49 protein-coding genes and 3 tRNA genes (2 of these 52 cut by a window edge) are annotated in these 57,671 nt (G+C 34.8%); 29 read left to right on the forward strand and 23 right to left on the reverse strand.

What is annotated here, in order from left to right; translation table 11 throughout:
- On the forward strand, window positions 1–88 hold the final stretch of the coding sequence (gene pruA / locus IWX80_RS03140) for an L-glutamate gamma-semialdehyde dehydrogenase (protein ID WP_196852125.1). The gene continues 1,541 nt to the left of window position 1, outside the view; only the last 88 of its 1,629 coding nucleotides appear in the window; its start codon lies beyond the left edge, outside the window; its stop codon occupies window positions 86–88.
- A gap of 164 nt (window positions 89–252) precedes the next feature.
- Here the strand turns inward: pruA and rsmG are convergent, their stop codons facing one another.
- On the reverse strand, window positions 253–882 hold the full coding sequence (rsmG, locus tag IWX80_RS03145; protein WP_196852126.1) for a 16S rRNA (guanine(527)-N(7))-methyltransferase RsmG: 630 nt from the start codon (window positions 880–882) through the stop codon (window positions 253–255).
- 106 nt (window positions 883–988) lie between these two features.
- On the opposite strand from rsmG, the gene IWX80_RS03150 reads away from it, so the two are divergent.
- From IWX80_RS03150 to purT, 6 genes are all read left to right on the forward strand, one after another.
- Window positions 989–2,083, forward strand: a complete 1,095-nt coding sequence (locus tag IWX80_RS03150; protein ID WP_113634705.1) for a fatty acid desaturase family protein — start codon at window positions 989–991, stop codon at window positions 2,081–2,083.
- Between the two features lie 69 nt (window positions 2,084–2,152).
- Window positions 2,153–3,340, forward strand: a complete 1,188-nt coding sequence (locus tag IWX80_RS03155; protein WP_196852127.1) for a pyridoxal phosphate-dependent aminotransferase — start codon at window positions 2,153–2,155, stop codon at window positions 3,338–3,340.
- 345 nt (window positions 3,341–3,685) lie between these two features.
- Window positions 3,686–4,186, forward strand: a complete 501-nt coding sequence (locus IWX80_RS03160; protein ID WP_091165453.1) for a DUF6978 family protein — start codon at window positions 3,686–3,688, stop codon at window positions 4,184–4,186.
- Window positions 4,183–4,965: a DUF1828 domain-containing protein gene (locus IWX80_RS03165; protein WP_196852128.1), complete on the forward strand. Its 783-nt coding sequence runs from the start codon at window positions 4,183–4,185 to the stop codon at window positions 4,963–4,965. Before IWX80_RS03160 ends, IWX80_RS03165 begins: the two co-directional genes overlap by 4 nt.
- A 115-nt stretch (window positions 4,966–5,080) precedes the next feature.
- A complete protein-coding gene (locus IWX80_RS03170) occupies window positions 5,081–5,437 on the forward strand; it encodes a bleomycin resistance protein (protein ID WP_196852129.1) in 357 nt (118 codons plus the stop codon).
- Window positions 5,438–5,499: 62 nt separating this feature from the next.
- Entirely contained in the window at window positions 5,500–6,660 is a 1,161-nt protein-coding gene (gene purT / locus IWX80_RS03175) for a formate-dependent phosphoribosylglycinamide formyltransferase (protein WP_196852130.1), read from the forward strand.
- A gap of 106 nt (window positions 6,661–6,766) precedes the next feature.
- On the opposite strand, the gene IWX80_RS03180 is transcribed toward purT, so the two are convergent.
- On the reverse strand, window positions 6,767–7,630 hold the full coding sequence (locus IWX80_RS03180) for an AraC family transcriptional regulator (RefSeq protein WP_196852131.1): 864 nt from the start codon (window positions 7,628–7,630) through the stop codon (window positions 6,767–6,769).
- A 92-nt stretch (window positions 7,631–7,722) separates the two neighbouring features.
- Here IWX80_RS03180 and IWX80_RS03185 point away from each other — a divergent pair, with 92 nt between their 5' ends.
- Together IWX80_RS03185 and IWX80_RS03190 are read left to right on the forward strand one after the other, a co-directional pair.
- Window positions 7,723–8,085, forward strand: coding sequence for a DUF983 domain-containing protein (locus tag IWX80_RS03185; protein WP_196852132.1), 363 nt, complete (start codon window positions 7,723–7,725; stop codon window positions 8,083–8,085).
- Window positions 8,086–8,124: 39 nt separating this feature from the next.
- A complete protein-coding gene (locus IWX80_RS03190; protein WP_196852133.1) occupies window positions 8,125–8,442 on the forward strand; it encodes a DUF6370 family protein in 318 nt (105 codons plus the stop codon).
- Between the two features lie 38 nt (window positions 8,443–8,480).
- Here IWX80_RS03190 and IWX80_RS03195 read toward each other — a convergent pair whose 3' ends face one another.
- On the reverse strand, window positions 8,481–10,124 hold the full coding sequence (locus IWX80_RS03195; protein ID WP_196852134.1) for a hypothetical protein: 1,644 nt from the start codon (window positions 10,122–10,124) through the stop codon (window positions 8,481–8,483).
- Window positions 10,125–10,350: 226 nt separating this feature from the next.
- Between IWX80_RS03195 and IWX80_RS03200 the strand changes: the two genes are divergently transcribed.
- The 5 genes from IWX80_RS03200 (at window position 10,351) to fabD (ending at window position 15,274) form a co-directional block, all read left to right on the forward strand.
- Window positions 10,351–11,025, forward strand: a complete 675-nt coding sequence (locus IWX80_RS03200) for a response regulator transcription factor (protein ID WP_196852135.1) — start codon at window positions 10,351–10,353, stop codon at window positions 11,023–11,025.
- A gap of 2 nt (window positions 11,026–11,027) precedes the next feature.
- A complete protein-coding gene (locus IWX80_RS03205; RefSeq protein WP_196852136.1) occupies window positions 11,028–12,416 on the forward strand; it encodes a HAMP domain-containing sensor histidine kinase in 1,389 nt (462 codons plus the stop codon).
- Window positions 12,417–12,496: 80 nt separating this feature from the next.
- On the forward strand, window positions 12,497–13,204 hold the full coding sequence (locus IWX80_RS03210; RefSeq protein ID WP_196852137.1) for a hypothetical protein: 708 nt from the start codon (window positions 12,497–12,499) through the stop codon (window positions 13,202–13,204).
- 39 nt (window positions 13,205–13,243) lie between these two features.
- Window positions 13,244–14,194, forward strand: a complete 951-nt coding sequence (locus IWX80_RS03215; RefSeq protein WP_196852138.1) for a bestrophin family protein — start codon at window positions 13,244–13,246, stop codon at window positions 14,192–14,194.
- 204 nt (window positions 14,195–14,398) lie between these two features.
- Window positions 14,399–15,274, forward strand: a complete 876-nt coding sequence (fabD, locus tag IWX80_RS03220; RefSeq protein ID WP_196852139.1) for an ACP S-malonyltransferase — start codon at window positions 14,399–14,401, stop codon at window positions 15,272–15,274.
- Window positions 15,275–15,651: 377 nt separating this feature from the next.
- Here the strand turns inward: fabD and IWX80_RS03225 are convergent, their stop codons facing one another.
- From IWX80_RS03225 to IWX80_RS03235, 3 genes are all read right to left on the reverse strand, one after another.
- The gene (locus IWX80_RS03225) at window positions 15,652–15,849 is read right to left on the reverse strand and encodes a hypothetical protein (protein ID WP_196852140.1); all 198 of its coding nucleotides are present in this window, start codon (window positions 15,847–15,849) and stop codon (window positions 15,652–15,654) included.
- Between the two features lie 112 nt (window positions 15,850–15,961).
- A complete protein-coding gene (gene galE, locus IWX80_RS03230; RefSeq protein ID WP_196852141.1) occupies window positions 15,962–16,975 on the reverse strand; it encodes a UDP-glucose 4-epimerase GalE in 1,014 nt (337 codons plus the stop codon).
- An 81-nt stretch (window positions 16,976–17,056) separates the two neighbouring features.
- On the reverse strand, window positions 17,057–18,187 hold the full coding sequence (locus tag IWX80_RS03235; RefSeq protein WP_196852142.1) for a DegT/DnrJ/EryC1/StrS family aminotransferase: 1,131 nt from the start codon (window positions 18,185–18,187) through the stop codon (window positions 17,057–17,059).
- A 228-nt stretch (window positions 18,188–18,415) separates the two neighbouring features.
- Between IWX80_RS03235 and IWX80_RS03240 the strand changes: the two genes are divergently transcribed.
- From IWX80_RS03240 to IWX80_RS03255, 4 genes are all read left to right on the forward strand, one after another.
- Window positions 18,416–19,651 carry a 3-deoxy-D-manno-octulosonic acid transferase gene (locus IWX80_RS03240; RefSeq protein ID WP_196852935.1) on the forward strand — a complete coding sequence of 412 codons (1,236 nt, stop codon included), beginning with the start codon at window positions 18,416–18,418 and terminating at the stop codon, window positions 19,649–19,651.
- Window positions 19,644–20,090 (forward strand): GNAT family N-acetyltransferase, encoded by a 447-nt coding sequence (locus tag IWX80_RS03245; RefSeq protein WP_334682209.1) that lies wholly within the window; start codon window positions 19,644–19,646, stop codon window positions 20,088–20,090. Before IWX80_RS03240 ends, IWX80_RS03245 begins: the two co-directional genes overlap by 8 nt.
- 23 nt (window positions 20,091–20,113) lie before the next feature.
- Window positions 20,114–22,276, forward strand: coding sequence for a S46 family peptidase (locus tag IWX80_RS03250; protein ID WP_196852143.1), 2,163 nt, complete (start codon window positions 20,114–20,116; stop codon window positions 22,274–22,276).
- A gap of 205 nt (window positions 22,277–22,481) precedes the next feature.
- Window positions 22,482–22,715, forward strand: a complete 234-nt coding sequence (locus IWX80_RS03255; protein ID WP_196852144.1) for a PG1828 family lipoprotein — start codon at window positions 22,482–22,484, stop codon at window positions 22,713–22,715.
- Window positions 22,716–22,880: 165 nt separating this feature from the next.
- On the opposite strand, the gene IWX80_RS03260 is transcribed toward IWX80_RS03255, so the two are convergent.
- From IWX80_RS03260 to mutS, 4 genes are all read right to left on the reverse strand, one after another.
- The gene (locus tag IWX80_RS03260; protein ID WP_165151934.1) at window positions 22,881–23,228 is read right to left on the reverse strand and encodes a DUF1508 domain-containing protein; all 348 of its coding nucleotides are present in this window, start codon (window positions 23,226–23,228) and stop codon (window positions 22,881–22,883) included.
- 130 nt (window positions 23,229–23,358) lie between these two features.
- A tRNA-Leu gene (locus IWX80_RS03265) sits at window positions 23,359–23,444 on the reverse strand.
- Between the two features lie 12 nt (window positions 23,445–23,456).
- Window positions 23,457–23,532: transfer RNA gene (locus tag IWX80_RS03270), tRNA-Gly, on the reverse strand.
- Window positions 23,533–23,679: 147 nt separating this feature from the next.
- Window positions 23,680–26,286 carry a DNA mismatch repair protein MutS gene (gene mutS, locus IWX80_RS03275; protein WP_196852145.1) on the reverse strand — a complete coding sequence of 869 codons (2,607 nt, stop codon included), beginning with the start codon at window positions 26,284–26,286 and terminating at the stop codon, window positions 23,680–23,682.
- Window positions 26,287–26,448: 162 nt separating this feature from the next.
- Between mutS and IWX80_RS03280 the strand changes: the two genes are divergently transcribed.
- From IWX80_RS03280 to IWX80_RS03290, 3 genes are all read left to right on the forward strand, one after another.
- The gene (locus IWX80_RS03280; RefSeq protein WP_196852146.1) at window positions 26,449–26,898 is read left to right on the forward strand and encodes a DUF1573 domain-containing protein; all 450 of its coding nucleotides are present in this window, start codon (window positions 26,449–26,451) and stop codon (window positions 26,896–26,898) included.
- Window positions 26,899–26,968: 70 nt separating this feature from the next.
- The gene (locus IWX80_RS03285; RefSeq protein WP_196852147.1) at window positions 26,969–27,505 is read left to right on the forward strand and encodes an RNA methyltransferase; all 537 of its coding nucleotides are present in this window, start codon (window positions 26,969–26,971) and stop codon (window positions 27,503–27,505) included.
- A 90-nt stretch (window positions 27,506–27,595) separates the two neighbouring features.
- Entirely contained in the window at window positions 27,596–29,701 is a 2,106-nt protein-coding gene (locus tag IWX80_RS03290; protein ID WP_334682210.1) for an Ig-like domain-containing protein, read from the forward strand.
- Between the two features lie 17 nt (window positions 29,702–29,718).
- Here IWX80_RS03290 and folK read toward each other — a convergent pair whose 3' ends face one another.
- Window positions 29,719–30,855 (reverse strand): 2-amino-4-hydroxy-6-hydroxymethyldihydropteridine diphosphokinase, encoded by a 1,137-nt coding sequence (gene folK, locus IWX80_RS03295; protein ID WP_196852149.1) that lies wholly within the window; start codon window positions 30,853–30,855, stop codon window positions 29,719–29,721.
- 138 nt (window positions 30,856–30,993) lie between these two features.
- Between folK and sppA the strand changes: the two genes are divergently transcribed.
- Both sppA and IWX80_RS03305 read left to right on the forward strand, forming a co-directional pair.
- Window positions 30,994–32,754: a signal peptide peptidase SppA gene (gene sppA / locus IWX80_RS03300; RefSeq protein WP_196852150.1), complete on the forward strand. Its 1,761-nt coding sequence runs from the start codon at window positions 30,994–30,996 to the stop codon at window positions 32,752–32,754.
- A 192-nt stretch (window positions 32,755–32,946) separates the two neighbouring features.
- Entirely contained in the window at window positions 32,947–35,562 is a 2,616-nt protein-coding gene (locus IWX80_RS03305) for an AsmA-like C-terminal region-containing protein (RefSeq protein ID WP_196852151.1), read from the forward strand.
- Between the two features lie 79 nt (window positions 35,563–35,641).
- Here IWX80_RS03305 and IWX80_RS03310 read toward each other — a convergent pair whose 3' ends face one another.
- The gene (locus IWX80_RS03310; RefSeq protein WP_196852152.1) at window positions 35,642–36,436 is read right to left on the reverse strand and encodes a DUF2797 domain-containing protein; all 795 of its coding nucleotides are present in this window, start codon (window positions 36,434–36,436) and stop codon (window positions 35,642–35,644) included.
- A 95-nt stretch (window positions 36,437–36,531) separates the two neighbouring features.
- Here IWX80_RS03310 and IWX80_RS03315 point away from each other — a divergent pair, with 95 nt between their 5' ends.
- Window positions 36,532–38,055 (forward strand): GH3 auxin-responsive promoter family protein, encoded by a 1,524-nt coding sequence (locus IWX80_RS03315; RefSeq protein ID WP_196852153.1) that lies wholly within the window; start codon window positions 36,532–36,534, stop codon window positions 38,053–38,055.
- A 14-nt stretch (window positions 38,056–38,069) separates the two neighbouring features.
- Window positions 38,070–38,219, forward strand: coding sequence for a hypothetical protein (locus IWX80_RS03320; protein WP_167400546.1), 150 nt, complete (start codon window positions 38,070–38,072; stop codon window positions 38,217–38,219).
- A 61-nt stretch (window positions 38,220–38,280) separates the two neighbouring features.
- Here IWX80_RS03320 and serB read toward each other — a convergent pair whose 3' ends face one another.
- The 4 genes from serB to IWX80_RS03340 form a co-directional block, all read right to left on the reverse strand.
- Window positions 38,281–39,519 carry a phosphoserine phosphatase SerB gene (gene serB / locus IWX80_RS03325; RefSeq protein WP_196852154.1) on the reverse strand — a complete coding sequence of 413 codons (1,239 nt, stop codon included), beginning with the start codon at window positions 39,517–39,519 and terminating at the stop codon, window positions 38,281–38,283.
- A gap of 162 nt (window positions 39,520–39,681) precedes the next feature.
- Entirely contained in the window at window positions 39,682–40,914 is a 1,233-nt protein-coding gene (gene clpX, locus IWX80_RS03330; protein ID WP_121364395.1) for an ATP-dependent Clp protease ATP-binding subunit ClpX, read from the reverse strand.
- Window positions 40,915–41,000: 86 nt separating this feature from the next.
- Entirely contained in the window at window positions 41,001–41,675 is a 675-nt protein-coding gene (clpP, locus tag IWX80_RS03335) for an ATP-dependent Clp endopeptidase proteolytic subunit ClpP (RefSeq protein ID WP_073351820.1), read from the reverse strand.
- A gap of 396 nt (window positions 41,676–42,071) precedes the next feature.
- Window positions 42,072–43,397, reverse strand: coding sequence for a trigger factor (locus tag IWX80_RS03340; RefSeq protein ID WP_196852155.1), 1,326 nt, complete (start codon window positions 43,395–43,397; stop codon window positions 42,072–42,074).
- Window positions 43,398–43,846: 449 nt separating this feature from the next.
- Between IWX80_RS03340 and IWX80_RS03345 the strand changes: the two genes are divergently transcribed.
- The 4 genes from IWX80_RS03345 (at window position 43,847) to IWX80_RS03360 (ending at window position 49,390) form a co-directional block, all read left to right on the forward strand.
- Entirely contained in the window at window positions 43,847–45,571 is a 1,725-nt protein-coding gene (locus IWX80_RS03345; protein ID WP_196852156.1) for a DUF262 domain-containing protein, read from the forward strand.
- A 160-nt stretch (window positions 45,572–45,731) separates the two neighbouring features.
- Entirely contained in the window at window positions 45,732–46,526 is a 795-nt protein-coding gene (locus tag IWX80_RS03350; protein ID WP_196852157.1) for a hypothetical protein, read from the forward strand.
- A 198-nt stretch (window positions 46,527–46,724) separates the two neighbouring features.
- Window positions 46,725–48,911, forward strand: coding sequence for a T9SS type B sorting domain-containing protein (locus IWX80_RS03355; RefSeq protein WP_196852158.1), 2,187 nt, complete (start codon window positions 46,725–46,727; stop codon window positions 48,909–48,911).
- 254 nt (window positions 48,912–49,165) lie between these two features.
- Window positions 49,166–49,390 carry a hypothetical protein gene (locus IWX80_RS03360; RefSeq protein ID WP_196852159.1) on the forward strand — a complete coding sequence of 75 codons (225 nt, stop codon included), beginning with the start codon at window positions 49,166–49,168 and terminating at the stop codon, window positions 49,388–49,390.
- 123 nt (window positions 49,391–49,513) lie between these two features.
- Here IWX80_RS03360 and IWX80_RS03365 read toward each other — a convergent pair.
- From IWX80_RS03365 to IWX80_RS03395, 7 genes are all read right to left on the reverse strand, one after another.
- Window positions 49,514–49,585 (reverse strand) — tRNA-Glu (locus IWX80_RS03365).
- A gap of 373 nt (window positions 49,586–49,958) precedes the next feature.
- The gene (locus IWX80_RS03370) at window positions 49,959–50,777 is read right to left on the reverse strand and encodes an MOSC domain-containing protein (RefSeq protein ID WP_196852160.1); all 819 of its coding nucleotides are present in this window, start codon (window positions 50,775–50,777) and stop codon (window positions 49,959–49,961) included.
- Between the two features lie 45 nt (window positions 50,778–50,822).
- Window positions 50,823–53,468, reverse strand: coding sequence for a multicopper oxidase domain-containing protein (locus tag IWX80_RS03375; RefSeq protein WP_334682211.1), 2,646 nt, complete (start codon window positions 53,466–53,468; stop codon window positions 50,823–50,825).
- An 8-nt stretch (window positions 53,469–53,476) separates the two neighbouring features.
- On the reverse strand, window positions 53,477–56,011 hold the full coding sequence (locus IWX80_RS03380) for a heavy metal translocating P-type ATPase (protein ID WP_196852161.1): 2,535 nt from the start codon (window positions 56,009–56,011) through the stop codon (window positions 53,477–53,479).
- Window positions 56,012–56,091: 80 nt separating this feature from the next.
- Window positions 56,092–56,652 carry an AraC family transcriptional regulator gene (locus IWX80_RS03385; RefSeq protein ID WP_196852162.1) on the reverse strand — a complete coding sequence of 187 codons (561 nt, stop codon included), beginning with the start codon at window positions 56,650–56,652 and terminating at the stop codon, window positions 56,092–56,094.
- 2 nt (window positions 56,653–56,654) lie between these two features.
- Window positions 56,655–57,386, reverse strand: coding sequence for a DUF3347 domain-containing protein (locus IWX80_RS03390; RefSeq protein WP_196852163.1), 732 nt, complete (start codon window positions 57,384–57,386; stop codon window positions 56,655–56,657).
- Between the two features lie 75 nt (window positions 57,387–57,461).
- Window positions 57,462–57,671, reverse strand: the end of a protein-coding gene (locus IWX80_RS03395) for a hypothetical protein (RefSeq protein ID WP_196852164.1). 600 nt of this gene lie beyond the right edge of the window; the window shows 210 of its 810 coding nt (coding positions 601–810); the start codon falls outside the window, past its right edge; it ends in the stop codon at window positions 57,462–57,464.

The following is a 57,671-nucleotide window of genomic DNA, read 5'->3' on the forward strand; positions in this document are numbered from 1 at the left end:
GAACTTGTTGCGTTGGGCTTCGCCAAGAACTATCAAAGAAACTTTTATTACTCCGGTTGATTACAGATACCCGTTTTTAGGAGAATAAAGATTTAGAATCGCAGATTAACGATTTGTGATTTATAATTTAAACCCCACATGAATTCAAATTATTTTGAATTCATGTGGGGTTTTTTTTGAATGTCATCGCGAGGTACGAGGCAATCGCATAACGAGAGCAACAACTGTGATTGCTTCGTCCCTCGCAATGACTTATACTGTAAACTTCAACGGCAAATGCACCACTTTCTTCGTTTCAAAGAATTCATCTTCGAAGAAATCAGCTAGATTGTATTCCGTAGCTTTTGGGAAATCCTTCAATTCTTCGGTTAAATCTCCTCCCTTTAAATAGAGAATTCCGTTTTTCAATTCGTGCTTGTTGTTCTTTTTGATTTTGGTTTTTACCCAAGAAACAAAATCCGGCATATTTGTAACGGCACGACTCACGATAAAATCAAAATCTCCTTTTACATTTTCGGCACGCATTTGTTCGGCTTTTACATTCTTCAATTCCAATCCTTCGGCAACAGCCTGAACTACTTTTATTTTTTTGGCAATGACATCAATCAAATAAAAACGTGTTTCCGGAAAAAGAATCGCCAATGGAATACCAGGAAATCCACCACCGGTTCCAACATCCAGAACATAAGTACCCGGTTCAAAATTTACAATTTTGGCAATTCCCAACGAGTGCAATATATGTTTGGTGTACAAAGCATCTATATCTTTTCTCGAAATAACATTGATTTTTTCATTCCAATCATGGTATAAAAAATCCAGTTTTTCGAACTGCTCTTTCTGAATATTAGTTAAATTAGGAAAATACTTAAGAATCTCGTCCATCTATTATTTTTTTTAACAAAAGTAATACTTTACAGTTAAAATATTTATCTCAATTTTGTATATCGAAAAATTTATAATAATTACCTTTGAACTTTATTGAAAATATATGAATAATAATGCACCAACATTTGCAAAGCAAGACAGCTTAAAGTTTTTTAGGACACTTAACTCACGGGTTAACAATTACTTCAAAGAAAACAACATCCAAAAGACCGGGAATTGGAAACTATATTTGAAAACTATAATTCTATTTTCTGTTTTTCTTGCCCCTTACTTTTTAATTCTGACACTTGGTATGCCATTTTGGGCACATCTTCTGTTGACCATCGTTATGGGAATTGGAATGGCCGGAGTAGGAATGAATGTGATGCACGATGGAAATCATGGTTCGTATTCTAATAAGACCTGGGTCAATAAATTCATGGGAGGAACTATTTATGTTTTGGCAGGAAATGTATACAACTGGCAAGTGCAACACAATGTTTTACACCACACCTATACAAACATTCCGGGACATGATGAGGATTTAGATGCCGGACGTGTAATCCGATTTACTAAAGAAGCAAAATGGTATAACTTTCACCGTTTTCAACAATATTATTCGGTATTCTTATACGGATTATTAACGTTCAACTGGGCTATCACAACTGATTTCAAACAGATGAGAAGCTACTTGAAAAGAAAATTATCGTACGGAGAAGCAAAAAGCCCAAAAATACTTTGGACGACTTTAATTATCACAAAAGTAATTTATGTTTCTATCTGGATTGTTTTACCAATCGTAATTGGTATTACATGGTGGAAAGTGCTTATTGGATTCTTCGTGATGCATTACACAGCTGGTTTAATTCTGAGTGTTGTGTTTCAATTGGCGCACGTTGTGGAAGAAACAACCAATCCGTCTCCGAATGAATTAGGAGAAATGGACAATACTTGGGCAATACACCAATTGTTTACCACCACTAATTTTGCTCCAAAAAACAAAATCGTAAACTGGTACACCGGCGGATTGAATCACCAAATCGAGCACCATATTTTCCCAAATATCAGTCACGTACATTATGGTAAAATTGCCAGTATCGTAAAAGAAACTGCTCAGGAATGCAACTTGCCGTATTACGAATACAAAACAATGCGAAGCGCCGTTATTGCTCATTTCAAACATTTGAAAGAACTGGGAATGAAACCGGAACTTACATAGTCATATAACACCTAGAGATGCACTGCGGTGCATCTCTACTAATTAATAAACTAACTACAACCTATTACAATGAATCCATTATCCGATAGAATTAACAATCTAGCAACATCACAAACACTAGCAATGGCGGCTTTGGCCAGAGAATTAAAAGCACAAGGAAAAGACATTATCAGCTTAAGTTTAGGTGAACCTGACTTTAATACGCCTGACTTTATCAAAGAAGCAGCAAAAAAGGCAATTGATGAAAATTACAGTACTTATTCTCCAGTAGAAGGATATGCTGAATTAAAAGAAGCCATCTGCAGAAAATTCAAAAGAGATAATGATTTAGAGTACAAACCGTCTCAAATTGTAGTTTCAACTGGAGCAAAACAATCGTTATACAACATTGCACAAGTAATGCTAAACGATGGTGACGAGGTAATTTTACCGGCTCCTTACTGGGTTTCGTATTTCGAAATCGTAAAATTATCTGGTGGAGTTCCTGTAGAAGTTCCTACATCTGTAGATACTGATTTCAAAATCACACCAGAACAATTAGAAGCGGCAATCACACCAAAAACAAAAATGATGTGGTTCAGTTCTCCTTGTAATCCAAGTGGATCTGTTTATAATAGAGAAGAATTAACGGCATTAGCCAAAGTCTTGGAGAAATATCCGCATGTATACGTTGTAGCTGATGAAATCTATGAGCACATCAATTTCTCAGGGACTTTTTGCAGCATCGCATCTATCCCAGGAATGTTAGAAAAAACAATTACCGTAAATGGAGTTGCCAAAGCTTTCGCCATGACAGGATGGAGAATTGGATACATTGGCGCACCAGAATTCATCGCTAAAGCATGTACAAAAATTCAAGGTCAAGTAACTTCAGGAGCAAATTCTATCGCACAACGCGCTACCATTACAGCAGTAGATGCTGATCCAAGTGTATTGAAACACATGGTTGACGCTTTCCATAGCCGTAGAGATTTAGTAGTAGGATTATTAAAAGAAATTCCAGGAGTAAAAATCAACGTTCCCGAAGGTGCATTTTATGTGTTCCCAGACGTTTCTTCTTTCTTCGGAAAAACATTGAAAGGAACCGAAATCAAAAATGCAATGGATTTATCAATGTACCTTTTGGCCGAAGCTAACGTAGCAACGGTAACAGGTGACGCTTTTGGAAATCCTGACTGTATCCGTTTCTCTTACGCAACCAGCGACGAGATCTTGAAAGAAGCATTAAAAAGAATCAAAGATGCTTTGGCGCTATAGTCAAAACTCATAAAATAAAAAGTTAGAAAGTCAAAAATCCAACTTATAATATACTAACAAAACCTCAAGATATTCTTGGGGTTTTGTTGTTTTTGGGCGTGACCACAAGGGTCGGGCTTTCCGCTGCAATCTTTATATTTTTAAAGAAAAAATATAAAGGATTTCCACTCCTATCCCTCACGCAAACCCTGCCAAAATCCTAATTATTCTAATCCAGTACGGAATGTTCATTATTTGCTAAAATATTTATAATCAATAGATAAAATAACAACAATTTACAAATTTGTAATATTAATTTTATATATTAGCTCTAGAAATGAATCATTCTAAATAATATTTTGAAAAATGTTTACAAACCAAGAAGCTGAATATTTATTAAATCTAGAAAAAGTTTTAGTAAACCCTTATCAAACTATTGATTTAAAAAACAAAAAGAATAGAATTGAATTAATTTCTAATCAAGATTCCGATTATGCCTTTTGGATTGAAATAACTACAAATCAAAAAATAATCCTTAAAACCTCAATTCATCATTTAGAAAGCAATTCACATATTGGTCTTCTTAGAATTGATTTTAAAGGAGGCCATCATAATCCTGAAAATATTAAAGATACATTACCAGAATTTTTAAAACCATATGCTGATAAATGGTTTCTACCGAGCGAACCACACATGCATATTTACGTCGAAGGTTATAAACCTCTAGCTTGGGCTATTCCATTGACAGAAATTGATTTCCCAATTAAAGAAATTAATCAATCATCAGATTTGTCGGATTTAATATTTAACTTTGCTAGAAGGATAAATTTAAAATCCATAATAAATATACAACACGCACTACTGTGAATTGGGTAAACACATCTGTCGACAATTATTATAATTGGTTAAGAGAAAAAACTTTTATCCAAAAAGACCTTACTACGGATTGGTTTTTAATAAATACACCTTTTATTGGTGCATTTAACGATACAATTGAAATTTATGCTCAAAAAAATGGTTCTCAATTAAAATTGAGTGACAATGGAGAAACACTATCCAATTTAGAAATTCAGGGATTACAAATCCAAGGGTCAAAAAGAAGAAAATCATTATTAGATTCAATATTAATTAATTACGGTGTAAAAATTGATAATGACGAATTGGTAATTGAGACTAATATTGATAAATTTTCACAATCAAAACATAATTTTCTTTCAGCAATAATTGAGATAAATGACTTATATGTTTTATCAAATCATAATGTTGCATCAATATTTAAAGAAGATGTTCGAAATTATTTAGATTCCCAAGATATTATATTTACACCTGATTTTATTTCGAAAGGTTCAACTGGGTTAGAATTTAATTTTGATTTTCAAATTGCACAAAGAGATAAAGAAATAGTTATTAAATCTTTCAACACTATTAACAAATCCAACTTGCCTACATTTTTATTTTCATGGGATGACATTAAACCTGTTCGAGAAAAAATTACAAAAAAAAATGTAACTGCTATTGCAATAATCAATGATATTGACAAAGAAGTTAAAAGCGAATTTTTAGAAGCCCTTAAATCTAAAAATGCTAACTTCATTCTTTGGTCTGAAAAAGATTCTGCTGAAAATAAAAAATTACTTGTTGCATAATCCGGTTTCGCATTCTAGATCCCTATAGCCTAGAAATTCTTTCTGCGCCAACAAACAACAGTAACAAAAAAATAATCCAAACTAGATTTATAGAACTAATCAAACCCAAACCATCATGCTCACAGCCATCAACCCAAAGTTACCCATGCGCAACAAAGCGATTACAAGGAATTTCTATATCAACCAACTGGGTTTTAAGGAATGGGGTAATGCAGATTTTGACGGATATTTGATGGTTCAAAAAGACAGCATTGAAATTCATTTTTTTGAGTTTGCAACCATTAATGCTATTGAAAATTACTCAGGAGTTTACATTCGGGTGCAAGATATCGAAACCGTTTATAAAAACTTCTTGAACAACGGCGTTGCTATTCATCCCAATGGTCCACTGGAAATCAAACCTTGGGGACAAAAAGAATTTTCGATATTGGATCCGGATCATAATCTATTGACTTTTGGGCAAAGTTTGTAGCGAATGGGCAGTCATAAAAAAGCAATTTAGTATTTTTACATTCTAATTAAGACTTCAAAAAAATGAAAATACTATTGCTAGGCTCAGGCGAATTAGGAAAAGAATTTACAATCGCTGCACAACGCATCGGGCAAATCGTAATCGCTGTGGACAGTTACGAAAATGCTCCAGCAATGCAAGTTGCCCATGATTTTGAAGTTATCAATATGTTGGACGGAGATGCGTTAGACAAAATCGTTGCCAAACACCAACCTGATTTTATTGTTCCAGAAATCGAAGCCATCAGAACCGAACGTTTTTACGATTACGAAAAACAAGGAATCACCGTAGTTCCTTCTGCAAAAGCGGCAAACTTCACAATGAATAGGAAAGCAATTCGGGATTTAGCATCCAAAGAACTCGGACTAAAAACCGCCAAGTATCGCTACGCCACAACTGCCGAGGAATTGCAAAAAGGAGTCGAAGCCGTTGGAATGCCGTGTGTGGTAAAACCATTAATGTCCTCGTCCGGAAAAGGACAATCTACCATAAAAACAGAAGCCGATATCGAAAAAGCATGGAATTATGCCGTTGAAGGTTCTCGTGGCGATGTGGTAGAGGTAATTGTAGAAGCTTTTGTCAAATTCAATTCGGAAATCACTTTATTAACCGTTGTTCAAAATAATAATCCAACACTTTTCTGTGCGCCAATTGGTCACCGTCAAGAACGTGGCGATTATCAGGAAAGCTGGCAACCCGCCAGAATATCCGACAAGGATTTGTATGAAGCGCAAGACATGGCCGAAAAAGTAACTGAAGCTTTGGGCGGCGCAGGACTTTTTGGAGTAGAATTTTTCTTGGCTGATGACGGCGTTTATTTCTCGGAATTATCACCTCGTCCGCATGATACTGGAATGGTAACATTAGCCGGAACCCAAAATTTCAATGAATTTGAATTGCATTTACGAGCTATTTTGAGTTTACCCATTTTCGAAATTACATTAGAAAAAGCGGGTGCGAGTGCTGTAATTTTAGCTTCGGAAAACTCAGAAAATCCAACTTACTCTGGAATAGAAAATATTGCTTCCTTACCAAAAACTGATTTCAGAATCTTTGGCAAACCAACTTCAAGACCGTATAGAAGAATGGCTGTGGCTTTAGTCAATGATACTTTAGAAACTCCAATTGAAGAAGTGGTAGAAAAGGCGAAGAAAGCAGCCAATTTGGTTACCGTGCACTCGTAATTTACTATTGATAGTATTGTCAAGTCGAGCGCAGTCGAGACTCAACGGTTAGTCTCGACTGCGCTCGACTTGACAAACGTCTTAAGGAAACGAGGTTGATCCCCCATTACTTTTTAGAAATACGAAAATCTGTCGGAGTCATTCCTGTGTTTTTTTTAAACAATCGGGTGAAATACGAATAATCATCAAAGCCCAATTCCGTTGCAACTTCATTGACGGTAAACTTTTTATCCATCAGCATGCGTTTCGCTTCAAGGATAATTCTAGCTGTAATTACTTCGGTTGTGGTTTTTTGCAACATTTCATTGCAAATTCGGTTCAAGTGTTTCAAAGTAATATTGAGCTGTGAAGCGTAGAAAAAAGGTGCCTTTTCTGTTTTAAAGTTTTGCTCTAAAAGCACTTCGAAATTTTTAATTTTCACATTATATGAATGTGCTTCGTGCAAATGTGTTTCACTATATTTTCTGGCAATTTCAATGTGAATGATATCCAACAAATTCATGATTTTATCTTGCTTCAACAACTGATTCAATTGTGTTTCTGCGATCAGACTTTCAAAATAAGGCAAAATCGCTTTCGATTCGGATACGTCAAAAACCATTTCCGGTTTATTATCCACCGAAGAATAAAATAGATAGTCGGCGATTGTTTTTTGTCCAAAATAAAGATTATACATTTCCTGCGAATAGAAAATTACGAATCCTTCCACGTCATCAGACAAGTCCCAATGATGCATTTGTCCAGGTTGCAAAAAAAACATACTTCCCGGCTGAATCGCAAACACATCAAAATCAATTTCATGCGTTCCAGAACCTTTGGTAAAAAAAACCAAAACATACGAATTATGACGATGCGGCTCCTCAACAAAACTATGATCAATTAAGTGATTTTTAAAGGTATTAATATACAAATCACTATTCACTGAAGTACAGTTAAAACGCTGAATGTTATAAATAGGATATTTTTTCATTTTACTCCAAATGTCTTTATTGTGCTATAATTAGCGAATATAGAAAACATCCATGACATGAATAAGAAATACCTTTGATAAAAATAATTACGATGTCAAATTCTATTGTACACATCTTGAATAATGATTGCCCTCATTGTCTTAAAGGCAAAGTTTTCAATGAAAAAAGTATCTTTTTCAATTTTGGATTCCCTAAAATGAACGAATATTGTTCTCATTGCAATTACAAATTCGAAAAAGAACCTGGTTACTTTTTTGGAGCCATGTATGTCAACTATGGTTTAACAGTAGCGCAAGGAATTGCAACTTATGTTATTGCCCAATTCTTCTTTAAAGAAACTTTCGATTTACGAATCATTCCAATTATTGCTGTAGTGATTATTGCAATGGCTTCTATCAATATTCGTCTTTCCAGATTATTGTGGATTTACATGTTTAAAAATTATTCGATGTAAAAAAACCTGTATCTTAGCTAAAGTAAAATTTAATCATTTATGAAAAAGATACTGTACTTAGCTATTTTGTTCTCTGCAACACTTGCTAGCGCTCAGGATAAAAAAGAAGAACCAAAACCTCAAATTGTTGAAGCTTCATGCGGACAATGTCAGTTTGGGATGGAAGGACATGGTTGTGAATTAGCCGTTCGAATGGACGGAAAATCCTATTTTGTTGACGGAAGTTCCATCGACTCCCACGGAGATGCACATGCTAGTGATGGTTTTTGTGCGGCAATAAGAAAAGCTGAAGTTACTGGCAAAGTAGTTAATAATCGGTTCAAAGCTACTTCTTTTAAACTGTTGCCAAAAAAATAAAAAAAGGGCTTAAAGAATTTTCTTTAAGCCCTTTGTCATTAATTGGATTTCATACTCAATTTGAGAATACTATTCTCAAAACTCGAAATATCAATCACTTCTTCCAAGTCTACATCAAAAGAAATTGTTACACTATCACCCACCATGGTCACCGGCAATTGATTGGATATTTGGGATGAACCCACAAAAATATTAGGATAATCTTTCACTTTAAAATAATAGAAACTATTGCCGTTTTTCACATCATTCTGGATTCGGGTCACTACTGATTTCAGCGATTTTTTATTAGAAACACTATTCGGATTTATTTTATTATCCGCCATATTATAGACATTTTTAAACGAAGTCAAGGTTTCTCTCATCGTATTCCCCACGCCCACAATCGTATAATCTGAAATGGCAACCATCGCAAACATTTTAACCAATCCGCCATCATCTTTCAGCGTCATCGCATAAGTCGGAATATTATTAATGTTGTACGGAATAGGCAATGAAGCCTTATATCCTTTTTCCTGAACTTTCCCTTGTGCAGAGCTTTGAGCAGCAAATTCTGTTGCGCCACCTTGTTTATAAAAAGTTGTTTCTTTGGTTCTGGTATCCACCAATACAAAACCTACGGCAGACTCTTCTTTCCCCACGGATGTCAATCCCGTGTACCAATAAGATCTATCGTCTTTTCCGTAAACCAATGTCATTCCTTCCGTAATTTGAAGTTTATCCTGATTAGAAAAATTCCAATACCCGTGAACATATTCTCCCCAATCATTCAATTGATCTTCGATAAAATCCAAAGGCTGGATTCGGTCCACCCATTTTGGTGTTTTAGCAATTGAATATTCATTTATAACACCAGATTGCGCATCAACCACAATAACTCCGGTAGCTTCTTTTCCGGAGAATCCAATTTTTTTTCCATATTTCGTAACAATCCAAAACGGATTTCCAGCATCATCAATCTCAAAACTAAAATCAGCAAGGCCAACAGTAGCATTACCATTAAAATAAATGTGTCTGTGAATGTCACTTTGAAAATATGCGCCTTGTTGGTATTTAATTTTAATGTCTTTCCCTGCTACATTCTGAACTAATTTCACATCGCGTTCATTGGTTGCAGAAACCATAACATATCCAGCAGTTCCTTCTTGGTTGTTAAACCATTTTAAAAAACCCGAATGCAATAAAGGTGCAACCCAATACAAATCTTGGTTTACTTTTTGGATACAAAAATTCCCTAATTCTACTTGACTTCCCAAAGCTGGCTGTGAACCTAAAATTTTCTCTCCTAAAAGATGTGCTAATTCCTCATCGACCACACGGATTTTATCAATTGAAATTGGCGCAATGTGATTGGTGATTTTTTGACCGTTTTTAACCTCGCCTATCAATTTTTGATACGAATCGCTTCGGAACATTTTTAGGCTGGTTACAAAAGGAAGTGCGATACAATACACCAAAAGCACTCCTGCCAAAACAAATAAAATCTTGTTAGGTTTGGATACAATCTTGACCTGTTTTGTTTGCTGCGAGACTGTCAATCCAAGAGAAAACACAATCGCTAGAATTACTAAAAGCAACAAAATAAAGGCAAAACCCGTAAAGCCATAATTGATTACCGGAAGGTTGCCATAAAACAATAAAAACCCAAAAAGGAACAAGAAAACAATACCAACTATCTTTTTCATAACGCTGTTTTTTATACTTCATTAGTTTACACAAAATGAAAAATGTTACAGAAAAAAGTCGTAATAAATTAATACTGAAGAACAAAAGAATGTTCTGATTTTGATAGAAAAAGCTAAAAATAAAACTTTCAACTATTTATAAGATTTTGTTAATATTAGTTTAGCCGCGGTTTTTTCGAAAAAAAATAAAAGTTTAATCATTAGATTTGTGGAAATCGTTATGTTAATGAAGTTATTAATAGTTGAAGATGAACCAAATCTTTCGTCAATTATCCGCAAAGGATTTTCAGAAAAAAATCACGAAGTAAGTGTTGCGCTTGATGGTACAACAGCTTTAGATTTACTTTCGAATCACAATTTTGATGTGGTGATTCTCGATGTTATGTTGCCTGACATTAATGGAATTGAAATTTGCAGACGTTTGCGAGCAGCGAAAAACTTTGTGCCCATTTTGCTGTTAACTGCTTTAGGAAGCACTGAAAATATAATAAACGGATTGAATTCCGGAGCTGATGATTATCTATTAAAACCCTTTAAATTCCTGGAACTTGACGCGAGAGTCAACGCACTTTCGAGACGAGCGGGTCAAGTACAAAAACCGAATGAAATTATCACTATTGCTGATCTTCAAATTAATTCGAAAACAAAATCCGTATCCAGAAATGGAGACGCCATTGTACTTACGGCCAAAGAATTTAAACTTTTATATTATCTGGCCATTAACTCAGAGACCATTTTATCCCGTGAGCAACTTTTAGACAATGTTTGGGATATTAATTTTGAGATGAACACCAATGTGATTGATGTTTACATTAACTATTTGAGAAAAAAAATTGACAAACCATACGAAACTAAACTAATTCATACCATGAAAGGTTTAGGCTATGTATTGAAACTATAAAAATGCAGATTAAGAAAAAAATTACCTTTACCTACATTGCGCTTTCTACCCTCAGCACACTTTTACTAAGTTTGGTGGTTTTTTTCTTGTTCAAACAAAATAACCAATATCATTTTTTGAAAAGATTACAAGATCGGGCTAAAATTGTAGCGTCGATTCACTATCAAAATGATCCTGTAAAAACCCGTTATTTCAAAGAATTTAAAGCTAATGGACTTGAAGAACTGATTGATGAGAACAATTATGTGCTAAAAGTCAGTGGAAAAAACACCTTTGAATACAACACCGATCTCGATTTACCAGCTGATTTTTATTCGACGGTAATGGCCAATGGTTCTAATTGGATAGAAAACAGCAACCGCTATTTTTATGCCCAAACTTTTACGGAATCCAATCAAAAATATATTGTAATCATTACTGCAATAGACCGCAGAGGAAATGTCAGCAGCATTTATATCATACAAATTCTGTTTTTTGGAGGACTGGCTTTTATATTATTGGCGTATTTTCTTGGTAGATTTCTAGCCAGAAGAGTGATCAATCCAGTAGCGAGAATTACGGATGAAGTTAAAATAATTAGCGCATCAAATCTTCACAACCGACTTCCTGAGACTAAAAGTTCGGATGAAATTGGAGATTTGACAAAGACTTTTAACAATATGCTGGACCGACTGGAAACCTCATTTGAAATCCAAGCTAATTTTATCAATAATGCGTCACATGAACTAAAAACTCCCGTAACAACCATTATTGCCGAAGCAGAAATCATGCTTTTAAAAGAAAGAAATGTTGCGGATTACATTGCATCTTTAGAAAACATTCACAGTCAGGCATCCCGACTTGGCGATCTTACAGAAAGTCTTCTGAAACTTACACAAACCGGTTATGACGGCAAAAAACAATTATTAGATATCGTTAGGATTGATGAACTATTAATGGATGTAAAATCAGATATTGACAAAATTTACCCCAATAACAGAGTCACTATAAAGTTCATCAAATTTCCAAATGACCCGGGTTTATTGGAAATTCCTTGCAACAAATCCTTATTAGAACTTTCGTTGAATAATATCATTGCTAATGGAGTAAAATATTCTGATAATGAAACGGTCTTTGTTACTTTATCCGTAAATAATTCAACAATAAAAATATCAATTACTGATATTGGAATTGGTATTCCCGCAGAAGATATTCCGCATCTTTATGAGCCTTTCTTTCGAGGCAAAAAGGCATCAAAATATAATGGTTATGGTTTAGGACTTCCGCTTGCAATGAAAATAATCAGGATGCACAACGGAGAACTTCAAATACAATCGGAACCTGACAAAGGGACAATTGTAAATATTACTTTTAATACGGTCAACATTAAAAATTCTAATGTTAATTCTTAGAATATTCTAATTTTAATTTAAGGTTGCTATAAAGTGGGAACTGTTATTTTGTATGTATAAAGAAATCAAATCTGCTACATATGAAAAATATTCTTATCCCATCGACATTACAAAACGACACAATCAATGCTTTAAAAACGGCTATAAATTCTGCTAATGGTAACCAGTGTCAGATCACATTAATGTTACTTGCAGATATTCCTGACACGTTTTCCTCTGCCAGTTTATTACGAAACATCAATACAGGATTAAACTCAACCCAAGAAAATGTTTTGGATGTGTGCCGCCAAATCATCTCGGAAAATAAAAATTGCAGCTTAAAAATCCACCATCAATACGGAATTTCTTCACCGGTTTTTAAAAATTTAGTAAGCCATTTCAACATTGGTTTAACCATTATAACTCCTTCTTTTAAATCTTCAAAAAAGAAAATCAATTCCTTTTGCATCCAAATTATTTCTAACAGCAAATGTCCTATTCTGCACACTAACGCAAACTTTGACCAAGAACTATTCAGCCAAGCTTTGTACATTAAAAATTCAGATTCTAACCTTCATGCAGAAGATTTGCAAGCTTATGTGAATACACTTTTTTCTTTGAAAATTGTGAGTGAAAGCGAAACGAACGAAAGCCAACCTTTTTTGAGCGATACAATTTCTAAAAACAACATCAACATATTGATTGAAACCAGAAAACCAAAGAAATTAAAACTATTAAAGAAAGAAAAAGCAGCACTCAACGAGTTACTCGGATTACCAGTTCTTTCATTATACGAAGAGATTTACTAGGGAAATCAAATGATTGTTTAAAATTTTAATCCAAAGTATATGTTATTAAATAAAAAAATTCCAATGAAATATGTGTTGGGTAAAATAAAAACCGAATTGACATTAGTCATTGTGTTTTGTATTTCCTTTCAAATGTTTCATTATTTCTTCGAGACTATAGCAATCAATATTCCTATTGCGATTCCTACTATTATTGGAACCATTATTTCATTATTACTGGCATTCAAATCGAACCAAGCGTATGACCGCTGGTGGGAAGCCAGAATAATTTGGGGTTCTATTGTTAACGATTCCAGAACGCTATTGCGCCAAATCATTATTTTTTATGATGATCCCGATTTTTCGGTTCAGGCAAACGATTTTAAAGAAAAATTTGCTAAAAGACAAGCAGCGTGGTGCTACAGCCTTGGACAATCACTCCGAGAAAAAGATCCTTTAAAACCAATAAAAGATTTACTGGATGAAGATGAATTGCGTTTTGTAAAAAAACACAAACATGTTCCCAACGCAATTTTATTGTTACATGCCAAAGATTTAAAAAAAGCGCTCAATACCAATAAAATTAACGTTTACCAACAGGTAGAAATCGACAATACATTATCGCGATTGTGTGATGCTATGGGTAAATGTGAGCGTATAAAAAATACCATTTTCCCAACAACTTACAGCATGTACATTAGGTTTGCGCTGTGTTTGTTTATTATTCTCTTGCCTTTTGGCTTGATAAATAACATTGGCTGGCTTCAAATTCCATTGGTGACAACCATTGCCGTTGCTTTTTTCTTAATCGAAAAAATGGCTATTCATTTGCAGGACCCGTTTGAAAACAGACCTACAGATACTCCTGTAAGTGCTATTTCTAATACAATTGAAAAAAACCTTATGCAAATGGTCAACGAATATAGAGATGAGTTTGAAGAAGAATATTATTCATATCAAACAGCAAATCAACCGATTCAACCGTTAAAGAACACGTATTTCGTTCTTTAGTATTTTGATTTTAGTGCCAATCCACTCCATTATTTGGGGTGGATTTTTTTTTGTATTAAATGTTTGTTTAAAAACCGAACGTTCTTTTTAGATAGCAAAAACGACTTTACTCGATAGTTTTAAATACCGTAAAAAATAGTATTTTTGCATCCCGATTGAAATTGATTTTTCAATCTTTACATTTTTCAATCTTAAATTAGACACATGAAAGCATACGTATTTCCAGGTCAAGGCGCACAATTCACAGGAATGGGTAAAGACTTATATGAAAATTCAGCTCTTGCAAAAGAATTATTCGAAAAAGCCAATGAAATTTTAGGTTTCCGCATCACAGACATCATGTTTGAAGGAACTGCCGAAGAATTGAAAGAAACCAAAGTAACGCAACCGGCCGTTTTCTTGCATTCGGTGATTTTAGCAAAAACATTAGGCGAAGATTTTAAACCAGAAATGGTAGCCGGACATTCTTTAGGTGAATTCTCAGCTTTAGTGGCAAACGGAGCTTTATCCTTTGAAGACGGATTAAAATTAGTTTCTCAAAGAGCTTTGGCAATGCAAAAAGCCTGCGAAATAAAACCATCGACTATGGCAGCAGTTTTAGGATTGGCTGACAATATCGTTGAAGAAGTTTGCGCTTCAATTGACGGAATTGTAGTCGCTGCAAATTACAACTGCCCAGGACAATTAGTGATTTCTGGAGAAACATCAGCAGTAGAAAAAGCGTGTGAAGCGATGAAAGCAGCAGGTGCAAAACGTGCGTTGTTATTACCTGTTGGTGGTGCTTTTCACTCACCAATGATGGAGCCGGCACGGGAAGAACTAGCCGCTGCTATTGAAGCAACAACGTTCGCAACTCCTATTTGTCCAGTATACCAAAATGTAACGGCTAGTGCAGTTTCTGACCCAGCTGAAATCAAGAAAAACTTAATCATTCAATTGACTGCTCCGGTAAAATGGACACAATCGATACAACAAATGATCAAAGACGGAGCCACTTTATTTACTGAAGTAGGTCCTGGAAAAGTTTTAGCTGGATTGATTGGAAAAATTGATAAAGAAGCGGTGACTGCAAATGCGTAATTAATAATTAGTCAAAGTTTTAAAATAGAATCCTCATAAACCTTATGTTTGTGGGGATTTTTATTTTAAAAATCAGAATTCCTTAGCTTCTTCACAATGATTATTTATAATTCCGGTTATTATAATTACGAAATCCTGTCTTTCAAAAAAAATGTACCTAGTAGTTCGATTATTCGCTATGTAGAAAATGTAATATTAACCTAAATAGCGGAGCTTTTGTGGAGTTGGTTTATGCGGTAAACTATTTATTTCCAAGATAATAAAACCTACAATTTTGTCAACATAACGTTTTGCATTTTCTTCGTAACTAAAATATTCTCGAACGAAGAGTGTAAAAATCAATTCATCAAAATATAGTAGAAGTTCGTCCTTAAAAATTACTTATTCCAAGGATACGCTTTTATTCTTTTAAACATTTCAGCTTTAAATTCTTCCGGAGCATACCCTTTTTTTACTTCTTCATCAAAATTAAAAGTTGCTCGATCAATCCCTTTGAAATTAATTTTTGAAGTTTCGTAATCTACCGAAGGCTCTTGGGCTTTAGTATTTTCAGATTTCTTTTTTTCAGCATCCATGATTCATTTCTTTATCTAACGAATTTACAACAAATTACTTAAACGAAAAAATCCCGAATTATCATTGTGATAATTCGGGATTGTATTCTTACAATGAACTAAAAGCTAATTACTAACTCCTGATTTTCTGTTCCCATTTCCAAGCGCTTGCCATCGCTTGTTCGAGCGTAGATTGCGCTTGCCATCCTAAAACATCGTTCGCTTTATCCGTATTTGCGTAAGCCGAAGTTATATCGCCTTCTCTGCGTCCTACAATTTTATAAGGCAATTTTTTACCACTTACTTTTTCGAAAGTATGGATGACTTCTAAAACAGAGCTTCCGGTTCCGGTTCCCAAATTAAAGGTTTCTACTTTTTCCGTATTTTTTTTGTTCAATAAGCGTTGTAAAGCAATTACATGGGCTTTCGCCAAATCTACTACGTGAATATAATCGCGAACTGCCGTTCCATCCGGAGTTGGATAATCATCTCCATAAACCGAAAGTTCCTTACGCAAGCCAAAACCGGTTTGCGTAATAAAAGGCACTAAATTCTGAGGAACCCCAATAGGTAATTCTCCAATTTCAGTGGAAGCATGCGCCCCAATTGGATTAAAATAACGCAATAAAATAGCATTGATATTAGTAACTTTGGCAGTATCAGTGATAATTTCTTCTCCTATTTGTTTCGTGTTTCCATAAGGAGACATCGCAGTTTGAATCGAAGCATTTTCAGTGATTGGCATGGTTTCGGCTTGACCATAAACCGTACAAGAAGAACTGAAAATAAAGTTAGCCTCAGGTTTTTGCTGTAATTCCTGCAAAACATAAACCAAGGCATTTATATTATTTTCATAATACAACAATGGGTTTTCTACACTTTCGCCCACTGCTTTCGAAGCTGCAAAATGAATAACACCTGAAATATCATGGTGCCTTTTGAAAAAATCCTGTACCTTTTCTTTTTCGCGTAGATCTAATTTTTCGAAAGCTGGAACTTTACCCGTAATATTCTGAATTCCGTCCAAAACACTCAAGGAAGTATTTGATAAATTATCTACAACGATAACTTCATAACCTTCGTTTTGTAATTCTACTACGGTATGAGATCCTATGAAACCCAAACCTCCTGTGACTAATATTTTCATGATTTCTTTTTTGTATAAAACGCGACTTATTGCGTCCTATCGTTTATAAAAAAGACGCGATAAATCGCGTCTCTACTTAAATTATCCTAAATATTCTAAAACAGAATCTGTTATAAACTTAATTTGCTCGTCATCTAACTCGGTGTGCATTGGCAATGAAAGTACTTCCGTCACTAATTGATTGGTTACCGGAAAATCTTCTTCTTTGTAACGAGAATCAGCGTATGCTTTTTGCGAATGCAACGGAATTGGGTAATAAATAGCACATGGAATTCCTTTGTCTAACAAATGTTGCATCAAACCATTCCTGTCAGCATCAATGATTCGCAATGTATATTGATGAAAAACATGGCAATCACAAATATCACAAATACTTGGTGCTATTATATTTTTATGCCCTTCAAAAGCAGTTGAATATTTCCTGGCTGCGTCTTGTCTGGCTCTTCCATATTCATCTAACAAAGGCAATTTAGCATTCAAAACTGCTGCCTGAATACTGTCTAATCTAGAATTTACACCTACAACATCATGATGGTATCGCTCGTACATTCCATGATTTACAATGCCGCGAAGTTTGTGCGCCAATGCATCATCATTCGTAAAAATCGCTCCTCCGTCTCCATAGCATCCAAGATTTTTAGAGGGGAAAAATGAGGTCGCTCCTACGTGACCAATCGTTCCCGCTTTCTTTTTAGTTCCATCCGAAAATTTACAGTTGGCACCAATCGCTTGCGCATTATCTTCGATAACGTATAAGTTATATTCTTTGGCGATAGCCATAATTGCTTCCATATTAGCGGCACGACCAAACAAATGTACAGGAACAATTGCTTTTGTTTTTGGCGTAATCGCTTTTTTGATTTCTTCAATAGAAATATTCATGTTGAACAAATCCACATCTACTAAAACGGGTGTCAGTTGCAATAAAGCAATCACCTCCACTGTCGCAGCAAAAGTAAAATCGGCAGTGATTACCTCATCGCCGGGTTTCAAATCCAGTCCCATCATAGCAATTTGCAACGCATCGGTTCCATTTGCACAAGGAATTACATGTTTTACGTCAAGATATTCTTCTAATGATTTTTGAAATTGATGTACTTGCGGTCCATTAATATAGGTATTAGTGTCTAAAACTTCCTGAATGGAAATATTAACGGTATCTTTTATTTTTTCATATTGACTTTTTAAGTCAACCATTTGGATTTTTTTCATTGCAATTTTTGTTTAATGTTCGAAAGAATACCGTTTTTTAATACAGTAAATACTTTCTTAAAACGAAGAACAAAAATAGTTATTTATGAATTGAAACCAATGCAACATGCAGTAAAAAAAGATAATATTAAAATGAAATAAAAAGAGAGATCCCCAAACCAAAATTTAAATATTACTGTGGAAGAAATTAAAATAAAGAAAACGTATTTTAGCCCAAAAATTTAAATGATGCTTTCATTATATAACTTAATCGTTCAATTTGCTGGTTTTTTATTAAAAATCATGGCGCTTTTCAGTCAAAAAATGAAACTTTTTGTAGATGGCAGGAAAGTAGTTTTCCCTCTTTTGGAGCAAAAAATAAAACCTACCGACAAAACAATCTGGTTTCATGCCGCTTCTTTGGGTGAATACGAACAAGGTTTACCGGTGATTGAAAAGATAAAGGATAAATTTCCTTCGCACAAAATCGTGGTTACTTTTTTCTCTCCCTCGGGTTATGAGGTTCGTAAAAACAATGCTGTTGCTGATGTTACGGTTTATTTACCTTTGGATACCAAGAAAAATGCACAACAATTTCTACAACTTGTTCATCCGGATTTGGTGTTTTTTATTAAATACGAATACTGGCCCAATTATTTAGCCGAGCTCAAAAAATCAAATACCAAAACCTATTTAATTTCTGGTATTCTTAGACCAAATCAACTGTTTTTCAAATGGTACGGTGGTTTTTACAGAGACGCGCTGGATGCGTTCACGTACTTTTTTGTTCAAAATGAAACTTCTAAAAAGCTACTGCAGCAATTAGGGAAAACTAATGTTGCCGTTTCTGGTGACACCCGTTTTGACCGAGTGGCCACAATTTTAGAAAAAGACAATTCACTGGATTTTATTTCTGATTTTAAAGACAATAAACTCACTATTGTCGTGGGAAGTTCATGGCCAAAAGATGAAGATTTAGTAGTGAATTTTATTAATTCGAATACTTTTGATGTCAAGTTTATAATTGCTCCACATAATATTAAGGAGGAGCAAATTCAACAATTAAAAAACAGCATTACCAAAAAAACTGTTTTATTCTCTCAAAAAGAAGGAAAGCAATTGGCTGATTTCAATGTTTTCATTATTGACACCATCGGGATTTTAACTAAAATCTACAGTTATGCAGATATTGCTTATGTTGGCGGCGGTTTCGGGAATCCCGGAGTTCACAATGTATTAGAACCGGCAACTTTTGGCGTTCCAATCCTTATTGGACCCAACTATTCACATTTTGCAGAAGCAATTGCGCTAGTCAATATGGAAGCCTGTGTTTCAGTTAACAATCAAAAAGAATTGAATGAAGCTCTTGAAAACCTAATACACAATGACGACATCCGAAATGAAAAAGGACACATGTGCAGCACTTTTGTACAAATGAATAAAGGCGCTACTGCCATTATTTTAAAAAATATTTTGAATGATTGAATTTAAAACCTTAAAACTTTCCGATATAGAAACCGTCGTCTCCATGATGGAGGAATTTTATGCCATCGATAATTATCCCATTTCAATTGATGTTTCTAAAGCCTTGTTTCAAGAATTTATTTCCAATGAAAATCTGGGAAAAGCTTGGCTCATTTTTTCTGATAATGAAATTGTAGGATATCTTATTTTGACTTTTGTTTTTAGTTTTGAATACAAAGGAAGAATTGCTTTTTTAGATGAATTATATGTCACCGAAAAAGCTCGTGGAAAAGGAATTGGCAACGAAGCCATTACATTTATTAAAACCGAAAGTCATAAGCTATCTTTAAAACTGATTTATCTGGAAGTAGAACCGCACAATAAAAAAGCACAAAAATTGTATCTTGCCAACGGTTTTGAATCGCACAAAAGACAATTGATGCAATACAAAATCAAATAAAATTACACTCTAAATTTAATACCATGAAGTTTTTAAAATTATTCTTATTACTATTTGTCATTCAAACACAAGCCCAGCAAGGCGGCATGTGGATTCCTTCGCTGCTGAAAGGAATGAATGAAACCGAAATGAAAAACCTGGGCATGAAAATGTCTGTACAAGACATTTATGATGTGAATCAGTCGAGCATGAAAGATGCGGTTCCACATTTTAACGGAGGTTGTACCTCAGAAGTTATTTCTCCAAAAGGACTGATTTTAACCAATCATCATTGTGGATTTTCACAAATTCAATCGCATTCAACAGTTGACCATGATTACCTGACGGACGGTTTTTGGGCCTACAAAATGGAAGATGAATTACCAAACGAAGGTTTGACAGTAACTTTTATGGTAAAAATTGAAGATGTAACAACAGCTGTTCTGGAAGGTACTGCAACTCTTACCAGCGAAGCCGCAAAACAAAAGAAAATCCAAGAAAACATTACGGCTTTGTCTAAATCGTTGCCAAAGGAAAATTGGCAGGAAAATAAAATCCGTACCTTTTTCGAAGGCAATCAATACATTCTTTTTGTAACGGAAACCTTTACAGATGTGCGTTTAGTTGGTGCTCCGCCTTCCTCTATCGGGAAATTTGGTTCTGATACTGACAACTGGGTTTGGCCACGTCATACTGGAGATTTCTCATTGTTCAGAATCTATGCTGACAAAAACAATCGTCCGGCAGCCTATTCAAAAGACAACGTGCCTTACACGCCTAAACATTTCTTGCCTATTTCATTGGATGGCGTAGCCGAAGATGACTTCACATTGGTTTTTGGTTACCCAGGAAAAACAAACGAATATTTACCTTCGGTTGCGATTGAGCAAATTGTAAACGAACTGAATCCTGCAAAAATCGAAATTAGAGACAAAGCTTTGAAAGTTGCCGATGGTTTTATGCGAAAAGACAATGCCATCAAAATTCAGTACGCTTCAAAATATGCAAGTATTGCCAATTATTGGAAAAAATGGATTGGCGAAACACAAGGATTAAAAAAATCAAATGCGGTTGCCGTAAAAAAAGAATCTGAAAAAGAGTTCCAGCAAAAAATAGTAAAAGCAGGCAAAGAAAAAGAATATGGAACACTCTTGGCTGACTTTGACAAAAACTACACGGAAATTGCACCTTACGCTGTAGCAAGAGATTATTTTACGGAAATTGTTCTGCGTAATACTGAATTACTAAGTACGGGATATAAATTGTACCAATTAGAAGAAGTTTACAAAAGTAAAGGAGAACAGTCTTTCAATGACCGAAAAAATAATTTAATAGCAGGACTGGCTGATTTTTACAAGAATTTCAATGCAACTGTTGACGAAAAAGTTTTTGAGCAATTGATCGAATTATACGCGACGAAATCTCCAAAACAATTTTTACCAAAAGGCTTGGTGAATGTGAATGCTAAAAATCTGGCTTCGGAAGTTTATTCTAAATCTCAACTGAAAAATTACGCCGGTTTGAAACAATTGTTATCGGGTGATGCCCGTACTGTTTTGGCAAATTTAAATAATGATCCCGGCTTCTTACTTGTAAAAGAATTAGCCGACAAATATTCTAAAGAAGTTGCTCCAAAATACGACGAACTGAACTTAACGATTACTGCGTTGCAACGCACGTATATGAAAGCGCAATTAGAATTAAATACGGAAAGCCGCATTTTTCCAGATGCTAACAGCACTTTACGTGTAACATACGGAAAAGTAAAAGGATATGAGCCTAAAGATGCTACTGTGTACTCACCAGTGACGTATTTAGACGGCGTGATGGAAAAATACATTCCGGGAGACTATGAATTTGATGTTCCTGCTAAATTGATCGATTTATACAAAACAAAAGATTACGGTCCTTACGGCGAAAATGGGAAAATGCCCGTATGTTTTATTGGCACAAATCACACCACAGGAGGTAATTCAGGAAGTCCGGCAATTGACGCTAACGGGAACTTAATAGGACTGAATTTTGACAGAGTTTGGGAAGGAACTATGAGTGATATTTATTACGATCCAAGTATTTGCAGAAATATCATGGTAGATATACGCTACGTATTGTTCATTATGGATAAATATGCAGGTGCAAAAAACTTAATCAGTGAATTAAAACTAGTGCATCCAAAGAAAAGTAAACCGCTGAAAAAGAAAAAATAAAAACAAAAATAGCCAGAAAACAAGACTAATCAAATGTTATTAAACATTTCTTAATCAATTGCTTAAACTGGCACAATAATTGTAACTTGTTCCAGCGTTGACAAAAAATATTATTTTTTAAAAAAAAAATAAAAAAATATTTTACATATTAAAAAATTTATATCTTTGCCACGAATTAATAATTAACCTTTTATATTAAATTAAGATGAAAAAAGTATTTTTAAGTTTAGCTGCTGTTGCTGTATTAACTGTTGTATCATGTAAAAAAGCTGACGCTCCTGCTGAGGATTCTGCAACTGCTGTTGATTCTGCTGCTATGGTAGTTGATTCTGCTGCTATGGTAGTTGATTCTGCTGCTCAAGTTGTTGATTCTGCTGCTACTGCTGCTACTGATGCTGCTGAAGTTGCTACTGACGCTGCTGCAGAAGTAAAAAAATAATTAGAACTCAAATTCTAAAAATTTTAAAGCCATCCGCTCTGCGAGATGGCTTTTTTAATTTGTAAAAGTTTCTTCAATAAGAAACGGCCTTACAAAAGCAAAAAAAGAAGAGCGTCTTGGCAATTACCAAGACGCTCTTCTTTTTTTGAATTCAATCGAAAAAACTCAATCGATGAAAACAAAATCATTGGCTGAGAAATCTAATATTTCAGATACAGAGCCATATCGTACGATTTCATCAATTCCCTTCTGTAAACGCAGGGAAGTAGTGTACTTTCTGCTTGTTGCAAAATGATTATCCCCAAGCATCAATTTGAAATAAAACTTCCCACTGGAAGATTTAAATTTCAAAAAATTAGCTGACTGAATATTCGTTTTAAACCTTTCGATATCTTCTTCACACTCAAACTTGAGTTCATAACTCAAACTCGTAAAAACAACCTTTCCCTTTCTGGAAGTAAATACAAATTTATATTCGTCGTTATATCTTTTACTAATTACAAAAGCTCCCATTAAATTTTAGATTGTAGATTTCAGATTCCAAACATCGAACATAGAATTCATTCCTGCGAAATCATTTTGTTTTGAGTTACAAATTCCTATAAATAAAAAAAGCTTCAAACATAGTTTGAAGCTTTTTTAGTACTCAGAGCGGGACTTGAACCCGCACGAACATTGCTGTTCACTGGATTTTAAGTCCAGCGTGTCTACCAATTTCACCATCCGAGCATTATGTGGTGTTGGAGCGAAAAACGGGGCTCGAACCCGCGACCTCGACCTTGGCAAGGTCGCGCTCTACCAACTGAGCTATTTTCGCATTATCAATTCTTAAAAGAACCGCAATACTTGTTCTGTATTGCGGATGCAAATTTAAGACATTTATTGAATTACACAAGCCTTTTATATAAAAAAATCATGTGCAAAAGTTAATCTTCTGATAACCTAAAGATTAAAATAAATAAAATTATTTTCTAGTCAACATTCTTTTAATTTCATTGAGTTTCATCAGCGCTTCCATAGGCGTAATGGTATTGATGTCCAGATTTAAGATCTCTTCTTTGATTTCCTCCAATAAAGGATCGTCGAGATTAAAGAAGCTCATTTGCATCTCATCCTTTGCGGCTTTAATTCCGTTCAACGCATCGCTCGAATGATTTTTTTCTAATTTTTTCAAAAGCTTCTGCGCTTTCAAAATCACAATTTGAGGCATTCCCGCCATTTTTGCTACATGAATTCCAAAACTGTGTGCGCTTCCTCCTTTTACCAATTTCCGAATAAAAAGTACAGTATCCTTTAATTCTTTGACAGCCACATTATAATTCTGAATTCTAGGCAATGATTCACTCATTTCATTCAGTTCATGGTAATGTGTAGCGAATAATGTCTTCGGTTTTGAAGGATGTTCGTGTAAGAATTCTGCAATTGCCCAAGCAATTGAAATTCCGTCATACGTACTCGTTCCTCTTCCAATTTCATCTAAAAGCACTAAACTCCTATCAGAAATGTTATTCAAAATAGAAGCCGTTTCATTCATTTCGACCATAAAAGTAGATTCACCCATCGAAATATTATCACTCGCTCCTACTCTTGTAAATATCTTATCTACAATTCCCATTCTCACACTGTCAGCTGGGACGAAACTCCCCATTTGACACAAGAGTACAATCAAAGCTGTTTGACGCAAAATAGCTGACTTTCCGGACATATTAGGACCCGTAATCATAATCAATTGCTGTGTTTCTCTATCCAAGAAAACATCATTGGCAATGTAAGGCATCCCAACCGGCAATTGCTTTTCGATAACAGGATGCCTTCCGTTTTTGATTTCGAGTTCGAATGTTTCATCTAGTTCAGGACAAACATATTTATTCTCGATAGCTAATTGTGTAAAAGAACACAAACAATCGAGTTGCGCAACCAAATTAGCATTCATTTGAACCGGCTTGATATACGTAGCAATCCAGCTCACCAATTGTTCAAATAATTCTACTTCTATTTTATGGATTTTTTCTTCGGCACCAAGTATTTTAGTTTCGTATTCTTTTAATTCCTCCGTAATATATCGTTCTGCGTTGACTAAAGTCTGCTTTCGAATCCATTCCGCAGGAACCTTATCCTTGTGCATGTTTCTAACTTCAATATAATATCCAAAAACGTTATTAAAAGAAATTTTCAACGAAGAAATTCCCGTTAATTGTGATTCCCGTTTTTCAATTCCTTCCAAAAATTCCTTCCCTGAAGTTGATATTGCCCGTAACTCATCTAATTCAGCATTAATTCCTTTGGCAATCGCATTTCCTTTGGCAATAGCAACAGGCGCATCTTGATTTAAAACAATTTTGATTTTTTCACGCAATAATTCGCAACTGTGTAGACTGTCACCAATTACTTTTACGGCTTCTTGCGGACTTTCTAAAGCCAAGGTTTTTATTGGAATAATAGCGTCTAATGATTCTTTCAGATAAACCACTTCGCGAGGCGATACTTTTCCGGCAGCTATTTTCGAAATCAAACGTTCCAAATCAGAAATTTGCTTGATTTGATTTTGAATATTTTTCAGGACACTTTGATTTTCTTTTAAATAAGAAACCACTTGGTGCCGACCTTGAATTTTATGACTGTCTTTCAACGGCAATGCCAACCATCGTTTCAGCAAACGACCACCCATTGGCGAAAGCGTTTTATCAATAACATCCAATAACGTCACTGCGTTTGGATTGTAACTGTGGTACAATTCCAGATTACGAATCGTAAAGCGGTCCATCCAGACATAAGCATCTTCGGCAATACGCTGAATCGCTGTTATATGCTGCACCCGATTGTGCTGAGTCTCTGATAAATAATACAAAATAGCTCCCGAAGCGATGATTCCTTCTTTCAATTCTTCGATTCCAAAACCTTTCAAAGTAATTGTCTGAAAATGCTTAGTCAGTGTTTCAAATGCATAATCTTCTTTGTAAATCCAGTCTTCGAGATAAAAACTATGATAATCGTCCCCGAAAATTTCTCGGAAATCACTTTTATTATTTTTTGGAATCAGAACCTCACTTGGATTAAAATTCTGCAATAGTTTATCAATATATTCGGAGTTTCCTTGAGCCGTCAAAAACTCTCCGGTAGAAACATCCAGAAAGGAAATTCCTATAGATTTATTTGCAAAATATACTGAAGCCAAAAAATTATTTGTTTTGGACTGCAACACCTCATCATTCATTGAAACCCCAGGAGTTACAAGTTCAGTAACACCACGTTTCACTATCGTTTTAGTCATTTTGGGATCTTCAAGCTGATCACAAATGGCTACACGAAGTCCTGCTTTTACTAATTTAGGCAAATACGTATTCAAGGAGTGATGCGGAAAGCCAGCAAGCGCCGTTTCTGTCTCAGAACCCGCTCCACGCTTGGTTAACACGATCCCTAAAATTTTAGAAGCACGCACAGCATCTTCACCAAATGTCTCATAAAAATCGCCCACACGAAACAATAAACACGCATCAGGATACTTCCTTTTTATCTCGTTGTATTGTTTCATTAACGGTGTTTCCTTAACTACTTTATCTTTAGATGCCAATGGTTTTGTGTTTGAAAAATTAAAAAATATTTAGGCGAATTTATAGATTTTTAAACAAAAATGCGGTCTCTTCAAAAAATTAAACTATTTTTTTAAGAAAAAATTAAGGCGTAAATTCTAATTTTTATATAGATTTGTAGATATTTTAAAAATTAAAGACACATGAAAAAAATAATTGCTTTAGCTATGCTAGTTGTATTAGGAGTAACTACTTCTAACGCACAAGAAACATCAAAAAAATTAAAAGCAACAAATACTAAAGTTGCTACTGCAAAAGTAAATGGAGCTGGAATGGTTTTCGTAACTGAAACTATTGATTACGGTACTGTGGCTTATAACTCTGACGGTCGTCGTGAATTTGTTTTTACTAATAACGGTAACAAACCATTGATAATTACTAATGCACAAGGTTCTTGTGGTTGTACTGTACCAACGTATCCAAAAGAGCCAATTGCTCCAGGTGCAAAAGGTGTTATTGGAGTAAAATATGATACTTCAAGAGCGGGTCAAGCATTTACAAAAACAGTTACTTTGACAACTAATGCAGTTGTACCAAGTAAAACACTTACAATAAAAGGAAATGTTTTAGCTGCTCCTGCTGCAAAAAGCTAAATTTTAACTCAATACATAAAAAAAGCTTCCATTAACTTCGGAAGCTTTTTTTTTGAATAATTTACAAAATATGAGAAAGCTTGAAAACAGCGAACTGGAACGAAAATCCATTGAGGCTTTTAAAAAATCTGAAAAAACACCACTTATTCTAGTATTGGATGACATTCGAAGCCTACATAATATTGGCTCCGTTTTTAGAACCGCAGATGCATTTCTAATTGAAAAAATATATTTATGCGGAATTACCGCCACACCTCCCAACAAGGAAATTCATAAAACCGCACTTGGAGCCACTGAAACTGTTGCTTGGGAACATCACGAGAATGTTCTTGAAGTTATCGAAAAATTAAAAAAAGAAAACGTGATGACACTTGCCATAGAACAAGTGGAAAGCGCTATTTTTCTACAAAATTTTGAGGTTAAAAACGGACAAAAATATGCTTTAGTTTTTGGAAACGAAGTCTATGGTGTTTCGCAAGAAGCTGTTGCGCTATGTGATGGCTCCATCGAAATTCCACAACTAGGCACCAAACATTCTTTGAATATTTCGGTAAGTGCCGGAATTGTAGTTTGGGATTTATTTCAAAAAATGAACTGGCCAAAATAAAAATTTAAAAAAACAGGAACAGCAATACCGTATCGTATGAGAATTAATACTTTCTTGAAAATAACAATAGCTTTTTTATTCTTTGTACCAATGGCAAACTATTCAGCCATTCCCATTTACACCCTAAAAAAAGACAGCGCTGTTATTCCTAGAAAAGCAATAAAATCATCTATTACAGCTGTTGCCCCCAGAATTACAGCGACAGGCAATCAAATTTACTGTCCAGGAACTTCGGTAAAAATAGTGACCGATGTAAATATAACCGGCTCTGATGCAACTGACATTGGGACTGACGCGGTTTACATCCAAATTTCCACAGGATATGTAAACGGACAGGATAAAATTGAATTATCCAATCCTACACTACACCCAAATATCGTCACTGAATGGAGTCCTCTTGAAGGAAAATTAAAATTATCCAGTGCTACTCCACCTGCACAAGTACTTTATTCAGACTTTATAAATGCAATCAAAGATGTTGTTTTTAGCAATTCCTCTGCAACTCCGTCTGGAAGCAGAACCTTTTCTATTACTCTTGGAGCAGCCAATTATTTACCTAGAAATGGTCACTATTATGAATATTTCCCAAACATAGGCATTAGCTGGACAGCCGCAAAAGCAGCTGCTGAGGCTAGTTTCTATTTTGGCCTTCAAGGATATTTAGCAACAATCACAGCTGCTGACGAAGCACAATTAGCAGGAGAACAGGCTAACGGAGCAGGATGGATTGGCGGTAGTGATGCCGAAACAGAAGGAGTCTGGAAATGGGTTACCGGACCGGCTGTTGACAGAGTGACATTTTGGAATGGTGGAATTAATGGGACAAGCCCTAATTTTGCACTTTGGAATACTAATGAACCCAACAATAGCAATAACATTGAACACTATGCGCATATAACTGCGCCAGGTATTGGAATAGCAGGTTCCTGGAATGATTTACAAGTAAATGGTGATGCAAACGGAAATTACCAACCTAAAGGATATATTGTAGAATACGGAGGAATGCCTGATGATCCAATTCTTGAAATTTCAGCCAGTACCACGATAATAATCCCTCAAATTACGGCTATTATTCCCGCTTCAAATTGCGGAGCAGGAACTGTGACATTACAAGCAACGGCATCTGGCGGAACGATTAATTGGTATGATGCGGCAAGCTTTGGGAATTTAGTACACACGGGTAATACGTACACTACCCCTTTTTTAAACACAACAACTACTTATTATGTGGATGCAGGCTGTTCCAATAACAGAACAGCTATTACCGCAACAATACATGCTATTCCTAGCATAACATCAACCAACAATCCCGTTTCAAGATGCGGAGCAGGAACTGTAACTCTTCAAGCAAATACCACTATTGGAACTGTTAATTGGTATTCGAGCTTAACTAGCTCCGCTATCATAGGATCTGGAACAAGTCTGACTGTACCCAATATTACACAAAACACAACTTATTACGCAGAAGCTATAAATAACGGTTGTACAAATGGAAATCGGATTGCTGTTGACATCATAATTTATGATCCTCCGGTAGTTACGGACGAGGAATTAATACTTTGTGAATCCGGCAGTTTAATCCTTGATGCAGCAATCCCTGATATGACGTATTCATGGTCAACTGGCGAAACCACGAAGACAATTCAGGTTACTGCGCCAGGCATTTATATCGTAACGGTAACAAATAGCGCTAACTGCAGCAGCACAAAAAAAATCACTGTAATAGAACATGATACTCCACAAATCGACAGGATTGACGTCAATGAAACCACTGTTGTAATTTATTTAAAAAACACAAAAGACTATTTTGACTATTCTGTTGACGGGATTAATTATCAAAGTTCGAATGTATTTTTCAATGTGGCAAGCGGCTTGCAAACAGGCTATGCGAGAGAAATAAATTCATGCGGGATTGACAGTGAATCTTTTATAGTATTGATTGCTCCGAAATTTTTCACCCCAAACAATGATTCCTATAATGACGTATGGGAAATTAAAGGATTGGTCAATTATCCTGAAGCTCAAGTGAACATCTTTGATCGTTATGGTAAATTCATCACGAAATTAAATTCAGCTAAACCATCGTGGGACGGAACATTCAATAAAAATTTACTTCCGGCAACCGATTATTGGTATGTATTAAAAATTGACACAAACAGTCCTGAAAAAAGAGGACACTTTTCATTAAAAAGATAAGAATTTGAATTACTGATTTATCTTGATATTTTTTGTTGAATTTCACCTAAAATATACAGGTAATCTTCTTGATTTTTTACAAAATCGCGATCAGATACATCAATAATGAGAACATTCAAGTCAGTTTGAGATTTGATATAATCCAGATAACCACTATTGATTTTATCCAAATATTCAGCAGGAATTTTTTGTTCGTAGCTTCTGCCACGTTTTTTTATATTTTGCAAAAGCCTTTCTGAATTTTGATACAAATAAATGTACAAATCCGGTTTTGGCATTTCTCTGTAAATGATATCAAAAAGATTTCGGTACAAACGATATTCGTCTTCGGCCAAAGTTATTTTTGCAAAAATCAAGGATTTAAAAATATGATAATCGGCAACCAGAAAATCTTTAAACAAATCAAATTGTGCTAAATCATCCGATAATTGTTGGTATCTGTCTGCTAAAAAAGACATTTCAAGCGGAAACGCGTAGCGATTTTGATCTTTATAAAATTTGGGTAAAAAAGGATTATCAGCAAAACGTTCCAATACTGTTTTCGCATTGAAATCCTCGGAAATTTTTGTTGCCAAGGTTGTTTTTCCCGCACCAATATTTCCTTCAAAGGCGACATAATTAAATTGTTCCAGCGGAATATTTTGCAACGGACTAATTAATTCTTGAACTACTGTACAAACACTTTCATCTGGTGACAAAGCTAATAATTCCGAAATGTTTTTTTGAAGAATGGGATGTTTCCAATCTAAATTTAAATCCTGAATGGGCAACAAAACGAAATTCCTGTTTTGCATCAAAGGATGTGGAATTTGGAGTTTTTCCGTCGCAATAATTTCTGAATCAAAAGCAATCAAATCAATATCAATGGTGCGCGATTGATATTCCTGAGTTTTATTTCGCAAGCGACCCAAACGCTTTTCGATTTTTAAAACCTGAGCCAAAATTTTATGAGCAGAGGAAAAAGTATGCAAAACCAAAGCACAATTATAAAAAGCATCACTTTCAAAACCCCAAGCTGGAGTTTCATATAATTTGGAAACTTTGATGACCGTACCAATTTCCTGGTGTATCAATTCCAAGCAACGCTCGATACTTTGTAAACGATTGCCCTGATTGCTTCCTATCGATAAAATGACCTGATGTTGTGATTTCATAATTAGGTGCAAATTAACTAAAAGAATTTTAGAATAAGCAATATATTTGTATCCTCTGTTGATATTTAAACCTAGAAATTCTAAACCATTGTTTGTAACATTTCTATGTTTTATGCGACTTATTAAAAAAATATAATTATGAAATTTTTAGGAAATGTATTGGCTACCATTATAGGTATTTTTGTTTTTTTCATGTTGTTCTTTTTTGGAATCATCCTTATTGGAGCCATTTTTGGCGGTGAATCTGAAGGTGTTGTGGTGAAAAATAATTCGGTTATCGAATTGAATTTGGAAGACATACGAAATGATTATGCAGGAAAATATAAAGATCCTTGGATGACTATTTTTTCAGAAAACAAAAAAGTAGGTTTATCAGACATTATTAATGCTATAGAGGAGGCAAAATCAGATAATGACATAAAAGGAATTTCTATTTTAAATAATGTTTCTTCGCTGGGAATGGCACAAAGTAAAGCCTTGAGAGATGCTCTGGAAAGCTTTAAAAAATCTGGCAAATTCGTTATGGCTTATGCCAATTCGTATTCACAAAAAGAATATTATTTAAATTCTGTTGCCAGTCCAATATACTTAAATCCGGTTGGAGATATGGACTTCAAAGGATTGTCCTCTGAAATTATGTTCTTTAAAGATTTTCAGGAAAAATCAGGATTAAAAATGGAGGTCATCCGTCATGGAAAATATAAAAGTGCTGTTGAGCCATTTTTAGAAAATAAAATGAGTGATGCCAACAGAGAGCAAACTACAGCATTATTAAACTCTGTTTGGAATTCAATTACTGCTGACATCGCAAAAAGCAGAAATATATCAGTGGCAAAATTGAATGAAATTGCTAACGGACTTCTTGCCCGAACTCCGGAAATGGCAAAATCTCAAAAATTAGTTGACATTATTGCTTATGAAGATGTATATCATAACGCGATAAAAAAAGCACTTAAAGTAGCCAATGACGAAGATTATAATAGAGTATCTGTTGTAGATTATGCTCAAAAAGTAGCTACAACATCACAAACTTTTGACAGTAAAGACGAAATCGCCATTATTTATGCGCAAGGAGAAATTCTAGGTGGCGAAGGTGATGTGAATGTAATTGGAGAAGGTTCTATGCGCCGTTCGTTACAAGAAGCTCGAAAAAATAAAAATGTAAAAGCAATTGTACTTCGTATTGACAGTCCGGGCGGAAGCGCTTTAACTTCAGATTTGATTTGGAGAGAAATTGAATTGACAAAAAAAGTTAAACCGATCGTGGTTTCTATGGGGAATTATGCAGCTTCTGGCGGATATTATATTGCTTGTAACGCAAATACCATTTTTGCTGAAGAAAACACAATCACAGGTTCTATAGGCGTTTTTGGAATATTACCAAACTTTACACCACTAGCTACTAAAATCGGAATTTACACAGAACAAGTGAAAACTCATGAAAATTCGGCTAATTATAGCCCTTTTGTTCCAATAGATGAAAAATTCAAAGCCGTTACCTTAGAAGGTGTAGAACACATCTACAAAACTTTTGTTGCTCATGTAGCACAAGGTCGAAAAATGACATTTGCACAAGTAGATGCAATTGCACAAGGAAGAGTTTGGACAGGTTCTGAAGCTTTAAAAATTGGACTTGTAGATAAAATTGGAGGTCTTGATGACGCTATTGCAAAAGCAGCTTCTTTGGCAAAAACAAAAAGTTACCGTACCCAAAACTATCCGGAATATGAGAAAAATTTCGATGATCTTTTAGCTAATCTTCCTTTTGCAAAATCGAAAGCTGATTTCATAAAAGAAGAAATTGGAGAAGAAAATTATCGTTTGATGCAGGAAATAAAAAAACTGCAAGCACGAAAAGGAATTCAAGCCATCATGCCGTTTGAAATCAACATCAACTAATAGATAAAACACCCGATAAAATCCGTTTAAATAATTATTTGAACGGATTTTTTTTTAAATCTAAAATGCAAACTATACTGATGTATCCTGCTATTTGTGAAAGGAATGCATACTCCTAAATTATATTCCACTATTTTTGTGGTTAGAGGGCATCATTTTTGCTGAATTTATAAATCTAAAGAAAATCAAATTATGCTAAAAACAATTTTAAAAATTATTGGAGTCCTGATTATCCTATTCTTAGTCGCTTTATTTGCTATCCCATACTTTTTTGAAGATCAAATAAAAGCTAAAATTGCCGAAGCTATCAATGAAAAAGTAGATGCACGAGTTACTTTTTCAGATGTGGATTTAAGTTTAATCAAAAGTTTTCCAAATGCAAATGTTTCGCTGGAACAATTAGTGATTATAAACAAAGCTCCTTTTGAGGGCGATACATTAATTTCATTAGGCGAAATAGATTTGAAAATGTCCATCAAAGAATTATTCAAAGGAAAAGAGGAAGCCATAAAAATTGACGGAGTTACTTCAAAAAACGGACTGATTAATATCATTTTCAATAAAGACGGAATCGGGAATTATGATATCGCCATAAAAAATAAAGAAACAGAAAAGGCTGGCAAAGGTGAGCCTTTATCACTAACCATCAAGAATTATTCAATTGAAAATTTCAAGTTTCGCTACTTTGACGAAAAATCGAAAATCAAAATGGTAATTGACAGCATAAATCATGAAGGTGTTGGAGATTTTGCAGCACAAAAATTAGATTTAGTTACCAAGTCAACTGCAAAAATTACTTTGGACATGGACAAAGTAAATTATATGAAAGATGTGGCTTTGACTTTGGATGCCGTTTTAGGAATTGATTTAGAAAAAAGCCAATACACTTTCAAAGAAAACAAAGCATTAATCAATCAATTACCGCTGGAATTTGATGGATTTATTCAAATGGTGGAAGCGGGTCAACAATATGATTTGAAATTTAAAACTCCAACTTCATCGTTCAAAAATTTCCTTGGAGTTATTCCCGCAGCCTATGCTTCCAGTTTAAATAATGTAAAAACAACCGGCGACTTTACTGTTGCAGGTTTTGCAAAAGGACTTTATTCTGATACGGGCGTTCCAAAATTTAATCTTGAAATCGCTTCCAATAACGCTTCGTTTAAGTATCCTAACTTACCAAAAACAGTTCAAAATATCATTATAGACACTAAAATTGTAAATGAAACCGGTATATTAAATGACACTTATGTCAATATTGACCAGCTTTCTTTCAAAATAGATCAGGATGTTTTTAATGCCAAAGCCAACATCCGAAACATAACACAAAATGCGATCGTTGATGCCGCTTTAAAAGGAACCATCAACTTGGCTAATCTTTCTAAGGCGTATCCTATAAAACTAGACAAGCCACTATCTGGGATTTTAAATGCTGATGTGACTACAAAATTTGACATGCAATCGGTGGAGAAAAGTCAGTATCAAAACATAAATAATGCGGGAACCATGAGTTTATCTGGTTTCAACTATGTGGATGAAAACGGCAAAACAATGAATATCAGCAATGCCCTAGTTCAATTTAATCCTAGCCAAGTCAATTTGAAAGAACTGAACGCAACGACAGGAAAAAGCGACATTAGTGTAACGGGAGTTTTAGAGAATTTTTACGGATTTATATTTAGAAACCAAGAATTGAAAGGAAATTTCAATATGAATTCTAAACAATTAGCCGTTGACGATTTCATGACAACTGGCGAAACTACTAAAACGGCAACTAAAAAAGCAGAGGCAATGAAGATTCCTGCTTTCTTAAATTGTACGCTTACCGCAAAAGCGACTACGGTTTTATATGATAATTTGACTCTCAAAGATGTTTCTGGGAAACTAATCGTGAAAGACGAAAAAGTAACTTTAGAAAATGTGAAAACATCAATTTTTGGAGGAACAATTGGGGTAAATGGAGCTGTTTCTACGAAAGGAAAAACGCCAGTCTTCAATATGGATTTAAAATTAAATCAAGTTGATATTGCTCAGTCGTTTACCCAACTGGACATGTTGAAAAAAATTGCGCCAATTGCCGGAATCATCAATGGAAAATTAAATTCAAGTATCAAATTGAACGGGAATCTTGATGCTACCGAACTTACTCCTGACTTGAAAACGCTTACTGGTGATTTATTGGGACAATTACTTTCTACGACAGTAAACTCCAGTAATTCGACTTTATTGACCGCTTTAGGTGCTAACTTGAAATTCATAGATGTGAGTAAAATCAATTTGAATGATTTGAAAGCAGCAATTACATTCAAAGATGGAAAAGTAAATGTAAAACCATTTGACATCAAGTACAAAGACATCAAAGCAACTATTGGAGGAACGCATGGTTTTGACCAAACCATGAATTACAATTTAAAATTTGATATTCCAGCTAAATATTTGGGTTCAGAGGCAAATGCGTTAATAGCAAAATTATCTGCTGCCGATGCTGCTAAATTAGAAAGCTTTCCTATAAATGCCGTATTAGTGGGTAATTTTACAAATCCAAAAATCACAACTGATATTAACAATGCAGTGACCAAACTCACGACTCAGCTTATAAACCAACAAAAAGAGCGTTTGGTAAAACAAGGAACTTCGGCTTTGACGGATTATATCAATAAAAATAAGAAACCAAGTGATACTACAAAAACGGCTACTCCCGTAACGCCTGCAACAAAAGAAGAGGTAAAAGCTAAGGCCGCAGCATTACTAAATGGATTGTTTAATAAAAAGAAAAAAACAGAAGAGCCTAAAGTACAACAGGAATAATTAAAGTAAAAACAGTAGTTTTTCAACATAAAAAAAGCAGGAATCTCTAAAATTGAGACTCCTGCTTTTTTATGGAATTTTATACATTAATCGTTACCACATATCCTTCGGAACCACGAATGTTAAAAACTGTTTCATTCTCAAAAAGTAAATATTGACCTTTTATTCCGGTAAGTTTTCCTTGAAAATGAGGTGTTTTATCTAAACTCAAACTATTTATCTTACTTGGATACTGTAAAACGGGATAATGCATCTCGTACAAATCATTTTTTTGCGAATAAAAGTATTCCTGAACTTCCGTTGGAATCAAATTCTCAACCTTTAATCGTTCTGCGATTAAGTCAATTTGTTCAACATTATTCGTCAGCATTTTTCTCCAATTGGTTTTGTCGGCATAATGATTCTTCAGCGCCACCTCGGTAATTCCTGCTAAATAGCGATTCGGAACTTCCACAATCGAAATCGCTTGGGTTGCGCCCTGATCAATCCATCGGGTTGGCATTTGCGTTTTTCTGGTTACGCCTACTTTCACTTCGCTGGACAAAGCCAGATACACAATATGTGGTTGCAATTGTACTTTTTCTTCATACGCCAAATCCCTATCCTGAATCCCAAGATGAGCGGTACTCAACTCCGGTTTCATAATCCAATCACCAACAGCAGCGCTGGAATAGAAACAATCGTAACAAAATCCCTGACGGAATATTTTTTTCTTTTTTCCACAATTCAAACATTGGTATCCCACAAAATTAATCTCAATCTCTTTATTCAGCAACTGATTCACATTTAAAAATCCATTCTCAAAAACCAAATAATATTGAATTGGGTTTCCAAATTCGGTTTGCATTTTTGTAAGTACGCCTTCGTATGTCATTCTATTTAAAGTTTCAAGTTTAACACATCAAGTTAAACAAATTTTGTTATTTTTGGTAAAGTTATAACTCGTAATTCATAATTCATAATTTAAAAATGCCTCTAACCATAATCAATTCGTTTGCCTCTTGGGTTCTAAAACAAAGAATTCATCAGATCGAACTCTTTCTAAAATACCCAAATGAAGTTCAGGAAGAATTGCTTATGAATTTAATTCAGTCTTCTAAAAATACTGTTTTAGGCAAGCAATATGAATTTGCTACAATAAAATCTTATGCGAATTTTGCAGAGCGAGTTCCCATTTCGACGTACGAAGAATTACAGCCGCTAATAGAAAGAACCCGTAAAGGCGAGCAAAATGTTTTTTGGGAAACACCTATAAAATGGTTTGCCAAATCAAGTGGAACTACCAATGCAAAAAGTAAATTTATTCCGGTAAGCAATGAAGCCTTAGAGGATTGTCATTACAAAGGAAGTAAAGATTTATTGTGTTTGTATTTGAATAACAACGAGGATTCCGAACTGTTTCTGGGGAAAAGTCTGCGTCTTGGCGGAAGTTCCCAAATTTATGAGGACAACAATACGTTCTTTGGAGACTTATCCGCAATTTTAATCGAAAACATGCCTATTTGGGCGGAGTTCAGCAGCACACCAAGCAATAAAATTTCCTTAATGAGCGAATGGGAAACGAAAATTGCTGCGATTATAAACGAAACAAAAAACGAAAATGTAACCAGTTTCGCCGGAGTTCCTTCCTGGATGTTGGTTTTAATGAACAAAATGCTGGAAGAAACCGGAAAAGGAAATTTATTAGAACTTTGGCCAAACTTAGAAGTGTATTTTCATGGCGGCGTAAATTTCGAACCATACCGAGAACAATACAAAAAAATACTCCCTAAAAAAGAGTTTAAATATTACGAAATATACAATGCTTCTGAAGGCTTTTTTGCCATTCAGGATTTAAATAATTCCAGTGATTTACTGTTGATGTTAGATTACGGAATTTTCTATGAATTTATTCCAATGGATACTTTTGGGACACCGGATCAAAAAGTTATTCGATTGGCAGATGTGGAATTGTTTAAAAATTACGCTTTGGTGATTACGACCAATTCTGGTTTGTGGCGCTATTTGATAGGCGACACCGTTCGTTTTACGTCATTGAATCCATATAGAATTCGGGTGACGGGAAGAACAAAGCATCATATTAATGTTTTTGGCGAAGAATTGATGGTCGAAAATACCGATCAGGCTATAGCCAAAGCGTGTAAACTAACCCAGACGGAAGTAGTTGATTACACGGTTGCTCCTATATTTATGGAAGGCAAAGAAAAAGGTGCCCATGAATGGATGATTGAATTTAAAGATAATCCTGCTGATGTATCGCAATTCCAGAAAGCATTAGATGAATCCATACAATCCTTAAACTCCGATTATGAAGCCAAACGTTACAACAACATGACGTTAAATCCGTTAGTAATCAATGTAGCGCGGAAAAATTTGTTTTACGATTGGTTAAAAGACCGAGACAAATTGGGTGGACAACACAAAATTCCAAGATTATCCAACCAAAGGGATTATTTAGAACAACTGAAAAGCATGCAGTTTCAAAGCGTATAAAAATAATTAAAAAGATGAAAAACACCTTCTACATCTTGATTGCACTTTTTGTATTGAGTTCCTGCGGACCGCACAGAATGAGTTGTGGTGCTAGAGGAATTTGTAAATCTCCCGAAAAACAAACAACAGAAAAACCTGAAAAAGCGTTTACCGTTAAAGCATAAAAAAGGCTGTACAAAAATGATTCTGGAACAGCCCTTTTTTATTTTTTTATAATTATTTCAATTACTCCTCCTCCATCATATCAATATGCCTGTCGTGGTATCCTAACAGGTATAAAACACCGTCGAGTCCTAAGCTGGAAATAGAACTTTCTGCTTTTTCTTTTACCGTAGGTTTAGCATGAAAAGCAATTCCTAAACCTGCTAAATTTAGCATCGGCAAATCATTGGCACCATCACCCACTGCAATGGTTTGGTTGATGTGAATACCTTCTTTATCCGCAATGGCCTGAAGGTATTCTGCTTTCTTTTTACCATCCACAATTTCACCGAGATAATTACCTGTCAATTTCCCGTCTTTGATTTCCAATTCATTGGCGTGAACATAATCAATCCCTAATTCTTTTTGCAGGTATTTCCCAAAAAAAGTAAAACCTCCGGATAGAATAGCAGTTTTATAGCCGTAATATTTCAAGGCCTTCATCAAGCGATGCGCTCCTTTCGTTATCGGTAAATTTTCAGCAACATTTTGCAGCACATCCTCGCTCAAACCTTCTAGCAAAGCCATGCGTTGCTTGAAGCTTTCGCTAAAATCAATTTCGCCGTTCATGGCTGCTTCTGTAATGGCTTTTACTTGCTCACCCACACCCGCCAATTCAGCTAATTCATCAATTACTTCCGTTTGAATCAAGGTCGAATCCATATCGAAACAAACCAAACGTCTGTTTCTTCGGTACATATTGTCTTCCTGAAAGGAAATATCTACATCCAATGTTCTTGAAATTTCCATAAAACTTGCCGTCATAAACGTTTTATCTACAATCGTTCCTGTAACTGATAATTGTATGCAAGAACGCGGAAATTCATCTTTCTCCAAAATAGAAACCCTGCCGGTTAATCTTTTGATAGCGTCAATATTTAAATTTTGGTTGGATAGAATTCTAGTTACCGCAGCCAATTGTACCGCCGTTAAGGTTTCACCCAAAACATTGATGGTATAACGTTGTTTGCGTTGTCCTTTGACCCATATTTCATAATCTGCAATCGAAATTGGTATGAACTTTACTTTCACACCCAATTCATAGGCTTTGAACAATAAATCTTTTAGAACAGGAGCGGAAGAAGAACCCGCCTTTATTTCAAATAAAATACCTAAAGAGAGTGTGTCATGAATATCTGCTTGACCAATATCTAAAATAATGGCATCATAATTCGCCAAGATAGATGTCAAACCAGCGGTTACTCCGGGTTTGTCCTGACCTGAAACTTTTAGTAAAATTACCTCTACATCTTCTATTTGCATTTTGTATATATTTGATTTAGAATGGACAAAAATCGACAATCTGAAGTTGATAAAAAAAAATATTGCTCCTTTTTTCAAACAATAACAAATAGTGTAATTTACCCATAAAAAAACCTGTCCAAATGAATGAACAGGTTCGTATTTTTAAGAAAAATGCATTTTTTATGATGCAATCTCTAAACGTTTCAATAAATTTTTATTCAACGTTTCTTTAGCGTATTCAACATCAATTTCTAATATTTTGTCTTCAGAACTTGGTAATTCATACATCGCATCGGTTAAGATAGCTTCGCATAAAGAACGCAATCCACGAGCACCTAATTTGTATTCTAATGCTTTGTCGACAATAAAATCTAAGGCTTCATCTGTGATGGTAAAAGTTACCTCATCCATCAAAAACAATTTCTCGTATTGTTTGATTAAGGCATTTTTAGGTTGTGTCAAAATCGCACGCAAGGTTTCTCTGTCTAAAGGATCCATGTGAGTCAAAACTGGCAAACGACCAATAATTTCCGGAATCAATCCAAAATCTTTGATATCCTTTGGGATAATGTATTGCAACAAATTGTCTTTATCAATGTTATCCACATTTTTTGAAGTCGAATAACCTACGGCCTGACGGTTCAATCGTTTCGAAATAATTCTTTCGATTCCATCAAAAGCACCACCGGCAATAAATAAAATATTTTGAGTATTTACCTCAACAAATTTTTGATCCGGGTGCTTGCGTCCTCCTTTTGGTGGCACATTCACAACAGTTCCTTCCAATAATTTCAATAATGCTTGTTGTACCCCTTCACCAGAAACGTCACGTGTAATAGACGGATTGTCACTTTTACGTGCAATTTTATCTATTTCGTCAATGAATACAATTCCGCGTTCTGCTTTGGCTACATCATAATCAGCAGCTTGTAACAGACGTGTCAAAATACTTTCGACATCTTCCCCAACATAACCTGCTTCTGTAAGAACGGTAGCATCAACAATAGCTAAAGGCACATCCAACATTTTTGCAATGGTTTTAGCCACTAATGTTTTTCCTGTTCCTGTTTGTCCCACCATGATGATGTTACTTTTTTCAATCTCTACCTCATCGTCCAGTTGCTGTTGCATCAAACGTTTGTAGTGATTGTAAACCGCAACCGACATTACTTTTTTAGTTTGGTCCTGTCCAATTACATATTGATCCAAGAACGCTCTGATTTCTTTTGGTTTTTTCAAAATCAAATCTCCAACCAGTTTGGAACTTCCGCTGGATTTTAATTCTTCTAAAACAATTCCGTGAGCTTGTTCGATACATTTATCACAAATATGTGCATTGATTCCAGCAATCAACAATTGAGTTTCTGGCTTCTTTCTTCCACAAAACGAACACTCTAATACTACTTTTGCCATTCTTTTTTTGTTTAAAGTTTAAAAAGTTTAAAGTTCAAAGTTCCCGTAGCAACCTTAAACTTTAAACCTTAAACTTGTAACTATTTTTATCCTCTTATTAAAACCTCATCAATCATTCCGTATGCTTTTGCTTCTTCAGCAATCATCCAATAATCACGTTCACTATCAGTATGAACCTTATCAAAAGTTTGTCCGGAGTGGTGAGAGATAATTTTATATAATTCATCTTTCAGTTTCAACATTTCACGTAAGTTGATTTCCATATCAGTAGCAACTCCTTGCGCTCCTCCTGATGGCTGGTGAATCATTACTCTAGAATGTGGCAATGCAGAACGTTTTCCTGCAGCTCCTGCACATAACAACACTGCTCCCATAGAAGCTGCCATTCCTGTACAAATTGTTGCTACATCTGGTTTGATGTATTGCATGGTATCATAAATTCCTAATCCTGCGTAAACGCTTCCTCCTGGAGAATTCAAATAAATTTGAATATCCTTAGAAGCATCAGCACTTTCAAGGAATAATAACTGTGCTTGAACGATGTTTGCAATTTGGTCGTCAATTCCTGTTCCAAGGAATATAATTCTGTCCATCATCAATCTGGAGAAAACGTCTAATTGTGAAATATTCAACTGACGTTCTTCAATGATATATGGAGTCATGTTTTTAGGAGTCATTGCGCCTACGATTTTATCGTAATACATCGAGTTTACACCGTGGTCCTTTGTAGCAAATTTTTTAAATTCTTTACCGTAGTTCATATTTTTTTGTTCTAAGTTTTACGTTATATCTTGTGATTCCATTTAATGCAAAGGTCATACCTCTTTCTAAATGATGTCAATATGTCTTATTTTTTAGCCCAGATGGAAGAGAAAAGCTTTTTGAATTCCGTTTTTTAGTTTTTTATTCTTGCAAAGCGACTGAAAGAAGCTCTTGCAGGAATTTAAAAAACAGAAACGGAAGAAAAAACTTGAAACGTACAGCTGGATTAGCTCCTGAAATTAATTCAAACAAAAGAGCGCCAAAAAATATTTTTTCTGACGCTCAAATATAACTATTTTTTATTGTTTCGTATCTGTAATCAAATCATAAAATTTTAATAATCTCTGGCGCTTAGGGCTTTTGACTTTCAACTTTACGACCGTACAAACACTAATTTATTCTCCGTAAGACGCTGCAATAAATTCTTCGTAAGTCACTTCTTTAGTAGTAGGATTTGCTTTCTCTTTGAACAATTCCAATAATTTTTCAGCAACAACTTGGTCAGAAAGTCTTTTCACTTCGTCTTGGTTAGACAAAACTCTAGCTACAATTCCTTGAACTTCTTCGTCAGTAGGATTTGTTTGCCCGAATTGCGCCATTTGTTGACGGATATTTTTTGTAGTGAATGTTTTCAAGTCTTCAAAAGTGATTTTGATATCCGATTGAGCCATTGCTCTACCTTCGATCAATTGAAAACGCAATCCTTTTTCAGAACGTGCATATTCTACTTCAGCTTCCTCAGGAGATAATTTTTTCTCACCAACAGTTTGTAACCATTTTTTAAGGAATTCAGCTGGTAAATCAAATTTTGTGCTTTCGATTAAGAACTCAGTAACATCACCTAATAATTTTTGGTCCGCTTGCTGTGCAAATTGAGTTTCAGCATCTTCTTTGATTTTAGCTTTCAATTCTTCAAGTGAAGAAACAGTTCCAGCTCCAAACAATTTGTCAAACAATTCTTGGTTCAATTCTGCTAATTCAGCAGTGTTGATTGCTTCGATTGTGAAGTTTACATCAACATCTAAACCGTGAACGTCATCATGACTTACTTTCATCACGTCCATCAATTGGTGGTCGTCTTCAAATAAACCTTTAGTATTTACAGTCACTACATCACCTACTTTTTTACCTATGAATAAGTCAAATGTCGCTTTGTCTTTGAAAAGATCAGCAGCAATAGTAGTAGCGTTATTAATTCCTTTTTCTTCGTTAGTGAATGTTCCAGTCACATCTGAATCTGCAGCAACAACCTCTTGAGGAATTGCAGTTCCAAATTGTTTTTGGATTCTTTCCACTTGACCGTCGATTAATTTATCGTCAGCAGTAACCACATATTTTACGATGTCGTTTTTAGCATCTAAGTCTAAAGTGAAGTTTGGAACCAATCCAATTTCATATTCAAAAACCAATTCTTCAGCATCCCAAGAAAAATCTTCGTTTACTTTAGGAAGTGGCGTTCCAAGAAGGTTTAATCTTTCAGATTGTACGAAACGCTCTAGAGCTAAATCAACAACTTTCTGAACTTCTTCTTGTTTAATAGCTTTACCGTATTGTTTTTCAACAAGATCTTTAGGCACAGCTCCTTTTCTAAATCCCTTAACAGTTGCCAAAGGCATTTTTTCATTTATTCTTTTTGCAACTTGTCCTTTGTAATCCATGTGAACAACAGTCATTACAATTGTTTCATTCACAGCGTCTATTGCTACTCTTTTGATATCCATCTTCTTCTTTAATTTACATAATAAAATTGGGTTGCAAAATTATAAAATTTTTGCAACCCAAACAAGCTTTTTAGTGCCGAACCTTCGGGATTGAATTTTAGGCAGTTATTTGACAAAATCACAGGCCAAAAAAGGAAAATAATTTGGGCGTGTCCCTCCGTCTCGTCCCAAAAGACGAGACTACGGGTCAGGCTGTACGTTCCCGCTTTTATTATTTTGCCCTGCTGGTCAAAACAATAAAGAGCTCCACTGCCATCCTTCACGCGAATTGTGATATACGACAATATGAAGTTTATTTGATAGTTTGTAAGAAAAAAATTAATATATTTGAAAACAGATAAAACTAAACAAAGTAGCGCAAAGCCAACCAAAACCGGGTGTATAAGCGCTAATTTTTACCGGGCACATACAAGTTGTCAGAAATAATAAAAAAAGAAAACGTAAAAAACATGAACTTATACGCTTATCCAAGAACTATAAAAGATATATTAACTTTAAATAGAAAATATATAATCCCTCGATTTCAAAGAGAATATTCTTGGGGGAAAACTGAACTAAATTCATTTTGGAATGATACTTTAAACCAAATCAAACTTGATAAATCAGAATTAGTTACTAATGATTATTTCATTGGAGCTTTAGTACTAGTTGGCGACGATTCGAAAGACACTGATTTTTTAGTAGTAGATGGTCAGCAAAGATTAACTAGTATAACTATTCTTTTTTCCGCATTAACTGAAACCCTTAAAAACATAGACAACGCACTTTCCCAAAGTTGCTATTCATATGTTGAAGGAAAAGATGGAGATTATAAACCTTTCTTTAAATTAGAAAATGAAAACCCAAAACCATTTTTACAAAGAAGAATTCAAAATCTAGATAAAGAAGATGAATATAAGCCAGAAACAGAAGAAGAATCAAATTTATTAATTGCTTATGATTTCTTTAGTAAAAAACTTAAGGAAGATAATTTAAGAATTGAGTTTAGTAATTTGAGTTTAAATGTTAAAAATTTAGAAACCATTGATCTTTTAAAAGCAGTTAGAGATCAAATTTTAAAATGCAAAACTATATTCATAACTGTTGATAATGAAAGACAAGCACAGACTATATTTGAAACCCTAAATGCAAAAGGTAAAGATTTAGAAACAATTGATTTAATAAAAAATAAAATATTTAATTTATTAGCGGAAGAGCATCCAACTGATTATGCAAAAGAAAGTTGGAAAAAAATTAAGAGTATTTTACAAGAGAGAGAAAATAGAGTAAATATATCGACATACTTTAGACATTTTTGGATTTCAAATTATGAGTTTTTAATTGAAGACAGAATTTATGCGTCATTTCAAAAAAAAATAAAAGAAAACAAAAAAGAGTATAAAAAATTTGTAGGAGAACTTATAATTGCATCGGAAGATTATGTGAAAATTATTTCTCCTTTAGAAATAGATTGGAAAGAGCAAGAAAGCAAAGAAATCTATTACTCAATTAAGTCTTTAAATGACTTTAGAGTAGTACAACATAGACCATTATTTTTGACCTTATTATATCTATATAAAAACAAATTAATAAACATAAATGAATTAAGAGAAAGTATTTCAAAAATTGAAAAATTTCATTTCATTTTTACTGCAGTTTGTTCAATGAGAGCTTCTGGTCTAGAAAGCACATATTCAAAATATTCCAGAGAATTAAGGTTACTTAACGATAAATCACAAGTCAGAAAATTATTAAGTGAGCTTTTTGAAAAATTGAAAAATAAAATTCCTTCTTTGGAAGTTTATAAAAGTAAATTTAACGATATTGTTTTTACAAATAAACTAACTAAAGATAAAAAACTAATACAATATATCTTTGCTAAACTAGAGACAGAATTATTAAACACAAATGAATTAAAAACCTTTAATATAACTTTAGAACATATTGAAAGTCAAAAAATAACAGACAAATGGGTCTCTAAAATGGGGAATTTACTCCCATTAAGTGGTGAAATAAACTCTGCTATTGGAAACTCAAAACTTGAAGTAAAATTAAAAGAACTTAAAAAATCAGAACTGAAAGTTGTAAAAGAGTTTTGTGATCAATATAGAGATTTAAAAGTTTGGACTGAAGTAGAATCAGAAAAGAGAACTGAAAGTTTAGCAGAAAAGACGTATTTACTTTGGAAACTATAAAATTACTTATGCCAACCCCCGCTAGCGCTAGCGTCCCGCTCATGCCCGCAAACAAAAACAAAAACAAAAATTAAAACAATTAAAAAAAAGGTAAGAGCGTGACGCTCGGGCTAGCGGAGGTGTATTTTGAGAAAAAAAGTAAAAATTAAACCAAAATAAAATGAATAAAAGAGAAGTTACTTTTTCAAACCTTATTAAACTAATTAAAGACAGAAGCCCTTTTTCAATTATAGGAATTGTATTTGTTTTTTCATCAATTTTTATTTTACTTCCAAGCGTTTTATTTATGACAAACTCATTTGTTGAAGCGTATCAAAAATATGATTTTAATAAAATTGAGAAAAATGGAACAGAAAAAAACGCAAAAATTACTGATTTAAGACCTATAAATAATGTCACAATAAATGGAGAACATCCATTAAAAATAAGTTACGAATTTTTAGACAATGGTGTAATTAAATCTGATCAATTCCAAACTATGGATTTAGAGAAAACTAATGAAATAAAAATCGGAAGTGAAATAAAGATTAAAACTTTTGAAAATCAAACCAAAATTCAAAATTTAGAACCTTTTATTTTTCCATTTTATTTATTTTACATTTTACCATTTATCTTTTTTGTTCTCGGTTCTGTCTTTTCAGCTATAGGTTTAATTCCTGCTTTGAGAGATTATAATTTATATAAGAATGGACTTGTGAAAGAAGGAACTATTATAGCTTTAACACCAAACTCAGGTTTGCCAATAACAAATATTGGGCAAAGTATTCTAATCAACTATTATTACATAGGTGCAAGTGGACAAAAGATTTTTGGAAAATCTAAAACAACAGATTTTTCAATAATGACAGAAAAAAAAGCAGAAGATAAAATCAAACTTTTTGTTTCTAAAAACGACGAAACTAAATCTTGTATAGTTCCAAAATTAGAAGCTATAAAAAATAATTGGAAAATATAAAAAAACCACCAGCTCAACAAAGTGTTCATTCAAACAATAAATTTATAGTAAAAACTGCGCAAACGTCTCTGACTTTGCGTCTACATTTACACAAGAGCTATAAAAAAAGATAACGCGATTTTGCAAATCGTGTCTATAAACGAGAGTAGTATATTATCCTAAAAAATATTTTAATTTAGCTTTCGCTTGAAAATAATTATGAAACTAAAAAACTTTTTTACACTACTAATATTGTTTAGTGTATCAACGCTATACTCACAACAATGGAAACAAAATTTTAAAATTGTTGCGCCCATTAGATCCATTGATAATGCCTTTGGTTCCTCAATTTCTACATATGATGGTTTTGCAGCTTTTGGTGTTGACCGAGAAAATATCGGAAGCATAGAAAATGCTGGTAAAGTTTATATCGCAAAACAAGATTGTGATGGATGGTCTATTTATCAAGAATTAACACTTTCAAAAATCGAAGGGTATTGTGGTTTTGGCGCTTTAGTTGTAATGGACGGTAAAACACTTGCGGTTTATGGTTGCGATCCACTTAACCCGAGAGGTGGAAATGCTATATACATGTACGAAAGGGATGCTAATGATTTATATGTATTTACTCAAAAAATAGCTAAACCTGAAGATGTTTTATGGGATAATTTTGGTTTAAAAATTGCGCTGTCTGGTAACCAAATGGTTGTTGGCGCTTCCTATAATAGTACTGATAGCTCCCTAATGAATTTCTCTGAGAACGCAGGAGCGGCATACATTTATTATCGAGATAGTGCAGGCGTTTGGTCATTAACTCAAAAAATTGTGGCAAGTGATAGAGGGCAGAGAGACAACTTTGGTGGTTCTGTAGCTATTTCCGGAAATACTGTTGTAATAGGAGCAGAAAATGAAGGGATTAATTGGGCTGGAGCAGCTTATGTTTTTGAAAAAAATGCAAATTCTAACACCTGGAGTGAAATTAAAAAATTAATTGCCTACGATTACAGAGGATTACAAGACAGATTTGGTGGAGTTGTTAAAATTAATGAAGATGTCATTACTATTTCAGCTAGCCGCGAGGATGATTACGATTCCAACTTAAGTGGAGACGGAGGAGGCCCTCTAACATCTTTGGGGTCGGTTTATATTTTTAAGAAAAATTCAAGTGGTGATTGGGCGGGACATCAAAAAATCAGGGCATCAGATGGTTCAATTAATCATTTCGATTTTGGTTCCAGAATGGAAATTTATGAAAATAAAATGGCCATAAGCGGAACTGAATACGAATATGACACCAATGGAAATTTATCAAAAGTTTATGGTCGCGTCTATATGTTTCAAAAAGATAACAATGACAATTGGAAAGAAACTCAAATTATTCAACCAAAAATAAGGCATAATAGCGATTATTTTGGCGGCTCCTTTTCCTTGCATGGAGAGAATTTGTTTGTAGGTGCTTTCTGGGACGCTTTGGATGCTAATGAACAAAATTACATAGGTTATGCTGGATCTGTTTACCTTTTTAATACCTATGATTACATTCAAACAAAAAAACCTGAATTAAATGCCATACCATTTTTGACATCTTGCGCTGATTTAGGAAATGGTTTTTCTTCTGGTTTTGATATGTCATCAATAGAGAAAGATCTAGTTGAAAATCCAGATGACTTTATTTTCTCTTACAAAGACAAATTAGGTAATAATCTTCCATCTCCTTTGACTGTAAATTATTCTAATAAAGATCCTTTTTCTGAAACTATCTATATTCGTGTAGGGAATAAAAACAACCCAAATTGCTATAAGGATACGCAGATTGAATTAAAAACTACACCTTCTTTTACTTTAAATACAATTCCAGATTTATATGCATGTGAGCCTACGGGAAGTGGATATGCAGTATTTGATCTATCAAAAATAAGTTCTCTTCTAGTTCACGACACTACGCTTTATAAGTTTTCATATTTTGATAGTACTGGAAACGATATAAGTGCTCTAATAAATGAATCTTATAAGAATACTACTAAAGGTTATGAAGAAATAACACTAAAGGTTACTGATATCAGTACTCTTTGCACTGTAAAAACAAAAATAAATTTAAATGTTTCTGATGTTGGTGTAGATTGTAATTTAGAAAACAATGGGGATTCTTTAATGTATAATATACCGAATTTTTTTACTCCAAATAATGACGGTATAAATGATATCTGGAAAATTACTGAAATAACTAATCAAAATTATAGTATTTACATTTATGATCGATATGGAAAACTTTTAAAAAGTTTGGGTTATAATGAAGGCTGGGATGGAAGTTTAAATGAAAAACCTTTGCCGTCTACAGACTATTGGTTTCAAATAATTTTTGCGAATGGAACCAACAAAATGGGTCATTTCTCATTAAAAAGATAGTATATATAAATACTAATTGTATCCTTAATTAAATTTAAAAGACTCGTTCTACTCTTAAACACGGTGTCTTGATGAAACCAGCTGCGCAAAGGTGTTCATTCAAATACTAAATTTGTCGTATACCCTGCGCAAACGTCTCTGACCTTGCGACCACAATAATGAGCAAATATATAGTGAGTGTAAAGTGATAACGGCATATTAGGATTTGGCAAAAAGTCGGGAGAGTTTGCAAGCGGAAGGTTAAATGAATATAAATGAAATACATACAAGATGAAAGTACAAATACATTAATTTTTTATTTCTTTTTCTGGATTGCTGTTGCTTTTTTAATAGTCAAATGGGATTTATATGAAAAAAGAAAAAGCGAGAAAAAAAATGAATATCGAGATTCCTTATCAAAATTTAGAATACGCGGAATATTCATAATAATATTGATTGGACTATTTGCAACTGTAAAAGAATTGATAAATAGAATTTAATATTTTAGCACATTTCTGAAAGCTGAAACATTCTCTTATTTCATAAAAACAAAAACCAAAACCAATAAAAAAAGCCTCGAAAATTTCTTTTCGAGGCTTTTTAAGATAATTGTTTATGAGTTGTAGCCCGTAGCGGAATCGAACCGCTCTTACATGGATGAAAACCATGCGTCCTAACCGATAGACGAACGGGCCATTTTCATTGTTTCGGGTGCAAAAATAACACTATTTTTGAAATGCACAAAGCCAAACCCAAAAACCTTCAAATAAAAATAGTCTCTATTTCATTCGGTAATTGTAATCAATTCAGAACTAACACTTATCAATAATACGATTGTTTTTTCAACAAGTTAATTTTTCAAAGAACAAATCTAAAACCTAATGATAAGGTGCCGATTGTTAACTCAAACTGTCCTTTTCAAGAATAAATTCCTCATTAATGCTGCGCAAATATTTCTGAATTTGTAATCACAATAATGAGCAAATAATAAAGTAAGTGTTGAGTGTAAGGACATATACAATTAGATTCAAAGTTAGGAAACTTCGCATAAAGTCGCAAAAAAGGACTTTAAACAGAAATCAAAATGACGATAGCATCACCAACAGCAACAAGACCAGTTCCAGAACCTATCAAGTTTTGTCCAAACAACACACTATTCCCTACTGTCCTATATTTTGCCAAAGTCAGCAAAGGATCTTTTCCTGAGGTCTTGCCTTTTTCTTGATCAATTGTTGTCATTACGCATCTTCCGCAAGGTTTCACTCCAAAAAAAGTCAATTCGCCTATTGTAAATTCTTTCCAAGATTCTTCTTCATAAGCGTCACCGCCTGTAAAAACAAAATTAGGTCGGAACCGATTCATCGGAAGTGCTTCCTTCAAACGGGAATTCAAATCATCCAATGACGATTGACCAATCAACAAAAAAGGATAGCCATCCGAAAAAGAATTAATATCAGCCTCGGTAACGGCATATTCAGCCTCCACTTTTCGGTGACTTTCTTCGGGCATGTAAACCAAACGAGCCGAAAATCCCAATAATCGGGAAAACCAATCTGATACAACCGAATCTACTTCATACGCTTGAATGGAATCCTCCCAAACCGTCACATCAATTTTAGTTTCGGCTTCCGAAAAAGATTGTTGCAAAGGAAATTGTATTGTTTCTAATTGTACCCGATGTGTAATCTTTAGAGAATTCCCTGTAATTTCAGGTTGAAAAAGAGCTAACTCCGGATGTTCCCTTTGCGACAGAAACGTTCCGTTTTCATCAATCAGCAACCAACGGCGGTCGTGCTCCAGCCCGCGATCGGTCACATGAGCTTTTTGCAATTTAATTCCACCTAATGATTTTACAGGATAAATCCAGATTTCTGAAAGTTGTAACATAACACTATATTTTTCTCAAAATTACAAAAACAAAGTATTCCGTTTTTAATAATTCAAACTCAATCCAAAACCCATTCCCATATCACTGTCGTAATGCGTAGTTATTCCGAAATTTCTCTTAACAATATACCGCAATCCCGCCATATATTCGTTATCCGTATTCCACATTAAATTCATGCGCAATCTTTTGGAAACCGGAATATCCATGCGTTCAAATTGCAATCTGAAATTTCCATCGGTATAGACTTCGGCTTGTGCTTTGATGAGCATTGGCAACGTATATTCGACTCCGGCACTGAAGACAGCACGATTGTCTTTGGTATTGGTTTGACCAAAAAGATTCTCTTCCATTTCTCCCATTTCCATTTTTCGATACCTCCAGTCAAAACCAATGAACGGCATCATCCATTGCATTTTACCGATGTAACGTCCAATGTGTGTTTCGGTTTCATATCCGTGATGTTTGGTGTAACCCAAACGCCATTCGGTCCCAATACTCCATCGTGTGTTTTGAATCATCAACATTCCGTCATTTCCGTTCGTGGCAAAATCATTTTCGGCCATCACATGAAAAGCTCTGTCATCAGCAAATAATTTGCGTTGCGCTAATTTTGGATTTGGAATCAAAGGATTTGGCTCTTGATTTTCATAACTAAAAACCCTGCCCATTCCCGCCATCATGTGATAGAGAATGTGACAATGAAAAAACCAATCCCCTTTAACATTTGCATTAAATTCAATCGTATCAGTTTCCATCGGCATAATGTCAATGATATTTTTCAGCGGAGCGTATTCTTCTTTTCCGTTCAACACTCTAAAATCGTGTCCGTGCAAGTGCATCGGGTGGCGCATCATCGAACCGTTGAAGAGTACAATTTTGACGTTCTCCCCTTTTTTAATTAGAATTTTATCAGCTTCCGAAACAACTTTATTGTCCAGACTCCAAACATAGCGATTCATATTTCCTGATAATTCAAATCGCAATTCTTTCACTTGTGCGTCTTTTGGAAGCGTAGTTTTAGTGGGTGATTTCAGCATCGCATAGTTCAAAGTTGTTATATCTGACAGAGCGTTGCTGTTATAATCGTCCTCCGTCATTTTCATACCTTCTTTTTTTGCAGAAGAATCATCCATTTTCATTTTCCCCATGTCGTGCGAAGAATGATCCATTTCGCCTTCTTTTTGAGTTCCTCCTTTGACAGTTGCGGGACCTGTAATTTCAGGATACATCACCACATTCATGTCCATTTGATTTAGTGACATTTGCATGCCCATATCGTCTAAATCACCGTTCATTTTCATCATGCTGTTCATCATTTTCATCCCTTCAAAATACTTTAATTTAGGCAAAGGTGAAATCAATTGTTTAATGCCGTCGCCTAAATACAACGAAGCAGATTTTGTTCGATCCTCAGAAGTAACTAAAAATTCAAATGCCGTTTTTTCTGCAGGAATCGTTACAACAACATCATAAGTTTCAGAAACAGCTACTATTAATCGGTCAACTTCAACAGGTTCCACATCATTTCCGTCATTAGCCACAACGGTGATTTTTCCTCCGGCATAATTCAGCCAAAAATAGGTTGATGCGCCACCGTTGGAAATCCGCAATCGGACTTTATCGCCCGCTTTGAACTGCGAAAGTTGGCTTTCATTTTTCCCGTTGATCAGGAATTTATTGTAATACACGTCACTTACGTCCATGGCGTTCATTCGTTTCCATTCGTTCGCGACTTTGGTTTTAAAATGTCCTGCTTTTATAGCCTCAGAATAGCTTTGCGTAGTTCCTTTTTGAATCGCAAACCAGTCTGTGGCATTGTGCAGCATCCGATGTACATTTTCCGGTTTCAAATCGGTCCATTCACTCAGAATAATTGGAACGGTTGGCAAATCATCAATTCCTGCTCTAAAAGTGGGGTCTTCGTTTCTTTTATTCATGACAAAGGAACCGTACATCCCAATTTGCTCCTGCAAACCCGTATGACTGTGGTACCAATGCGTTCCATGCTGAATAATTGGAAACGTATATTTATGTGTGGTGTGCGGTTTAATTGGCATTTGAGTCAAATTAGGCACACCGTCTTCTTTATTAGGCAAAAACAATCCGTGCCAATGCAGCGAAGTATCTTCATTTAATTCATTATGCACATAAATCTCGGCAATATCGCCTTCGGTAAAGGTGAGTGTTGGCATCGGAATTTGTCCGTTTACAGCAATCGCTCTTTTTGGCTTATCGCCAAAAGTGACAATTGTATCCCGAACATACAAATCATATCGAACGGTTCTCGGAGGGACATTTTCAACAATCTTTTTTATCGGCGCTTCTATAACTTTAGCAGTTTCTGCAGGAGCAGTTGTATGATTTTGATGCAAATTATCACTTGCTGCTTTAGTCTCAATAATCTTAGCTTTTACAGGCACTGCTTTTTTTACAACTGCTTTTGATGATTGCTGTTTTGGAACAGATTTTTTTACCGGTTTTGCTTTTTCCTTAATCAAATCCATGCCACATTTGGGACATTTTCCCGGTTTAGTAGCATGAATTTCAGGATGCATTGGGCATGTATAAGTTTTAGGCTGTACCTGAAAAATTTCTATTTTTTTTGAAATACTCTTTTTATTTAAATTTTCTGCTTTTGCAAAAGGTGAAATAAGAGTCAGGAATACGATTAATAATATGGTACTTTTCATGTTTTTATTTAAAATTTTAAATTTCGCAATCGCAACGCATTTGCAATTACAGAAACGGAACTGAAACTCATCGCCAAAGCCGCTATCATTGGCGAAAGCAAAATTCCAAAAAATGGATACAAAACTCCCGCAGCAATTGGAATTCCTAACACATTATAGAAAAAGGCAAAGAATAAATTTTGTTTAATATTTCGCATCACCGCATGACTTAAGTTTTTAGCTTTCACTATTCCTTGTAAATCGCCTTTCACCAACGTTATTTTGGCACTTTCTATCGCAACATCCGTTCCGGTTCCCATAGCAATTCCTATGTCGGCTTGCGCCAAAGCTGGAGCATCGTTTATTCCATCGCCTGCCATCGCTACAATTTTCCCTTCGGATTGCAATCGCTTAATTTCCTTGAGCTTGTCTTCGGGCAAACAACCCGCTTTATAAGAACTTAAATGTAATTCCTGAGCGACTGCTTTTGCCGTATTTTCATTATCGCCTGTTAGCATGATGACCTCAACGCCTTGACGAATTAATTCTTTGATTGCTTCGACACTTGTTGGTTTTATGGCGTCAGTGATTGACACAAATCCAACAGCAATTCCGTCCACTGAAATATAAGAAACTGTTTTTCCTAGTTTTTGTTCAGCTATAATTTGATTTTCTAATTCTTCAGAAACCGTAGCTTGCACTTGTTCCATTAATTTTTTATTTCCCAGCGCCACTTTTTTGTTGGTTACCGTTCCAATAACTCCTTTACCGGAAATGGCCTCAAAATCTTTGACTTCGATTAATGAAACGTTTTTCGCTTTCGCAAAATGGACTACGGCTTGCGCCAAAGGATGTTCGCTGTACTGATTTAACGAAGCAATACTTTGCAATAAAGAATCTTCGTCATTATTAATAGCGAAGACTTTCTCTACAGAAGGTTTTCCTTCGGTAATGGTTCCTGTTTTATCAGTAATCAGAACATCTACTTTGTTCATATTTTCCAATGCTTCCGCATTTTTTATCAAAATTCCCGATTGCGCTCCTTTTCCAACACCAACCATTACTGACATGGGCGTGGCCAATCCCAAAGCGCAAGGACAGGCAATTATCAATACGGCAATAGCATTAATAAATCCATAAACCAGTGCGGGTTCCGGTCCGAATTTTGCCCAAACAAAAAATGTAACTACAGAAACAATTACCACTATTGGTACAAAATATTTAGCGATTCTATCCGCTAATTTTTGGATTGGTGCTCTGGAACGACTGGCGTCATTTACCATTTGCACAATTTGTGAAAGCAAAGTTTCCGAACCTACTTTCTCGGCAATCATCACAAAGGATTTATTTCCGTTTATGGTTCCCGCAATAACGGAATCATCTATTTTTTTATCAACGGGAATAGGTTCTCCTGAAATCATCGATTCATCAATAGTACTTTCTCCATCGGTGATTTTTCCATCTACCGGAATTTTATCTCCGGGTTTTACGCGCAATAAATCTCCTTTTTTGATATCATGAATGGAGATTACTTTATCAGCTCCTTCGATAATCAAAGTGGCTTCCGTTGGTGCTAATTTCAAAAGCTCTTTTATCGCGCCACTAGTTCGACTATGTGCTCTGGCTTCTAACAATTGCCCTAATAAAACCAATGTCAATATCACAGTTGTCGCTTCAAAATAAAGATGAACTGCTCCGTTATGCGTTTTAAACTCATCCGGGAAAATAGTTGGGAAAAATAATCCAACCAAACTAAACAGAAAAGCTACTCCGGAACCTATTCCGATAAGGGTAAACATATTGAGATTCCAGGTAACAATGGATTTCCATGCACGCTCAAAAAACATCCAACACGCATAAAAAACGACAGGAAGCGACAAAATTAGTTGCACCCAATTCCACTTTTCCGCATCCATAATTCTCATTAATGGATTATTCGGAATCATATCTGACATAGCAATAATAAAAATAGGAACTGTAAAAACTACAGCAATTTTCATTTTACGCACCAATTCATTGTACGTCTTATTTTCTTCAGAATCGGTGGGTTCCATTGGCACTAAATCCATTCCGCAAATGGGACAAGAACCAGGACCTTCTTGGATAACTTCAGGATGCATGGGACAAGTGTACATTGTCTTACTATTTGCTATCGCTACTTCTTTAACCAAATCCATTCCGCAAACGGGACAATCTCCTGGTTTATCATAAACTTTTTCTCCTTCGCAATGCATCGGACAATAGTATTTCCCTTTTGCATTAGGAGGCAAAGTTACTGTTGATTTCTCTTGTGGTTTATTCGAACTGCAACATGATTTCTCGATTGGTTTCTCAGCCATTCCGTGAGAATCAGTCATATTATTTATGGTAATTGTATAGTTTCCGGCGGCAGATAAAGCTTCTTGTAATTGAGTAGTTGGGATGTGTTTATCCATTGTTATTGTCGCTAAAGGCGGAACTAAAGTAACAACAGCTTGAATCCCATCAATAGCATTTAATGTTTTTTCGACTTTGGAACGACAACCGTCGCAGGACATTCCGATGATTGTATAGGTATGTTTCATAATACTCAAATTTTGATACCACAAATCTCCGACTATACCGTCATTCCCTTATTACACAATTTTGGAAAAGGTTTGCGTGATTACAAATCATCGATTTGCTTTCTCGTTTTTACTTTCAATTGTTTAAAATAAGTAGGCGTAAATCCAGTAGTTTTTTTGAACTGATTGCTCAAATGTGCCACATTGCTATACTGAAGTTGAATGGCGATTTCGCTCAAAGTCAACTCATCATACGTCAATAATTCCTTGACTCTTTCTATTTTTTGAGCAATAAAGTAACGCTCAATTGTAATTCCTTCTATTTCCGAAAATAAATTGCTCAAAGCACTATAATCCTGTGCCAAATCATTTGCTAAATAATCCGATAAATTGCTGTTTAGCACATTATTTTTGTTGTAAACCAAATCAATTAGCACTGTTTTTATTCTTTCGATGGTTATGTTTTTTTTATCATCGATTAAATCAAAACCCAAAGAACGTAAGCTTTTGAGCAAATCCCTTTTTTGAGTTTCGGTACATTCCGTTTCTAATTCGACTTCACCAAGCGTAATTGAAATGGCATAAAGTCCGAGTTTTTCTAGCTCAGACTTCACTGCCATTACGCATCGGTCACACACCATGTTTTTGATGTAGAGTTTCATGATTATTTAACAGTTCCAATTCTTCTGCCACAATTCAGCATCTCCGAACCAAAATACGGATTGATCACATCTTTAGTTTCGCTGATCCAGTAACCGGTTTTTCCTTCTCCGTACATTGGACAATAATCCTGATAAACTGTTTGTTTTGTTCCAAAGGTTTTAATTAAACCGAAAACATCTTGGCTCAATAACGAAAAATATTCTCTTTGGTGGTCCATTTTACCGGCATTATCGCCAATATGTTTGACATGCGCTTTGGCATCAGCCACAAAAGCATTGTACTTATTTTTTGATTTGGTATCTACAGAAGTTGTACTCGAACTATTCAAAGTAATTAACAAATTTCTTGCGGCAACGGCAGCTCCATTTGAATCATCTTTCGTTAACGCATTTTTGATGTTGAGGTAATTCGAAACTATTGCATCAGTTGGGAAAGCCGTTTTGCTCACATTTCCAGTTGCAGTTATGGCACTGGATTCTTCGTTAGCAACAGCAACAGGAGTTGCTTCATTATAAGCAGCGGTTGTTTGCGCCACTTTGTCGGTTAATTCCATTCCGCATTCTGGGCATTCACTTCCCGCTGTGCCAGTAACTTCAGGATGCATCGGACAAGCATATAATTCAGCCGATTTTTCTGTTTTATCAGAACTGGCAGCGGTTTCATCTTTACTTTTTTGGTTACAAGAAACCGTAAGGAAAGCCGTTATAAGAGACAAAAGCATTATTTTTTTCATGGTGTTATTTTTTATTATTATTGATTGACCTCTACTTAATCAGTTATTCAGTACTATCAAGTTAAGCCGTACAATTTATTTTATGATATTAAAAAAGTTATATTCTAAGTTCAGATAAAATCCATTTGGTGCAGACCGGAACATAGAACTATATAATTCGTGCCTGTATGCAACATCAATTCGTGCCTGACTATTAATTATAAATTGAATGGAAGGAACAATATCCAAATACGATTTTCCATTTTCGTTTAATGTTTGTCCAACAAACTCAACCATTGTATTGAT

This window comes from Flavobacterium sp. CAN_S2 (assembly GCF_015752255.1).
In the GTDB taxonomy this organism is placed as follows: Bacteria; Bacteroidota; Bacteroidia; order Flavobacteriales; family Flavobacteriaceae; genus Flavobacterium.

What these genes read in the sequence shown, in the direction of transcription:
- IWX80_RS03360 (WP_196852159.1), top strand. Translation starts at nt 49,166, where the DNA reads ATGAAATACATACAAGATGAAAGTACAAATACATTAATTTTTTATTTC.
- IWX80_RS03260 (WP_165151934.1), bottom strand. Translation starts at nt 23,228, where the DNA reads ATGGGAGCTTTTGTAATTAGTAAAAGATATAACGACGAATATAAATTT.
- IWX80_RS03390 (WP_196852163.1), bottom strand. Translation starts at nt 57,386, where the DNA reads ATGAAAAAAATAATGCTTTTGTCTCTTATAACGGCTTTCCTTACGGTT.
- IWX80_RS03185 (WP_196852132.1), top strand. Translation starts at nt 7,723, where the DNA reads ATGTCAAATTCTATTGTACACATCTTGAATAATGATTGCCCTCATTGT.
- purT (WP_196852130.1), top strand. Translation starts at nt 5,500, where the DNA reads ATGAAAATACTATTGCTAGGCTCAGGCGAATTAGGAAAAGAATTTACA.
- sppA (WP_196852150.1), top strand. Translation starts at nt 30,994, where the DNA reads ATGAAATTTTTAGGAAATGTATTGGCTACCATTATAGGTATTTTTGTT.
- clpP (WP_073351820.1), bottom strand. Translation starts at nt 41,675, where the DNA reads ATGAACTACGGTAAAGAATTTAAAAAATTTGCTACAAAGGACCACGGT.
- IWX80_RS03180 (WP_196852131.1), bottom strand. Translation starts at nt 7,630, where the DNA reads ATGAAAAAATATCCTATTTATAACATTCAGCGTTTTAACTGTACTTCA.
- IWX80_RS03375 (WP_334682211.1), bottom strand. Translation starts at nt 53,468, where the DNA reads ATGAAAAGTACCATATTATTAATCGTATTCCTGACTCTTATTTCACCT.
- IWX80_RS03160 (WP_091165453.1), top strand. Translation starts at nt 3,686, where the DNA reads ATGTTTACAAACCAAGAAGCTGAATATTTATTAAATCTAGAAAAAGTT.
- IWX80_RS03350 (WP_196852157.1), top strand. Translation starts at nt 45,732, where the DNA reads ATGAATAAAAGAGAAGTTACTTTTTCAAACCTTATTAAACTAATTAAA.
- IWX80_RS03155 (WP_196852127.1), top strand. Translation starts at nt 2,153, where the DNA reads ATGAATCCATTATCCGATAGAATTAACAATCTAGCAACATCACAAACA.
- fabD (WP_196852139.1), top strand. Translation starts at nt 14,399, where the DNA reads ATGAAAGCATACGTATTTCCAGGTCAAGGCGCACAATTCACAGGAATG.
- IWX80_RS03250 (WP_196852143.1), top strand. Translation starts at nt 20,114, where the DNA reads ATGAAGTTTTTAAAATTATTCTTATTACTATTTGTCATTCAAACACAA.
- IWX80_RS03280 (WP_196852146.1), top strand. Translation starts at nt 26,449, where the DNA reads ATGAAAAAAATAATTGCTTTAGCTATGCTAGTTGTATTAGGAGTAACT.
- IWX80_RS03190 (WP_196852133.1), top strand. Translation starts at nt 8,125, where the DNA reads ATGAAAAAGATACTGTACTTAGCTATTTTGTTCTCTGCAACACTTGCT.
- IWX80_RS03170 (WP_196852129.1), top strand. Translation starts at nt 5,081, where the DNA reads ATGCTCACAGCCATCAACCCAAAGTTACCCATGCGCAACAAAGCGATT.
- IWX80_RS03305 (WP_196852151.1), top strand. Translation starts at nt 32,947, where the DNA reads ATGCTAAAAACAATTTTAAAAATTATTGGAGTCCTGATTATCCTATTC.
- IWX80_RS03310 (WP_196852152.1), bottom strand. Translation starts at nt 36,436, where the DNA reads ATGACATACGAAGGCGTACTTACAAAAATGCAAACCGAATTTGGAAAC.
- IWX80_RS03240 (WP_196852935.1), top strand. Translation starts at nt 18,416, where the DNA reads ATGCTTTCATTATATAACTTAATCGTTCAATTTGCTGGTTTTTTATTA.
- IWX80_RS03225 (WP_196852140.1), bottom strand. Translation starts at nt 15,849, where the DNA reads ATGGATGCTGAAAAAAAGAAATCTGAAAATACTAAAGCCCAAGAGCCT.
- IWX80_RS03315 (WP_196852153.1), top strand. Translation starts at nt 36,532, where the DNA reads ATGCCTCTAACCATAATCAATTCGTTTGCCTCTTGGGTTCTAAAACAA.
- IWX80_RS03205 (WP_196852136.1), top strand. Translation starts at nt 11,028, where the DNA reads ATGCAGATTAAGAAAAAAATTACCTTTACCTACATTGCGCTTTCTACC.
- folK (WP_196852149.1), bottom strand. Translation starts at nt 30,855, where the DNA reads ATGAAATCACAACATCAGGTCATTTTATCGATAGGAAGCAATCAGGGC.
- IWX80_RS03210 (WP_196852137.1), top strand. Translation starts at nt 12,497, where the DNA reads ATGAAAAATATTCTTATCCCATCGACATTACAAAACGACACAATCAAT.
- IWX80_RS03245 (WP_334682209.1), top strand. Translation starts at nt 19,644, where the DNA reads ATGATTGAATTTAAAACCTTAAAACTTTCCGATATAGAAACCGTCGTC.
- IWX80_RS03150 (WP_113634705.1), top strand. Translation starts at nt 989, where the DNA reads ATGAATAATAATGCACCAACATTTGCAAAGCAAGACAGCTTAAAGTTT.
- IWX80_RS03285 (WP_196852147.1), top strand. Translation starts at nt 26,969, where the DNA reads ATGAGAAAGCTTGAAAACAGCGAACTGGAACGAAAATCCATTGAGGCT.
- IWX80_RS03235 (WP_196852142.1), bottom strand. Translation starts at nt 18,187, where the DNA reads ATGAAAAAAATCCAAATGGTTGACTTAAAAAGTCAATATGAAAAAATA.
- IWX80_RS03340 (WP_196852155.1), bottom strand. Translation starts at nt 43,397, where the DNA reads ATGGATATCAAAAGAGTAGCAATAGACGCTGTGAATGAAACAATTGTA.
- IWX80_RS03200 (WP_196852135.1), top strand. Translation starts at nt 10,351, where the DNA reads ATGAAGTTATTAATAGTTGAAGATGAACCAAATCTTTCGTCAATTATC.
- IWX80_RS03345 (WP_196852156.1), top strand. Translation starts at nt 43,847, where the DNA reads ATGAACTTATACGCTTATCCAAGAACTATAAAAGATATATTAACTTTA.
- IWX80_RS03355 (WP_196852158.1), top strand. Translation starts at nt 46,725, where the DNA reads ATGAAACTAAAAAACTTTTTTACACTACTAATATTGTTTAGTGTATCA.
- serB (WP_196852154.1), bottom strand. Translation starts at nt 39,519, where the DNA reads ATGCAAATAGAAGATGTAGAGGTAATTTTACTAAAAGTTTCAGGTCAG.
- IWX80_RS03385 (WP_196852162.1), bottom strand. Translation starts at nt 56,652, where the DNA reads ATGAAACTCTACATCAAAAACATGGTGTGTGACCGATGCGTAATGGCA.
- IWX80_RS03370 (WP_196852160.1), bottom strand. Translation starts at nt 50,777, where the DNA reads ATGTTACAACTTTCAGAAATCTGGATTTATCCTGTAAAATCATTAGGT.
- clpX (WP_121364395.1), bottom strand. Translation starts at nt 40,914, where the DNA reads ATGGCAAAAGTAGTATTAGAGTGTTCGTTTTGTGGAAGAAAGAAGCCA.
- IWX80_RS03195 (WP_196852134.1), bottom strand. Translation starts at nt 10,124, where the DNA reads ATGAAAAAGATAGTTGGTATTGTTTTCTTGTTCCTTTTTGGGTTTTTA.
- galE (WP_196852141.1), bottom strand. Translation starts at nt 16,975, where the DNA reads ATGAAAATATTAGTCACAGGAGGTTTGGGTTTCATAGGATCTCATACC.
- IWX80_RS03380 (WP_196852161.1), bottom strand. Translation starts at nt 56,011, where the DNA reads ATGAAACATACCTATACAATCATCGGAATGTCCTGCGACGGTTGTCGT.
- IWX80_RS03320 (WP_167400546.1), top strand. Translation starts at nt 38,070, where the DNA reads ATGAAAAACACCTTCTACATCTTGATTGCACTTTTTGTATTGAGTTCC.
- IWX80_RS03255 (WP_196852144.1), top strand. Translation starts at nt 22,482, where the DNA reads ATGAAAAAAGTATTTTTAAGTTTAGCTGCTGTTGCTGTATTAACTGTT.
- rsmG (WP_196852126.1), bottom strand. Translation starts at nt 882, where the DNA reads ATGGACGAGATTCTTAAGTATTTTCCTAATTTAACTAATATTCAGAAA.
- IWX80_RS03290 (WP_334682210.1), top strand. Translation starts at nt 27,596, where the DNA reads ATGGCAAACTATTCAGCCATTCCCATTTACACCCTAAAAAAAGACAGC.
- IWX80_RS03215 (WP_196852138.1), top strand. Translation starts at nt 13,244, where the DNA reads ATGTTATTAAATAAAAAAATTCCAATGAAATATGTGTTGGGTAAAATA.